Genomic DNA, 57671 nt, shown 5'->3' on the forward strand with positions numbered 1-57671 from the left:
AGGGTTTGACCATCCGGGCTAAAACTCACACTCAATACCGGGCCAGAATGCCCTTTGAAGGTGGCCCGTTCGTTCCCTTGTAAATCCCACAGTCGGGCTGTGCGGTCCTCAGAGGCGGTGGCTAGGGTTTGACCATCGGGGCTAAAACTCACACTCAGTACCGGGCCAGAATGCCCGTCTAAGCGGTTCCGTTCTCGAATGCGGGCGAGAATTTGCTGCAAGGTGAGCAGGGGACTGGTGGCGGGATAGTCGCTCAGGGGGCGGTTGTCCCCCACCAATGTTTGCAATTGTTGGCCGATCTGTATCGCATCGATTAACAACTCAATTTGTCGCATTCCCGCATCAAACTCTCGCAACACCGACATCGCTGCCCGTTCCAGTTTGATACCTTTTTTGGCTTCGGTTTTGGCTTCGGTGAGCAGGCGGTCTGCTTCGGCTTTGGCTTTGCCTAAAATTGCGTTAGCTTGCCGTTCGGCGTCTAAATTCCACAGTAAACTTGCAGAGATAAACTCTTCATCCTCTCCGCTGAGATTTTTCCCAGCTTTCCAGTCTAAAGCATCGTCCAAGGCTTTTCCCTGGAGCAGTCGAGAGTGATCCTGCCGGTTGGATTTTAACCAGGCGGCGATCGCCTCGGAGTAGGGGCGCAAGTTAGCCAGTTCCCGTTCCACCCACTCCCGATTGAAGACGGTGGCGTAAATCCGGTTATACACCTGTAAGAGTCCCTGGCGGTTCACCACCAAGCCGGAAAGGCGTAATTCCATCTGTTCATCACTGTTATTCCCCTTCACCCCCTCGGCACTGTCCAAAATTTGCTGATAGAGTCCCAACAACCGCCCCGCGCGGTCCTGATGGCGCAAAAGGCGATCGCGAATCGTTTTTAAATGCTCCGGATCGTCCTGAGCTTCCCAATTTTCCAGCACCTTGGTCCGCACCAATTCAGTAATCCATTCGCTTTCCCTCCCGTTACGAGTTATCTCCGCACGCCGCACCCATTCACAGAGCTTTTGAGTCAGAAACGGTTGCCCTTTAGTCCAGCGTAAAATCTCCCGTAAAACCGCTTGGGGATTTTCTATCGTTTCAGGAAATCCCTTCAGTAACGCTTGAGCCTCCTCAAGTTCAAATCCACACAAGTCAATTCCCCGACCAATATTAAACGGCGTTCGGCTTTTGTCCCGAATCAAATCCGAAGGGGTAGCCACTCCAAAGAGGGCAAAAGTCAGGCGATTAAAGGCCGGATTTTGGGAGCGCTGATTCCGAAAAGCTCGAATCAGGGCGAAAAAATCGTCTAGTTCAAAGTTTAAGGAAATAGTGCTATCAATTTCATCGACCAATACGATAAAGAGACGGTCATCATCGGGTTGGTTTAAAACCACCTCTTCAAAAAACTCAGCTACTCGTTGAGCAACGGGTATTCCATCTAACTCTTGCCACCAGTCTCGTCGATTAATTTGACTGGAGAAATTGAGTTTTTTAACTAACTCATAGAAAATCCCCTTATACCACTCAGCAGCCGTAACGTTTTTATTGCCAATTTTTGTCAGGTCTATAGAAGCACAAATAAACCCTTCCCTTTCTAGCCGTTCCATCGTTCTGACGAGCAAACTGGATTTACCCATTTGCCGCGAGTTGAGGACATAACAAAATTCCCCAGCTTTTAAGCCTTCATAGAGTTCTGTATCTGCCTGTCTGACCACATAGGTGGGAGCATTTGCAGGCAGACTGCCGCCAACTTGATAAATGGAGGATTCAAGGGGTTCCATATTCTTCGATATAAGCTGTTGGATTCATGTAACATCAACAAGCGCCTAGGCAGTCTGGACTAAATTTTAAAGGCGATCGCGAAAATACTGCCGATATAAATCGCAAGTAATTCGACAATCGTTCCCCTCTAAACGAACTAAACCCAAACTTTCTAACTGATAAGCCAACTTTGACTCTAGTCGGATGGGTTGAGGGGTGGAAACTGCCTCTTTCATTGCTTCAGATAACCGGAGATTTTGTTGTAAATATCCTAAATGCGTCCGCAAGCGATCGGTATAAATACCGGATTCCGTAGCCGCCGTTTCTAACAGTTTATCAAAGGTGATTTCCTGCCGCTTCAAGCGAGAAACCGCAATTTGTAATAGAGAGGGATGTCCCCCGATTAGATTGATTAACTTTTTAATCTCCTCACTCTCCAAATTTACTCCTTGCTGTCGCGCAAATTCTTGCACTTGTGGAGGGGTAAACTCTGGCAATGAAATCGGCTCTCCCACATTGAAGGGCGAATGATGAATATCCAAAGGAATATAAACCTCGGTAGAATAAGAAATGATTAACCGTACTTTTTTCCAAACTTCTGTCTTTTTTGCTTCTTCATGCCAGCATCGCAACAAACTAAAAAAATCTTCAGCAATATGGGGATAAGGAAAAAGGCAATCTACTTCATCTAAAGCCAGTACGACTGGGCAATGTAAATTTTCTAACAAATATTCTTCAAAATAGAGATTGCAGTTATAGCTGCTCCCTAAACCGTCTTCCCAATATTCAGCCAAATTTGCCGAAGGTAACTGTAGCTTACGACTGACGTCTCTGCAAAACAAGTTTAAAAAATAATCGAGGTCTTGCAACACCTTTCGATTTGCGAATGATCGTAGATTCAAGGTTATAATTTTATACCCATTTGTTTGGACACGAGAAAGAATTTGTGTGATTAAAGTGGTTTTACCCATCTGCTTTGGGGCTTTAATCCGAATTAGAGATCCGGGCTGTAACACCGTTTGATAACATCGTTCTTCAATGGGAGGGCGTTCCACATAGTTAGAAACGTTTGATTCAGTTTCATCCGCAGTAGAATCCCCTATATCCGCTACAGAATCATCATTATTACTGTCGTTCTCGAAATCGGCGATTTCCTGGTCATCTAAACCCAATTTGCGGCAGATTTCTTGAAAATTTTCATTATCAACCGGCTTGCCATTTAGAAACTTACTGATAGTATCACGACACAAGCCCATATCCTCGGCTAAATGCCTTTGACTTGCAAAGCGATTGCGCTGGAGAGATTTTTTGGCCTTTTCAATATAGTCTGGGTGAACTCTGAGTGAACGTCCTGCCATAACTCCTGATTCAGTAAACCTCCTCTGATTATAGTCCCTTTTCCTCTGCCTGAGATCAACTCGGACAGAACTCCGACATCTGGCAAAAGTCAGTCACTAAATCAGACAATCCTCCCGGTTCGACCGACATAAACGCAGACAGGGAGAGGTTTTCATAGGATTATGAACATTCGGAGGCAATCCTATGAAAGACGAAAACCGCTCTCAAACTGCTAAAGTCCAAACCTTAATCCGCGTGATGGAAGACTTGGATACCACGATCTCCCTCAATCCGCAGATGCCCGTATTGTATCCCATGCAGGAAGTGAATACCGTTCCCCAGCAACCCCCGTCCCCGGCACCTATTGCCTATGGCACTCGATTAGAAGTGTGGATTGTATTGGTTTTGCATTTCCTAATTTTATGGCGCTTAAGAAATCGCTAATGGGTCAGGCTATAGGATGAAGCTATAAACACCGCCAGAAGATGCTTTAAACCTCTGACGGTGTGATAGCTTACTGTAGATTTGGCCTTTTTTTGTCTTACACCACGCTCATTTCTACCAATTCATTTGCCATATCAAAATTGGCGGTGACATTTTGGACATCATCCAAATCATCTAAAGCATCCATCATTTTCAGGAGTGATCGCGCTTGGTCTGGGTCCGTTACTTCCACATTATTGTTAGCAATCCAGCGCAATTCTGCATTTACTATCTCATACCCGCGCTCTTTTAAAGCTTGATTGAGGGTTTCTAAATTAGTCGCCTCCGTAAACACCTCATATCCCGATGTATCTTCATCGATTTCCGTGGGTTCATAAAAATCTGCACCCCCTTCTACCGATGCCTCTAAGAGTTCATCTTCCTCTATCTCACCTTGCAGCGTTACCACCCCTTTGAGTTCAAACATCCAACTCACGCATCCTGTCTCACCTAAATTGCCGCCATTCTTGCTAAAAGCGGCCCTCAAATCCGCCGCCGTGCGATTGCGGTTATCCGTCAGCGCTTCCACAATCACCGCGATACCACCGGGACCATATCCCTCATAGCGGATTGCTTCATAGTTGCTGCTGGCATCATCCCAGGTTCCAGCACCTTTGGCGATCGCCCGTTGGATGTTCTCATTGGGAATCCCTGCCGCCTTTGCCTTATCCACCGCCGTCCGTAACTGAAAGTTGCCATCCGGATCTGGAACGCCACTGCGCGCCGCGACGATAATCTCTCGCGAGATTTTCGTGAAGGTTTTCCCTTTCACTGCATCCACTCTAGCTTTCTGCCGTTTAATATTAGCCCATTTACTATGTCCAGCCATACCGTTAATTTCTGCTCGATGTACTCTACAGCTTTAGCATAAAATTATAGAGACAGCGAGGGCAGAATGGGTGCATGGGGAGGGTCGGGAGGGCGATCGCCTGGGTGTAATTTGGGCTGAGGTGGGGCTTGGTTGGGTCGGGAAAAGGCGATCGCTTCTTTGTGTGTTGCTGCGATCGCCTCTTTCAAACCTCTATATCAGTGATAACTGCTGCACTCATAATCCCCATTCTTCTCGCAATTCTTCATGAGAATAGGCAAAAACGGGTACTTGATATTTCCCTAAAATTTCCATAAAACTTCGTTTGGAATATCCCGCTAATTGTGCTGCTTGTCCTAGGGATATTTTGCTAACTTCATAAAGTTTGATGGCTAAAAACAGTTTAGCTTCATCTTCTGACAAGCCCGGAGGTAAATTCACTTTAAGTTCGGTTACATTCATCATGAATTTGACTCTATCCCTATCTGTTGTGGAATATTTAGGTTGATTATGAATCTAGGCGATCGCAATTTCCAGACTCCAGAAATTGCGATCTCTTCAACTGGATTTATCCTTCCCCAAGAGTATCGGGATCGATTCCTAACTCTCGCATCCGCTGTTGCATCTGCTGCAATCGCGCTTCTGCTGCATCAGCGCGTTGGCGTTCGGTTTCGGCGCGTTGGCGTTCGGTTTGTGCCTGCTGTTGGGCGATTTGTGCCTGCTGTTGGGCGATCGCTTCTTTTTCTTGCGGTATCGGAATCCAGTTACCCCCCGCGTCATACCAGCGCAACCACAGGCGATCGATGCCTTGATAGCTACCTTGCCACAATCCGATTCCTAATTCCAGGGTGGGAATCCAAATTTTGGGTTCTATGAATTCTACGGGTTGATAGCGAGTGCCGTTTAATATAAAAACTCGCAGTTGATTCGTATAGCGATCAAACACTACATAATAAGGAACTTTTAAAATCCGTTCGTAAACTTCCCATTTTGTCGGGGGTTGGTTGGGTTGGCGCGTTGTTTGTCCGAGGTCCTCGTTTTCTGTTCCCGGAGAAATTAACTCCACCACCACCAATGGACTGATTCCTTCTTGCCATATTACATAACTCAATCGCAAATCCGTACCGTCATACAACCGGGGGACTCCCACCACGGCAAACCAATCCGGGCGTTTGTACCAGTTGGGATGACGCACATCATAATAGAGGTTCATGTCAGTCCCGACAAAGATTTCCCCCGGTGGAGAGTTGGGAGGTTGAAACGTTAGACGCAGTAATTCAGGTTGTAAGGCGTGAAATTCATCAGGCAAACCGGGTTCCTCCGGATTTTCACTGGGTAAATCGTACATGGTGGGCAGTGTTTCTCTCGGCGATCGCGGCGGATCGGTTTGCTCGATCGGGTATTTCATCGGTGTCATTTATCCGCTCTCCTGCTTACAATGGGGTGAGGATTCAGGCTGAACCTAAGTCCCTACAGTTTATCAAATTTTAAAGGTTAAAAACCATAGTCCGCAAAGGGGCTGAGAAACCGCAAGCGTGGGTTATACTGTCATCTTGCAGCATTCTCAACAACCGGCGGGGGATCAAACGATTGGCGGCCTAACAGAATCAAGTCGGTTGAAACCGACTGAAAGTCTAACTAAAACGGTGGTGTTTTTAGTCGGTTTTAACCGACTTTAGCTATGAGGCGGGGGATTTATCCCCCGCCGGTTATCACAACTCCCAGCAGTTTTTTTTACTCTTCCACCCCATTTCGCTCCATGACTTCGCGATACCACCAGGCACTTTGTTTGGGAATGCGTTTACCGCTGTCAAATTCGACGCGGACTAATCCAAAGCGGGGGTAAAATCCATGTGCCCATTCAAAGTTATCCATCAAAGTCCAAACATAATATCCCTGTAAATTGACGCCATCGGCAATGGCATCATGGGCGGCGATAAAATGCGATCGCAAGTAATTAATCCGTCCCCAATCTTCTACAAATCCCTCATAATTGGGAGTATCGGGCAAGGCACAACCGCCCTCGGTAATATAGAGTTTCGGATTGCCATAATTGGTTTTAAAATCTAACAATACGGAGGTTAATCCGGGCGGATTGACTCCCCATTCCATGTCAGTTTGACCCCAACCTGGTGCAGAAAGTTGGGTGGATTCTAATTTGAATAATCCTCCCCATTGAGCAAAGGCAACCTTTAAGGTAAAATAATAGTTAATCCCTACAAAGTCGATGGGGGTAGAGATGAGTTCCAAATCTCCTGTTTCTATTTGGGGTGCATGGCAACCAATCCAGTTGAATAAGGGTTCGGGATAGTTTCCTTTGAAGAGAGGGTCAGCAAATAAGGCGGTACTGGTTTGATACATTCGCTCACAGGCGGCGATATCTGATGGGCGATCGCTCTTGGGTTGATAGTGATTCACACTCAGAACAATGCCAATTTCACCATTATAGTTGCCTTCTCGAAACAGTTGGACCGCTTTTCCATGAGCAACTAGGAGATGATGTGAGGTTTGAAAGGCTTGGGAATAGTCGGCAATGCCAGGAGCAAAGTTCCCGAAGGCATATCCCATAAAGGCGAGTACCGCTGGTTCATTGTGAGTCGTCCACAATGGAACGCGATCGCCTAATTTCTCAAATACCACTCCCGCATACTCGGCAAACCAATCGATACTCTCCCGATTCACCCATCCCCCCATTTCTTGGAGTGTTTGGGGTAAATCCCAATGATTCAAGGTAATATTGGGGATAATGCTGGCTTCGAGGAGGTTGTCTACCAGGCGATCGTAAAACTCCAATCCTTTGGCATTGACTTGACCCCTTCCTTCCGGTAGAATTCTCGGCCAAGAGAGAGAAAATCGATAAGTTTGTAACCCCAATGCCTGCATCAATGCCACATCTTCCGGCATTTTCTGATAGTGGTTACAAGTAACATCCCCCGTATCCCCATTCAGAATCGTATGCTGGCGATGGGTGAAGCGGTCCCAAATACTTTCCCCTTTGCCATCTTCATTCCAAGCGCCTTCAATTTGATAGGCAGCGGTTGCCGCACCCCAGAGAAATCCCTCGGGAAATTGTCTTAAACTCATTTAACTTTCTCTCTCTATTTCTATCAATTTAATCTACAATGTAAAATCCGGCTTTCAAAAGTCGTTTTTATGGAACAGCCTGCGGAGGCAGGCTTTGTCCCTGTAGCCCCACCCTTGAGGGTGTGGGGTTTAATAAACATTACCGGCTAAACAAATTTGGAAATAAATATCTAAACCCTAAAAGGAATAAAAAAGCCCCATAGAGTTTTTTCATAAATTCACTACTGATAAAAGGTTGATTGGCAAATAATGCTCCAAAATAATTGCCAATGATTAAACCCAAGGCTATGACTGCTGCATATTTAAAGTTTAAATTGCCATTTTTATAATAGACCATTGCGCCTAATAATCCAATGGGTAAAATTTGAGCGGCGATAGATGTGCCGGTTGCTATTTTTTGGTCTAATGCCAGGATAAGAACCATCGCAGGGACCATAATTGCACCCCCACCAATGCCAAACATTCCACCGGCGACACCGGCAACTAATCCAATTATAAGCAGTTGAATTAACAGGGTAGACATGGCAATTTATCTGATTAGGTCGTGATTATATTATCTCGGTTGGGGGGCGATCGTCAATGGGAAAAATGAGTCTCGGATTTATACGAGTCCCCTGACAAACCCCTGGCGCATCATGTACAAAGATAGAACAAATAGGATGAGGCGAAAGAGGGTATTAATTAAGGTGGCGCTGAGGTGAGGGAGGAGGCGGGTTCCCAGTTGCACTCCTAGGATGCCACCGCAACCGATACATAAACCGGGAATCCACAAGACATTGCCATTCCAGGCATATTGCGCTAAACCGGAAGCGGCGATCGCCATGACTGCGGCAAGGGTTGTGGGGACTGCCGAGGCGATGGACTCTCCCAGGAGCAAGACTTGTAAGGGAACCATGACAATGCCACCGCCAATGCCAAATAATCCGGCGATCGCACCCCCGAGACAACCAATTTTGGCAAACTCCCACGGGGAATTGGTCGGTTTTTCGCTAAAGATTTCCGGGGAATTTGAGTCTAGTAAACTGGCAAAACTTTCCGTATTAATTAGGGTTTTTCGTAATCCCATTAAATAAATAGCCGCTAATAATAAAAGGGAAAAACAGATAGCCAACCAGCTATCGGGAAGATGACGAGCAAGCCATGCTCCTATTTGAACGGTAAGAACCCCAAATAAAGAAATTTGTAACGCATTTCGACAGTTTAATTGTTTCGTCCAACTATATCGAATTGTGCCAGAAAGTGCGGTTAAAAACACGCCGACTAAACTGGTGGCAGCGGCAGTCACTACGGGAAATCCCCAGAGGTTTAAGACAGGGACTATTAAAATTCCACCCCCTAATCCAAACAGTCCCGCCAGCAATCCGGTACAAATTCCCAAACCGAACAGTATCAATAAATTCATTTAGGGAAATCCTTTAAACGGTGGGGTTTTACTCTGCCATTGTAAAAGTCTACAACGATGGATTCACTCTGGGAATAAGCGGAGATAGGTTTAAATAAAAATGCCTGTCATCCCTGCATTGGCATCGAATCCAGGCATTTTTTACCCAACTTTGCAACTGAACCGGGTCCAGCGCCTTACTCGGGGTCGCGGTTGGTCAATTGCTCAACTCGTTCTCGGGTTAACCCCGTGATATTCATGATTTGTTCCACGGACATTCCACTGAGGAATAACTTCCTGGCAATTTCGGAGATCGCGTCCTGGCGTCCTTCCTGGAAACCAACTTCTCGACCTTCGGCTAAAATGTCCTGATAAATGGGTGACTCGCGCATAATGTCCCTCCGGAGAATCCTGTTAATTAACTCTCGATCTAATACTAACCCAGCTAGAACCGAAGAAGCAGCAGCTAAATTGGCCTGTTGTTGTCGGTCCTCCATGCGTTCAATCAATTGAGCGACTTCATTTAACACCTCCTCGGGATTTTCTGTGCGAGTTAAGGCAGCAAAAGGAAGTAAACCCGGTGCATTTAAAAACAGTTCGGTGGGTTGCTCCCATAGACGGATAACCTCAAACCGATGGGTCATTTGTGGGAGAATAAATTCAGTTTGATGGACCAATGGCGAATTGGTTTTTCTGAGGTAAATCACCACCTGGCGCATATCTTTTTCCCGAAAGCGTCGATACCCGCGCAGGCGATAGTCGGCCATGCGAAAGGGAATTTCTGGATCCGGGTCGGTTTGGAATTCTGTATGCAATACCGAGTCTTCGGACTGGAAGAGAATCAGAGAATCCGCGCGAATCGGTTCGACGGAGAGCTCTTTGGGACTCAGAATGGTTAAGTCAATGGGTTTTCCCATGAACAAGGTGGCAAAGTCCCGGCTAAATTCATCAATCAGAAATCGACATAAGATATCGTAGGACATGAGTTTAACGAATCGAGGTTGATAGAATTGGGTGCATCAGAAACCCAAAATTTAGGCGCTGATGCACCAAACGCTTTACATTCGGTCAATCAGTTTAATTCCCAATAATGATAACCCCACTTTTAAGGTTTTTGCTGCTAAATCGCAGAGCAATAAGCGGGAGGTGCGCTGAGGTTCTTCTGCTTGCAATACTGGACAGTTTTCGTAGAACTGATTGAATTTTTTACTCAGTTGATAGAGGTACTCACAGAGTCGATTCGGCAACAGTTCTTTTTCGACTTCTTTGAGGACTTCACTCAAACCGAGAATATGTTTGGCTAAAGCTAACTCGGTTTCTTCTCTCAGTTGAATCTGAATATCAGAACTGAGATTGTCCAAATCGATATTTCCTTGGCGACTGATTCCCTGAATGCGCACAAAGGCATAGAGCATATAGGGAGCGGTATTGCCTTGCAGGGAGAGCATTTTATCGTAGCTAAAGATATAACTACTGCTCCGATTTTGACTGAGGTCGGCATATTTTACTGCACCAATTCCGACAACTTGGGACACATTTTTGATGAATTCTTCGCTTTCGGACCGGCCTTCTTCTTGGATAATACTTTCAAGTTGAGTGCGTGCACGGAGGACGGCTTCATCTAATAAATCCCGCAGGCGAACGGTATCGCCTTCGCGGGTTTTGAGTTTCTTTCCACCTTCTCCTAAAACTAACCCAAAGGGGACATGAACGACTTCAATAGTGTCTGGAATCCACCCGGCGCGTCTAGCAACTTGGAAGAATTGAGCAAAGTGGGTGGATTGACCGCTATCGGTGACATAGATGATGCGATCGCACCGATCCTCTTCAATCCGATACCGCAATGCCGCTAGGTCAGTGGTGGCATAATTATATCCCCCATTGGTCTTCTGGACAATTAATGGTTGCGGTTCCCCTTCTTTGTTGGTAAACCCTTCTAAAAAGACGCATTTTGCTCCCTGGTCTTCTACTAATAATCCTGATGTTTCTAAATCTTCTACGACTTTAGAAAGCAAAGGATTATAAAAGGATTCCCCTCGTTCAGTTAGCTGAATATCCATCAAATTATAAATTTGTTGGAATTCCTGCCGGGATTGTTCGCACAGCAGTTCCCAGGCGCGTTTTGCCTCGCGATCGCCTGCCTGCAATTTGACCACTTGCTGCCGAGAAACTTCCCGGAATTCCTCATCCTCATCAAAGCGCTTTTTCGCCTTCTTATAAAAGGCCACTAAATCCCCTAAATCTAAAGCATTCGCCGTGGTTAAGGCATCCGGCGATACTTCTCGCAAATAGGTAATTAACATTCCAAATTGCGTCCCCCAATCTCCCACGTGATTGAGGCGCAAGACATCATGTCCCCAAAACTCTAAAACTCGGGCGATGCTATCTCCAATAATCGTCGATCGCAAATGTCCCACGTGCATTTCTTTGGCAATGTTGGGACTAGAAAAATCTACTACCACTCGTTGCGGATGACTCACGGGTTCAATGCCTAATCGTTCATCCCCTTCAATGGCGGCAAGTTGCTGTTGTAAATAGCTCGGTTTTAGGGTAAAATTAATAAATCCCGGTCCGGCAATTTCTGGCGGTTCACAAAATTCTGATACGTCGATATTGTCGATAATTTTTTGGGCAATATCTCGGGGTTTTTGCTTTAAAGGCTTTGCCAAAGACATGGCTAAATTGGCTTGATAATCGCCAAATTTAGGATTCGTCGTAGGTACTAAAACCGGGTCAGTCCCGGCCATTTCTTCCCCAAAGGCTGCGATTAGGGCTTTTTCTACTTGGTTTCTTAGCAGTTCGTTGGTTGATTTCATAATAAGCGATAAGATGGCAACTCCAGAAGATTGACGCAGTTTTTTGAGGAACTGACTTCTGTCTCATCCTATCATTTCTGTACCTCACTCGTTAATAATTCTGGGGGAAAATGAGATAGAGTAAAATGAATCAGATACAGTCTCCATATCAGATGCCAGAGTTCATCCGTCATCACCTCGAATCCTCCAACAGCTACCCGAATCCCAAATGAAACACCTTGTTTTAATCGGTGGGGGTCATAGTCATGCGATCGCCTTGCGAGAATTTGCCAAGACTCCCCTCCCCGAAATTCGCATCACCTTAATTAGCGATGTGCTTCAAACTCCCTATTCGGGAATGTTACCCGGTTATTTGGCGGGGTTTTATACCTTTGAGGAAGCACATATCGATTTGAGACCCTTGGCACATTTAGCGCAGGCAGAATTCTATTGCGATCGCGCGATCGGTCTGGATTTACACCAAAACCAAGTCCTCTGTGCCAACCGTCCCCCCATCCCCTTCGATGTTCTCTCTATTGATATTGGGAGCACTCCTGCCACTCTCAATGTCCCCGGTGCCGCCACTTATGCCATTCCCGCCAAACCCGTCCCTAAATTATTAGAATCCTGGAATCAATTCCGAGAACAAGTCTTGCAGTCCCCTCAACAAATCCGCAATTTAGCCATTGTAGGTGGGGGTGCTGGAGGGGTTGAATTAACTTTATCGATTCAAGCGCATCTTAACAAAATATTAGAGCAAAAATACCACAAAAATATAGAATATCATCTCTTTCATCGCAGCAGTCATATTCTCTCCAGTCATAGTCGCTATGCTGCTAGCACCTTAACCCAAATCATGCAGCATCGAGGAATTCACCTGCATCTCAATCAAACCGTTACCCGATTAGAAAAGCAGGCTTCAGAACGCCTAAAACTAGACTGTGAGTCCGGATTAACCCTAGACTGTGACCAAGTATTTTGGGTGACTCAAGCTACGGCACCGGATTGGATATCGGGTTCGGGATTATCCACAGATAATCGCGGATTTATCCAAGTCAATGACCACTTACAATCCATTTCTCATTCTAGCATCTTTGCTTCCGGAGATATTGCCACCCTACTCAACAATCCTCGACCTAAAGCGGGAGTCTTTGCCGTGCGTCAGGGAAAACCTTTATTTGAAAATCTCTGTAGAAGTTTAGAGAATAAACCTTTAATTTCTTACCATCCCCAACAGCAATTTTTAACCTTAATTGGCACCGGGACTGGAAAGGCAGTTGCCTCGCGAGGGAAATTTGGGTTAGGTCCGTTGCGGTTAATTTGGACTTGGAAAGATTGGATTGATCGCAGGTTTATGGAGCAGTTTAATCCGTGACTTGAAACCCCGGCGATCGCACTCAAAAGTTAACCCTATCTCCACAGGACAACCCCGGACCGACTTTAATCTATCTCTCGGTAGAGGTAAGAGCCTGCAACGGTATCCTAGGATGCTGAATATAACCCAATTTTCGTTTTACAAGTTCCTTAATCAAGAGGTCATTAGAGATGCAACGCATTTTATCTGCTTTAAAACAAGTCCGCTTGGGACTGATGGCGATCGCCTGCGCCTTTACCTTCATCAGCGTTTCCGGTGCTTTTGCCTTTGCTCATCCCAGCGTAGCCGCAACCGGCTTAGATTCGAGATTAGTCAAAGAAGAATATAAAATCGATAACAACAAACGGGACAATCAATTAGAAAGCCGAGAAGAAGCCTACGAAGAAATGCTAAAAGAAGCTAAAAATATCCACACCGAAGAGGAAGCTTACGAAGAAAATTTGGCTGAATATCGCGAAGAAAATCCGACACCGGGTTTAGCGGAAAAAGCCCAAGGTTTAATCGAAAAGTTAACCGACACTGAATAATTTTTTAATAAAAAGGAAAAACTATCGGGATAACGGTGGGTTGAACTGATCCTTTTTCTTTCCCTTCCTACTAAGACTCCACCCTAACCGGCTCATAAATTTAGGGTTGAAAAGAGCTGAAACCTTATTGCTGCAAAGGTTTCAGCTCTTTTATTTTATACCAAATCTGGGTATCAAAAGTCGTGTTAATTTCCTCTTTGGTCCCCTCCCCTGTGTCTTGGTCCGGGTTAGGGTGGGGTCCCCTTTGAGGTAGCTTCAACCCCAGAATGAGGAATGGTTGCTTGGAGTGTCTGAGTGACGCTATATCGCCTATTAACCGGGAAAGAGGTTGAGCCCGTCTCCACAAAGGCGCGGTAAGCGGAGCTATCCCGTAGGGAATCGCCTCCTGTGACTGCGTGACGTGGCGGTAAGCGGAGCTATCCTGTATGGAATCGCCACCTCAGAAGAACCCCACCCTAACCCGGACCAAGAATCAGGGGAGGGGACCGGAAATGTAGTTGTGAGCTCCACCCCACCCAAAAAAAGGGGCGCATTCTCGCACCCCCTCTGAGAAATAGCCGAAATTGAGTTACAACCGGCTAATCTTCTGCAAACACATAACGATATAACTCCGAGGGGTCCGGTTCGGGACTATTCTCCGCGAACTGCACCGAGTCATCCACAATCGCTTGAATTTTATTCTCGATTTCCTTGAGTTCCTCGGCCGTTGCCAAATTCTTCTCAGTAAGATAGGCACTCAGACGCTTAATCGGGTCCCGAGACAGCCAAAATTCCTTTTCTTCCTTGCTGCGAAGTTCATCCGGGTCCGCCAGGGAGTGACCCCGGAACCGATAGGTCATCGCTTCAATCAAGGTAGGACCCTCTCCAGCGCGGGCGCGTTCCACCGCTTCTAGGGCCGCAGTCCGCACCGCCAAAACATCCATCCCATCGACTTCAACGCCGACCATGCCAAACGCTGCTGCCTTCTTATAAATTTCCGGTTCAGAAGTCGCCCGTTCGTGGGCCATGCCGATCGCCCATTTATTATTTTCTACCACATAAATAATTGGCAACTTCCAGAGTGCCGCCATATTCAAACACTCAAAAAACTGCCCATTATTGCAGGCCCCATCGCCAAAGAAACAAGCCGACACACTGTCCGAACTCTCATCTCCCATCGCTTCGCGACGATACTTGCTTTGAAACGCGGCCCCAGTTGCCACCGGAATGCCTTCCGCCACAAACGCAAAACCGCCCAACAAATTATGCTCTCCCGAGAACAAGTGCATAGAACCCCCACGGCCCTTGCTACACCCTGTTGCCTTGCCGAATAACTCCGCCATCACCTCTCTAGCAGGCACCCCCGCACTCAAGGCATGAACGTGATCCCGATAGGTACTGCAAACGTAGTCCCAATCCCGTCTCATCGCCCGGATCACCCCGGTTGAGACCGCCTCCTGTCCATTGTAGAGGTGGACAAAACCAAACATTCGGCCTCGGTAGTACATCTCGGCGCATTTGTCCTCAAAGAAGCGCCCTAAAACCATATCTTCGTACAACATCAAACCGTCTTCTTTCGACAGTTGTACGGTGCTTACGTCAAATGTTGGTAAAGTCCGTTCCTGAATCATCACAGTCTCCTGGTAGCTTGGAACCCGAGGGTCGAGACCTCGGAAGAAAAGCGAATTGCCTGGGTTTAACCCCTGAAACATAAGAAACCCAGTTTTTTTGTTAGGAAACCTGGAAAACCAATCCTTTGGCTGGGGAATCCCGGCGGTTGTCGCCACTTAAAATTGATTTTAATCCCTATTGTTTTATCCCAATCAGGGATTAATCCACCAGCATCGCCACTAGGCCAAACATCATACCATAAAGGTTTGATCGCTTTGTGAACTCAGGGCAACTGCCCCCAGAAAACCCAACGGAATTGGCCCCCAGTTGACGAAGCTTCCTGGACCTTGTTAAATAAAAGCCAATACCGGGCAAGCCACCCAAACCCTCCCAGGCATCGCAGAACCCTTGCTCAACCTTGGAGTACCCCGCAATTCTCCAGATAAGATAACTCTGAAACCTTTTATCATAGAAACTAAAGGCTATAATTATCGGACTCTTTTAGTCGTTTATATTTGCTGCTATTGGTTTGTCTGGTTGCTCATCAAGCAGGGGAAGTAGATTGTGCTAGTGCCACTCGATTATTACCGGATTCTCGGCCTGCCAATTCAGGTACCTGGGGTCGAAACCCCTGGCTATGCTGAACAGCTTAAGCAGGCCCATCGCGATCGCAAAGAGCAACTCCCAAGGCGGGAATATTCTGAAGTCGCCACAAGTGCTCGCAGACAACTCATTGACGAAGCCTATACCGTTCTGAGCGATCCCGAGGAGCGTCAAAAATATGACGCCAGCTTTCTTGCCAAAGCATCTGAATTAGAATCGGTTTCCACCGATTCTCATTCAGGACGAGGGAGCCTAGACTCCAGCGACTCCTATCTCGATCCCCATACCCCCAATATTGATATCCCCTCCGAAGGGTTCATCGGGTCCTTACTGATTCTCCAAGAACTTGGCGAATATGAACTGGTCTTGAAACTCGGACTGCCGATCCTCAGCGGTAGCAACAGTAGTTTAAAAAATGGCCGGTTTGGAGACCCCAAATTAGTTGAGGCGGATATTATCCTCACCTTAGCTCTGGCCTGTTTAGAACTGGGTCGGGAACAATGGCAGGGGGGTAAATATGAAAATGCCGCCCTCTCCCTAGAAAACGGCCAAGAAATGCTCTTGCGCGAAGGACTCTTTCCCGCAGTGCGCGGGGAAATGCAGGCGGACCTCTACAAACTCCGACCCTACCGGATTTTAGAACTCTTGGCCCTCCCGGAAACCCGAGGCCAAGAAAGGCAACGCGGGTTGCAACTCTTGCAAGATATGTTGCAGGAACGGGGTGGAATTGATGGCACCGGGGACGATCGCTCGGGGTTATCCGTGGATGATTTTTTACGGTTCATTCAGCAACTCAGAAGCCACCTCACGGCTGCTGAACAGCAAGAGTTATTTGAAGCCGAAGCCCGTCGTCCCTCTGCTGTTGCCACCTATCTCGCCGTTTATGCCCTCGTTGCCCGAGGATTTGCCGCCCGCCAACCGGCCCTGATTCGCCGGGGTCAAATGCTGTTGACCCATTTAGGGCGACGTCAGGATGTCCACCTAGAACAATCGGTCTGTTCCCTGCTGTTGGGACAAACGGAGGATGCGGCCCAATCCCTGGAACTGACTCAGGAACAGGAAACCCTGACTTTTATTCGGGAAAATTCTCGGAATTCACCGGATTTGCTGCCCGGATTGTGCTTGTACGCTGAACGGTGGCTACAATCCGAGGTCTTTCCCCATTTCCGGGATTTGGCAACCGCCCAGGCATCGTTAAAAGATTATTTTGCCGATGAACAGGTGCAGGCTTATTTAGAGGCCCTACCGGAGACAACTGCCGATGAAGTAAATGAATGGATGGTTGTGCCACCGCCACCGAATCCGGTGACCATTGGATTACCGCAACCATCCCCCAGACGGGACTCGGCATTCATGACCACCTTACGATTGGATAGTAATGGGTCGAGCAATGGGACACCGGGGAAAAATCCGAGTTTGTCTTCCTCTGCCGTATCCCTCGCGACCCTTCCCACGGCGATTCGCACGAGTTCTAATCCGGATACCGCTGGATCTGGAAGAATTCGCGATCGCAGCCGTCCCAGTGAGGACCGCAGTGCATCCGGAAATGGGAAACGAGACGATCGCAGTAAATTACCCGTCGCCGCCCGAGTTCGAGGATTAGAGCCCATTGAAACCCCTCCATCCCGTCGCAGTGGCGTCGGACGCACCGGCGCTAAAGGCAAAAACCCCAAACTAGAACGGTGGATTTTGTTAGGCGTCGGGGGGTTACTGGGACTATTGCTGCTGTGGTTACTGATTAACTCCCTGCGCTGGGTGGCTGGATTATTTCAAGGAGGGCCATCCTTACGGGGAGAACAACTGAGCATTCAGCTAGACCAATCCGCCATTCCGATCGCCACCCAACCCACCCCGGAAGAACTTGGCGCAACGGGACCTATTAATGAGGCGATCGCCCAAGGCGTCCTGCAAAAATGGTTCACCATCAAATCCGCAGCCCTCGGCAGCACCCATCAGGTGGAACAATTACCGGAAATCTTGATGGATCCGGCCCTCTCCTTGTGGCAACGCCGCGCCGAAGCCGCCCGTCAAGAAAATTGGTATTGGGAATATGACCACAATATCCAAGAAACCGGAGTTGAAATGAGTCCCACAGACCCCAACCGAGCCACCGTAGAAGCTCAGGTGAGCGAAACTGCCCGGTTATTTGAGAATGGTCAACTCAGCAACACTCGCGAGGACAATTTACGAGTGCAGTATCAGTTCGTTCGCGAAGCCGGTCAGTGGCGCATTCGCGACTGGATCATCCTACCCTAAATCCTAATTCAGTCTGGATTTAAACCGATGGGGACCCACCCCATCGGTTATTTTTTCTTTCTCTTCTCGTGAAAGGGCTATGCCATGACCCGAGCAATGGCTGGACTGGAGGACGTCCAAGATTTCCTGTTCGTAGTAACGACTTCAGTCGTTATATCTGGTGACATGGCGGACGCCATGTCACCAGGGACCGAGGGAGGGACTGGAGGCAGAACGTCCAAGAGGGCATTATACGGAATTCGGTTGTGATAGGTCTTTAAAAACGAGTAGGGTGGGCATTGCCCACCTGCACAGAAAGGTGGGCAGTGCCCACCCTACTTTTAACTTTTAACTGGAGGCAGCACGTCCAAGAGGGCATTACATGGCAGAGTCATATAACGAGGGAACACCAAGGACCAACGACCAAATCTCCCACTCTATAAGGCTTAAGCCCGATCACTCCTGCAATTATCATCAAATCCTGACATTACTCCCCGGGACTCGATCCCCGATCCCAGGGTTATATCAAGAATTCATGACATTGCGATCCCCGAACTACTTGTAAATCCGTAATAACCCGTAGATTGACCTAGAATCACCTGCTGTACCCCCTTGACCCTATGGAATATTTTCTGCAACATAGACATAACCAAGCGATCCCCCACGATCCCAAAAAAAAGCTGTACTCAACAGCCCAGGGACCCCATTGAGAGTTAACCCCATTTTGGATGAAGACCCTCAACCTCGGGAAACATGGGTCGGGCCCATGAGGGTAACTGCAAATCCCCGCATTGAGCGAGGAACAGTCAAGGGAAAAGGACTCATCTGGGTTGATTTCTGAAGCCACTTCCAATCAGAACCTCTGATTGAGATGGGCGGAAGAAAACACAAAGGAAAACCCCATCTCAAGACTGTGTAGCAGGACCGGATCTGTAGGGGCAAATAAAAACGCGATCGGCGATCGCGCCGCAGCTAATTTTTATGAATTTGGCAAATCGTAAGGCAACCGTTTTATGATCCAGCCTGCAAATTCCATTCACTTAATTAACTAGGGATTCGTCCCGCCATAAAAACTTAATGATAGGGAAGGAGGATCGCGATCGCTCATTTACAGGCAAGGCTAACTAACATTCCGAACTAAATTTCTCGAACCAATTTAACCACAACGAGAAATTTTGACATTGGAACCAACCCACCTGCCGTATAGCCGAAATTAGGAGGCCAAGAGAACAATGGCAAAAGAAAGACCCCCATTAGAAGAGATGACCTTAAGGCAACTCCGCCGAGTTGCAAGTGAATGTGGAATCTCTCGTTATAGCCGGATGAGAAAATCTCAACTTCTGGCATCAATTCAAGAAAAACAACGCACCAAGATTTCCGTAGAACAAACTCGTACATTGGAGGCACAGGAAGAAGTGGAAGCAGCAAAATTTGAACTGGGTCAAGAAGATCGCACAGGTGGAACTCTCGCCTCAGTCGATGAAGGACTCGGCGATTTACCGGGTGGTTACGGTGAAAGCCGAATCATGCTGTTACCGCGTGATCCCCAATGGGCCTATAGCTACTGGGATATTCCCAACACCAACAAAGAAGAAATGCGCCGTCAAGGGGGCCAACAATTAGCCCTGCGCCTGTACGATGTGACAGACATCAACATCGAAACCCAAAGCCCCCACAGCATTCAAGAATATCCTTGTGATGAACTAGCGCGGGAATGGTACTTACCCATCCCTGTCAGCGATCGCGATTACGTCGTGGATATCGGCTACCGTTGTGCCGATGGTCGCTGGTTAGTCCTCTCCCGTTCCGCCCTCGTCCACATTCCCCCGGTTTATCCCTCCGACTGGATTGAAGACCACTTCCTCACCATCGAATGGGAAGAAGACCTGCGCGGCAAAACCTTCATGCAACTGGTTCCCCCCAGCAAGAAAGCCCCAGTTGCAACAAGCCCCAACGCCATTTACGACGAAATCTTCGGTATGGCTGAAAGTGCCGAATCTCAGCGCGTTGCCGGTTCCCTGTTCGGGTCCATGCAGCACGTTCCCGGTTCGATGGCCCCCGAACAGTCCCTCAGTTCCTACGTCTTCCCCTCCGGTGTGGGAATGTGGGCCGTGCCAACGGCTTCCGGTATCGGTATGAATATGTCCGGAGTCGGCATGAATATGTCCGGTGCAGGATTCGCCTCCGCACCCCCGAACCGTCCCCGTAAATTCTGGTTGGTTGCCGATGCTGAATTAATCGTCTACGGTGCCACCGAACCCGATGCCACCGTCACCATCGGTGGACGTCCCATCAAACTGAATGCAGATGGAACCTTCCGCTTCCAGATGTCCTTCCAAGATGGCATCATCGACTACCCGATCGTGGCAGTGGCTTCCGACGGAGAACAAACCCGCGAGATCCACATGAACTTCAATCGGGTCACCCCTGCTCGTCGGACCAACACCAAAGAAGAAGCCGTCGAAGAATGGTTCGCCTAAAGGTTAGAAATTGAAGGGGTAAAAATTCTTTTTCAACCCTTCAATTGAATCACCTGTTAACTCACCCCTGGCAATTGCTGGGGGTTTATTATTGTTCTTAAAAGTTGCTGCAATTATCTTGGCTTTATGGACATTATTGAAATTCTCAAACAAGACTATCAACAGTTTCCCGAAAATCAGACCTATAGCCTTTATGCCGAAGAGGTTTATTTTAAGGACCCGATGACCGAATTTCGGGGATGCGATCGCTACCGACAGATGATTGGCCTCATGTCCACCTGGTTTAAACAAATCAAAATGGACTTACACGACATTAGCCGCATCGAGGATACCATCGAAACCCGCTGGACCCTGAACTGGACCACCCCCCTCCCCTGGCAACCCCGGATTGCCATCTCGGGACGGAGTGAATTGCAACTCAACCCTGATGGAAAAATCATCTCCCATATCGATTACTGGGATATCTCCCGCCTCGATGTCCTCAAACAGCACTTCAAACCACAGGTTTCCGAAAAAAACCGTTAAAGTAAAGAGATGTTAACAATTCTCAGGCAGGGGTAAAAGATCCATGCGATTAATTTTAATGACCGGCAAAGGCGGCGTGGGTAAAACATCCGTTGCCGCTGCCACCGGATTACAATGTGCCGAATTAGGCTATAAAACCTTAGTATTGAGTACCGACCCAGCGCATTCCTTGGCCGATAGCTTCGACATGGAATTAGGGCATGAACCTCGCCTAGTTCGCGAGAACCTCTGGGGTGCAGAACTGGATGCACTCATCGAATTAGAAGCTAACTGGGGCTCGGTCAAACGTTATATTACCCAAGTTTTGCAAGCCAGAGGACTCGAAGGAATTCAAGCTGAAGAACTCGCCATTTTACCCGGAATGGATGAAATCTTTGGTCTAGTGCGGATGAAACGGCATTATGACGAAGGCTTCTATGATGTCCTAATTATTGACTCCGCACCCACCGGAACTGCCCTGCGCTTACTCAGCTTACCCGAAGTCGGTGGCTGGTACATGAGACGATTTTATAAACCCTTCCAAGGCATATCCGTGGCGTTGCGACCCTTCGTCGAACCCATCTTCCGCCCGATCGCCGGATTTTCCCTCCCCGATAAAGAGGTGATGGATGCGCCGTATGAGTTTTATGAACAAATTGAGGCATTAGAAAAGGTCTTAACCGACAATACTAAAACCTCCGTCCGCTTAGTCACCAACCCCGAGAAAATGGTGATTAAAGAATCCTTACGCGCTCATGCCTATTTGAGCTTATATAATGTAGCCACAGATTTGATTGTGGCTAACCGAATTATTCCCGAAAGTGTCACCGATCCATTCTTCCAACGCTGGAAAGAAAACCAAACCCAGTACCGAGAAGAAATTCACGAAAATTTCCATCCGTTACCCGTGAAAGAGGTTCCCCTTTATTCTGAGGAAATGTGCGGCTTAGAAGCGCTCGATCGCCTCAAAGAAACTTTGTACGGCAAAGATGAAGACCCCAGCCAGGTTTACTATAAAGAAACCACCGTCCGAGTGGTTCAGAACCAGAATGAATACAGTTTAGAACTGTATTTACCGGGTATTCCCAAAGACCAAATTCAACTCAGTAAAAGTGCCGATGAGTTGAATATTACCATCGGCAATCATCGCCGGAATTTGGTACTACCCCAAGCCTTGGCTGCTTTACAACCTTCGGGAGCCAAAATGGAAGATGATTATTTGAAAATTCGTTTTTCAGAAGTTGCTAAGGTGTAGGAAAATATAGCCCGCCCGCACCCTGAAGGGTGGGGCTATACAAACAAAGCCCGCCTACGCGGGCTAATCTTTTTCCAGTTTGTAGTAACGACTTCAGTCGTTATCTTTGTAACAGCCCGTCCGCACCCTGAAGGGTGGGGCTATACGAACAAAGCCCGCCTGCGCGGGCTCATCTTCTTCAGTTTGTAGTAACGACTTCAGTCGTTATCTTTATCAGATTAACCAAACCTCCCTAAGCAAGATTTGAACACCAACTAGGGGGATTTCTCCGGAATATTCCTCGCCAAGGGATTTCTCTAAAAATAAACTATAATCCTGCTGCTGTGTTCGTTTAAATATTTACTGGAGTTAGCTGAGAAACTGTGACGACTATAACCCTCTATCATGGAACAGATGTTTATAGTGCCTTGGATATTCTCAATAACGGCTTAAATCCCGATCGCCTGGTGAAGTTACCAGTTAACCCGGTTCAATTAGGGCCAGGACTTTATACAGCGTTGGATTTAGATGTCGCCTGGTTTTTTGCCAGTTTAGCCCCCAATGCTGAAACGTTAGAATATACGGTCATAGAAATATCGTTATCTGTGGTAGAATTAAAATATCTCTTGGATAGAAAAGATGCTCGAATAGAACCCATTGTTAATGTGAAATTTAAAGCGCAACAAGTCTGGTTTTCTCTTACTGCGTTTGATTTTTTAAATCAAGTTGCTGAGTTCAGACCTATAGGATAGGTGAAAAGAGCTATGAAACCTAAATATACCTTAAACGATTTAAACCGGCGTCGGAGTCAAGGGTCGCGCGAGGGTTCGGTTCAAACCCACACCCATACGGTAGAGTTTTCTCGAAGTTTGACGGGAGTGGAACAACAAAATTTTATAACCCTGCTCCTAGATTTTCCATCTAGGGTTAAGCAAGAATTGCCCAATTTAAAGACTCATTTTTTAGATAAAACTGAAGTATGGTTTGACAATCCAGACTGTGCAAAATATACGTTTCATCAACTTGAAAGAGGGGGAGAATGGAAAGATTTCTTGTTTAGCCTATTAGCAAAATTTAGTCAAGAAGTGGCTATGATTAGTAAGCACGATGGCAATCCGGTGTTTGCAAAAGCGCAAACAAGCTCTGTAGAACTAACAGAAATCATTGAGGAGCATAAGGAAGACGGAGGCGATCGCACCGAATCCAGTCCAGAAAGCACTGATGCAACTGAACAAGGGCGATCGGCAGACCAACCCTTATTTACATCAGCCTCCAAAGAAGAAGTCTTAGAGGCTTATTTAGCCATCGAACAAGAATGGGAGGAGGTTTTCCGTCGCCTTGCAGACTCCTAGATTGATTGAAATGTCAGAAGTTCTGGATATCCACAACCGTCAAATCAAAAAATTTGGCGGCACTTCTGGGATTAGAGACGAAGGGTTACTCGATTCCGCACTCGCTCAACCTCAAGCTACCTTTAGCGGACAGTTGCTGCATCCCACTTTACCAGAACAAGCCGCAGCGTATCTTTACCATCTGGCAAAGAATCATCCCTTTGTCGATGGCAACAAGCGCACTGCCTTAGCGGTAATGTTGACGTTCCTCAGAATCAACGGATACCGCCTCAACTTGTCACCGGATGCGACATACCAGATGGTCCTGGATGTGGTGGAAGACAAAATGAGTAAAGAAGCATTAGGCGAATTCTTAGGAAAACATATCAATGGGTAGGAATGGCCCAAGTCCAGATAAAATAGGGTTACTGTACTCTGGTGCGATCGGCCTAATCCATCTCTGCAATCTCAAACGCCCCCTTTTCTCCGAAAGAAATCGCTGCCGAAAGTCTGAAACCGTCAACCGGCTGAACTTTGGCAGATCAGTAATCCGTTGCAGGTAGGCTTGCGCCTCTTCTCGTTTCAAAATAAACGCATCGTCAGATTTATTCGGATTCAAGTAATTCATTTAACTATCTTACTTCCTGAGCTATAATATGCTATAACTTCAGCTACCTTTCCATTGTTACCTCTGGCAGATCATAATTATCATGCTTCAACATATTCACAAATAGAGACAGGTTCGGGAATAGTAAAACCATCCTCTTGTAACCCTTCGAGATGAAATGCGATCGCCTCTTTAATTAAACTCCTGACCTCTGCTAAACTTTCAGCTACAGCTACGCATCCAGGTAAATCGGGAACATAAGCGCCGTAGCTAGTTTCACCTTTTTCAATTACAACCGCATAACGCATTACTCTTCCTCCTCTTCTAGTTGAGCTTGCCGCAAAACATTTTTTAGCGTACCAATTGGCATATCAACCCCTAAATTACCTGATACTGTAACAGTTCCAGCTTTTTCTGGGTGTTTAAATTGACGATGACTCCCCTTTGTTCTGGCTAAATACCAACCATCATCTTCTAACATTTTAATAACTTCTCTAACTTTCATTTTTCATCGATAAAACTCATCAACTCCCGTACTTCCATCTCCATTCTGGTTTAATTTGCGGGGTAAATTCTTTTTTACGCAGCTTTGCTTGTTTCTCCCGCTGGTTCTCTGCATCATCCAGGCATTTGAAAAAGAGAAAAGAATTGTTCGCTCGGGTCCATCGAGTTAGACAGTCCCGACGACCCTAATCTATCCCAAATGGTATCAAATTTCGATTTCAGTTCCGGATCCGTTAGCATTTTTTAACTGACTTGCTTTTGTGACTGTTTCTGCTGTAAAAATTCGGCAAAGTCGCAAACTTCATCAACTAAATCATCCGATAAATTATCTAAAACTGTTCTTAAATGTTCGCGAACTCCCATCGCTTCACGAGCAGGGATTGTTAAAACGAATTGATGAGGATAAACAGTTTCTACCCCGATTGTCTCCATAAACGAATCCGCTTCATCCTGAGTCGCTGACACAAAATTACCAGTTTCATCGTACTTAACCCAATCCCCAAACAATTCGACAAGATAAGCCTTTCCCTCTCCCAGAACTTCCACAATTGTGCCAACGGTATCCACCTGCGCCACTCCCCCATCAGTCAAGGGAATGGCTTCAGTGAGTTTAACCCCATCAAATAGCTGAAATCGAGCCATTATAACCCTCCTAATCTATCCGGTACTGCTGTTACAAGCCTAGCAACATCTTCATCAAATAGGACAATCGAAACCGTTCTAATGCGTTGAGAGATCCCAGAAGTGTATTATCAACTTTCGATTTGATTTCCGGGTCAGTTAGCACGATTGAAGAAATCCAGTGTCTATAGTTATTTTGTCAGTTTATAAAAATTGGCCTTTAAATATTAAGCGTTATCACTTTGGACTTTAATGGTACTAAATTCCTGGAAAATGTATTTGTCCGCTCCCGTGCCGTCTCGTTGAACATATATACCTCCTACAATAAAGCCTAACTTATCAGCAAACTCAAGATCTTGTATGATTTTTTTAACTGCAACTAACCACATTGAACTATCATTTTCAATCTGATCAGTTGCTATAACTATATATCCAAAATCTAAACTTTCCCTCGAAATTGTAAGTTGCATTTTTATGATAGATTCGCGGAGCGTCGTGAGATTAATTACTTTACCTTTTCTGTATTTTACTGTATATCCAACTTTAGAACCATTGGAATCACGCAATATATCGATATATGAATCCCTTATTCTTTCATTATGGGTGATTAATTCATCAGGATACTCACCTATTAACCACTCAAAAACCGCTCGCTCAACTTTTAGACCAATTAAAGCTGCAGGTAAATATTTATTTAAGTCGGCAATCTCTTCTATTTCCTGTTTTGAATAGTCTGAAATTTTAGTACCTAAATGTTCTTCTGCAAACCGAATAAAGCCTTTTGAGTTATACATATAGAATAGAGAAACCCCTGCTTCATCCATTTCTTGAATTAACTCTAGGCGTGGGCCAATAGTTTTACCTGAGTTTATATTCCACCAATCTTCTTTTTCATCATCAGTAATAAAAATTATGTGCTTCCAATTACGAGATTCGACTTCTTTTAAAAGCTCTTTCCAAAGAATTAGATCCCCATACTCTCTTTTGAACTCCATTTCTTTATATAGATAAGGAGGGTATTTTGATTTTTCTTTTTTATAATGATCGCAAAATCCTGGAGGATATTTTATTTTATATCTTTCTTGCCCATCTTTATATATATCCATTAATGTTCCCTTGGCCGGAATTTCTCCAATTTTACCATGAAAGAGCTCATCTACTATGTCTCTTATTGCATCATGTTTAGTTAATTCTAATTTCTCGTATATCAAAGAATTCTTAGTGTTCAAGTATTCCAATAATTCCTTGTCAAGTCTTCCAATTAAACTCTTTGGGTTTACACTGTAGAATTTACGAATATCCCCCAAAAATGCAGTTTTATGCTTCTCCCATTTACTTTTAATTGTGTCAATTTGTGTTTGTTGAGATTCAATTAGCGTAAGACGCTTCTCTTGAAACTCAAGGGCAACTTGATGAGGAATCCATAACCGTTCTTCAATTTTACGAAGGATATTATTGGTAAAATCATTGCGAGTATTTTTACTATATCGATAAAGGTTCAATAGTATATTTGTATCAAATACAAATATGCAGTTTTCCCAAAGTTCTTTAAACTGCTCTTGATTTAATGAATAATATCCGGGAAATAATTTTTTCATGTCCATGACAAATTTTGTGAACAAACCCCAATACAATCCTAGTTAGATAATTCTAATCTGCCAAATTTTCTGTAAACTCAATCAAATCCTCCAATTCCTCTTCACTAAACCACCTCTCCACAGCATCCTCACTAAACCGATCAAGCGGTTCCTCATACAAAATTTCTCAATATAAACCTGTTCTCCCCCTTCTCCTAAAGTAATATACCCGCTAACGGCAATGTGATCGGCTAAATCAATCTCCATCCACAAACGAAATCAATCTCAATCCACAAACGAAATCAATCTCAATCCACAAACGAAATCAATCTCCACAAACGAACTCGGACGCGATCGCCGATTCTTCATCTGACTCGCCAAATCTGCGATAATGCGGTTTAACTGTTCCGGTGTCGCCGTTCTTAGCTTAGAGGAAAAACAGCTCTGGCGCTTCTCAATCTCCGTAACGTAACGCCTTACTTGCTGTTCTGCTACCCTGGGATCGCGGCTTTGTCGCTTCGCCTCCACAACTGCGATCGCCTCGCCGTTCGGCTGATAGAGACAATAATCCGTAACTCCGTTCCAAGGTTCTGCATCGTAGCCATCCACCGGAATCTCTATCCCCACCTGGTTGGGATCTTCGAGATTCCATCCCGCTGTCTGTAGGGCTTTATCGATTAATTCTTTTCGGGTGTTCGCTTCGTTACGAGACATTACGATATGATTTGCTGGCCCAATTTAGAGATATTGCGCGATCGCTCCACTCCTCTACTTTACCCGACAACAGGTCGTAAACTTGATCCAACGGATGTCCTGGGCTCACCCACCCCAAAGTTGGGTCATCTTTGAGCAATTCTCGATCGCAAGCAATCCGTGCCCATTCTGCCATAGCTGAGGCGATCGCTAGAGCCACTCCGCATCAGGGGAATTCTTACGAAAACATATCAAAACGGAGGAATGGCCCAAATCCAGATAAAATAGGGGTACTGTACTCTGGTGCAACGCCCTAATCCATGTCTGCAATCTCAAACGCCCCCTTTTCTCCGGAAGAAATCGCTGCCGAAAGTCTGAAACCGGCAGAATATGAAGAAATCGTCAAACGCCTAGGACGTCATCCCAATAAAGCAGAATTGGGAATGTTTGGCGTGATGTGGTCCGAACACTGTTGTTATAAGAACTCCCGTCCCCTGCTGAAACAGTTTCCCACCACCGGCGATCGCATCCTAGTCGGTCCTGGAGAAAATGCCGGGGTGATAGACTGCGGAGACGGTTTGCGCCTCGCCTTCAAAATCGAATCCCATAACCACCCCTCGGCGATCGAACCCTTCCAAGGTGCAGCCACCGGCGTTGGCGGTATCCTCCGAGATATCTTTACAATGGGTGCACGCCCGATCGCCCTTCTCAACTCCCTCCGCTTCGGAAATATCGAAGACCCCCGCACTCGCCGCATCTTCACCGGCGTTGTAGAAGGGATCAGCCATTACGGAAACTGCTTGATCAAGAGCGAAACCCTAATCTGGCGGGATAAAAATGGCGTTCATTTCGATACCATCGGCAACTTTGTCGAATCCCATTTACCCCCAAATCAAACCACCGCAGAACTTGATCCCAGCGCTGGCATTGAAACCCTCTCTCTGGAACCTAATACCCAGCAGAGTTGCTGGCAACCCGTTCGCCGCGTCTTCAAACGATGCGCCACCAACTTAATTACCATCCGCACAGCATTGGGTCGGACCCTAACCATGACCCCGGATCATCCGATGTGCATTTTAGAAGAGGGAATCTGGCAGACTCGCAATGCCGACAGCTTAAAGCAGGGGGATCTTCTTCCCATCCTGATCAATATGCCCTCCCCCCAGACAGAATCCACTGGGGAAGTTCCCGCCTTGGATCTGCTGGATGCCTTAGACGATCGCTACCTCGGAAATCAAGACGTTTACGTTGCTCTCCCTCCAAAGTGGCAGATTTCCACCGAAATCCGTGATGCCTTGTGTTCCATCGAACCTTCCCCCGTTAATCGGCATCGATACCTCAGCAAAGGCATATTACCCCTGCCCTATTTTCTCAAATTAGAACCCCTCCTCGACGTATCGCGCAGTAGCATCCGCCTCTATCGGCGCAGCGGCAAAGCTAACTACATGAATGCCATCATTCAGCCGGATGAAACATTTGCACGCTTACTCGGCTACTACCTCTCGGAAGGCTGCGTTTCTGAAAATGGCAAGACCTATAAAATAATTTTCACCTTTGGTCTCCATGAAAGCGAATATGTTCATGATGTCATGGATGGACTCAAAACCCTCGGACTGCGCCCCTGCGTCGAAACCCGGGAGTCTACGATCGCCGTTTATGCCACATCCTGGCTATTAGGTTATCTCTTAAAAGAAGTATGGCAATGTGGCAGTGACGCCAGTCATAAAGCCTTACCCGATTTTATCTTCCAATGGCCTCGTTCTTTACAGCGTGAGGCACTCAAAGGCTTGTTACGCGGCGATGGTTCTTTAACCACCAAAACTCATGGCAATCATGCCAAAATTAGCTTTGCCACGACCAGCCATAAACTGTTTGAGCAAGTAACTTTGCTGATGCAGAGCTTCGGCGCTATTCCGCTAATCTATCAGCAACCCGCCAAAGAAACCAATATTCAAGGCCGCATCTATCAGCGTAAAGCCTTATGGCAAATGGAAGTTTGCAATGTCTACGGACTCACCGCATTAGCTGATGTTTTTGGAGAAGAACGCAACGCCGAATTAGCTACAGCGTTGGAACGTTATAACGGGACAAAATATTCATTCCCCCGTTATTCCATCTCCAATGAACTCGCATTTGTCCAAATTAAGAGCATTGAAACGAATGCGGTTGAAGAATGCGATGTCTACGATATTGAAGTGGACAACACTCATCTGTTTGTGACCACCTCCGGCATTGTCACCCATAACTGTGTTGGGGTGCCCACAGTTGGGGGCGAAGTGTACTTCGATCGCGCCTATACCGGCAATCCCCTCGTCAATGTCATGGCATTAGGGATTATGGAAACCCCGGAAATTGTCAAATCCGGTGCTTCCGGTGTCGGTAATCCCGTCCTCTATGTCGGTTCTACCACCGGCAGAGATGGCATGGGAGGGGCAAGTTTCGCCAGTGCAGAACTCACCGATAAATCCGCAGACGATCGCCCTGCCGTCCAAGTCGGTGACCCCTTCCTAGAAAAATCCCTCATCGAAGCCTGTTTAGAAGCCTTCAACACGGGCGCAGTGGTTGCCGCGCAGGATATGGGTGCTGCGGGAATTACTTGTTCCACCTCAGAAATGGCAGCGAAAGGTAATCTCGGCATTGAACTGGATTTAGACTTAATTCCCGTCCGAGAAACCGGCATGGTTCCCTACGAGTTCCTCCTCTCCGAATCCCAGGAACGGATGCTGTTTGTGGCACACAAGGGACGGGAACAAGAACTGATTGAGATTTTCCATCGTTGGGGACTGCAAGCAGTAATTGCCGGGACGGTGATTGCTGAACCGATTGTGCGGATTCTCCATCAAGGAGGAGTTGCCGCAGAAATCCCCTGTCGCGCTTTAGCGGAAGATACCCCCATTTACGATCGCCAGTTAATGGCAGAACCTCCAGAATATGCCCAAAAAGCATGGCAATGGACTCCCGCTACCCTTCCCCCTTGCACCGCAGAAGGCATCGAAATCCAAGGCAAGTCCCAGACTTGGACTGAGATTTTACTGCAATTGTTAGATACTCCCACCATTGCCTCAAAGCGGTGGGTATATCGGCAATACGATCATCAGGTGCAGAATAATACCGTCTTGTTGCCTGGAGGGGGAGATGCAGCAGTCGTTCGGTTACGTCCCCAAGAACCCCTCTCCTCCACTCCTGCAACTCATCGCGGGGTTGCCGCTACCGTCGATTGCAATTCCCGGTATGTGTATCTGGACCCCTACGAAGGGGCAAAGGCAGTGGTGGCAGAAGCTGCCCGCAATTTAAGCTGTGTCGGTGCCGAACCCATTGCGGTGACGGATAATCTCAATTTCGGCAGTCCCGAAAAACCTGTCGGCTATTGGCAGTTAGCATCCGCTTGTAAAGGCATTTCTGAAGCTTGTACCGAGTTTTCTACTCCCGTAACTGGGGGGAATGTCTCTCTGTACAATGAAACCCTCGATGCCAAGGGAGAACCGACGCCGATTTATCCCACCCCAGTGATTGGCATGGTGGGGTTGATTCCCGATATTAGCCAAGTTTGTGGACAAGGGTGGCGCAATCCCGGGGATGTGATTTATCTATTAGGATTACCTATTGCTGCGATTACCCCGAATGTTTCTTTAGGCGGTTCGGAATATTTAGCCGCTATTCACGAGATAGTTGCTGGTAAACCGCCCGTGGTGGATTATCAGGTGGAACGACAAGTCCAAGCCACCTGTCGGGAAGGGATTCGCCAAGGGTGGATACAATCAGCCCACGATTCAGCGGAAGGGGGCTTAGTGGTGGCTTTGGCTGAATCCTGTATTGGCGGGAATTTAGGGGCGAAAATTACCCTGAATGTTGATGCAGCAGGCGTCTCGCGCTGGGATGAAATTTTATTTGCCGAAGGCGGTGCTCGAATTGTAGTCTCCGTGTCTCTAGAACAGGTGGAAAACTGGGAATCTTATTTACAACAGCACTTGGCAGGAAATTGGCAGAAAATTGGGGAAGTATCGGAAATCCAGACAGGTTTAATCGTTAATTCCGATGTTAACCTTCCCTTAATTGACGTTAGTATGGCAGATATGCGCGATCGCTGGTCCAATGCCATCGAACGTCGCCTATCTGCATCCCCAAACCTTCCCGGTTGATCTACTACCCCAAACAGGAGCGAAGCCGTAAGCATGATCCCCAATCATCCCTTGTCCTCTGACGAGCATTATCCTGCATCCGCAGAGTCTTTGAGCGAACCCACTGAGGTTAACCCTGCTGTGTCCAACCGCCCGGATAAACCGGAAGAAGCCTGTGGCGTGTTTGGAGTTTATGCTCCCGGTGAAGATGTGGCAAAAATGACCTATTTTGGCCTTTATGCCCTTCAGCATCGGGGTCAAGAATCCGCTGGAATTGCGACGTTTGATAGTAATGCCCAAGTTCATTTGCATAAAGGCATGGGGCTAGTCTCTCAAGTCTTTAATGAGACGATTCTGGGGGAATTACCCGGACATTTGGCGGTGGGACATACCCGGTATTCGACGACGGGAACCAGTCGGGTGGTAAATGCTCAACCGGCGATCGTCCAGACTCGGTTAGGTCCTTTGGCCTTAGCACATAATGGTAATCTTGTCAATACGGCAAGTCTGGGTCAAGAGTTGATCGACCAAAAGTGCAACCTGATCACGACAACGGATTCTGAAATGATTGCTTGGGCGATCGGGTTGGAAGTGGACAAGGGTAAAGATTGGTTAGATGCTGCTATCAGTGCCTTTCATCGCTGTAAGGGAGCCTATAGCTTGGCGATCGCCACCCCCACAGGCATCATGGGAGCCCGGGACCCCAACGGCATTCGTCCCCTGGTGATTGGTACCTTAGAGGGTACTCCTACCCGCTATGTTCTGGCATCGGAAACCTGTGGATTAGACATCATTGGTGCAGAATACCTGCGCGATGTAGAACCCGGAGAGTTAGTCTGGATTGGGGAAGAAGGATTAGCCTCTTTCCATTGGAGTCAAGAATCCCAGCGCAAACTTTGTATCTTTGAGATGATATACTTTGCGCGACCCGATAGCATCATGTGCAATGAATCCTTGTATAGCTATCGCCTGCAACTGGGACGACAACTGGCGAAAGAATCTCCCGCTGATGTGGATATCGTCATCGGCGTTCCCGACTCCGGCATTCCGGCGGCGATCGGTTTTTCCCAGACATCGGGCATTCCCTACGCTGAGGGACTGATTAAAAACCGTTATGTTGGGCGCACCTTCATCCAACCCACTCAACACATGAGGGAGTCCGGGATTAAGATGAAGCTCAACCCCCTCAAAGATGTCCTCGTCGGCAAAAAAGTCTTAATGGTGGATGATTCCATCGTGCGGGGTACTACCAGCCGCAAAATCGTCAAAGCCTTGCGGGATGCCGGTGCAACGGAAGTGCACATGAGGATTTCCTCCCCACCTGTGACGCATCCCTGCTTCTATGGCATTGATACCGACAGTCAGGATCAACTGATTGCCGCGACAAAATCCGTAGCAGAGATTGAAGCACAAATCGAAGTAGACTCCCTCGCTTATTTGAGTTGGGAAGGAATGCTGATTGCTACGGGAGAAGACCCCAGTCGTTTCTGTTCCGCCTGTTTCACGGGAGATTATCCGATTCAAATCCCTGATCCGGTGAAACGTTCTAAGCTGATTATGGAGAAGGCTCTTTCTTCTACCCCCGCAGGCTAAAGCCTGGGGCTATACGGACGAAGCCCGTGGTTCGACCCTTCGACGGACTCAGGGCTCACCAGAGCCCTGCGCGGGCTAAGAATTGTTCCCCCGTTTGTAGTAACGACTTCAGTCGTTTCCCCGTCCCCCGTTTGTAGTAACGACTTCAGTCGTTTCCGGCGTGACTTGGCCCCAGCCAAGTCACGCCCTGTTGCAAGTAGACTTAAGCAACATCAGGCCGCCAATCGTTTAAACGTTGGGGGCCTGTAGTGGCGCTTCGCGAAGCGCCACTACGGCGGGGGTTCAAACCCCCGCCTAATAGCTAAAGTCGGTTGAAACCGACTAGAAGTCTTATCCGGTGGTTTTTTTAGCCGTCTTAAGACAAATGCCAGCTATTATCAGCGGGTTCTAACCCCTATAGGTGTTGCAACGGGTGTAAGATGTCGGGTGAACCCGACTGAAAGTCTTAGGGGATGGTGTTTTTAGTCGGTTTTAACCGACTTTAGCTATTAGGCCGCCAATCGATTTATCCCCCGCCGGTTGTTGCTGTTGCAACCTTTACCTCCTTTTCTCAGGCAGTCATTTACAATTGGACCGACTGTAAATGACTGCGGGGGTTGTAGTGACGGGCATTGCGAATCTTTTCGTAGAGGTCCTTTTCTGTGGAATTAAGGTCCTTGGGAGGGGCGATCGCAATTCTGACCAACTGATCCGTGCGATCGCCCTTAGCCGTTTTCCATCCTTTACCTTTGAGTCGCAAAGTTTGTCCCGACCGAATTCCTGCCGGAACATTCATTTTCACCGTCCCATCCGGAGTAGGAATCTCAATAGTTGCTCCCAACACCGCCTCATCCGGGGCCACGGGGACCTCGCAAACGAGATTATCGCCCTCAAACTGGAAAAATGAGTGAGGTTGGATTTCCACCTTCAGGTACAAATCCCCCCGTTGTTGGTTGTGGGAATTGACCAGACCCTTGCCACGGACTCGAATCCGGGTCCCCGGTTTGGCCCCTGCGGGAATCCGGACCTCGATCGCCTCCGTCCCCAAATTTAAGCGCTTTTGGGTCCCCTGAAACGCCTCAGAAAAGGTCAAAGTAATACTACTTTCCCGGTCCGCAGAGGTCCCACCAGCAGGGGTGCGATCGCCTCCAAACCCCGACGCAAAATCCTCAAACCCGCCAAACCCACTGGTAGAAGTCGAACGAGCATTGCGATAATTATAATTGCCTCCTCCCGGACGAGCGCGACCCGCCCCAGGTCCCCCGGCGCGACCGAGCAACGCATTTATAAAATCATCAAAGCTGGAGAATTGGCTAAAATCGAACCCGCCAAAATCCACATTCCCACCACCGGGGGGCCATCCCGCCCCTGCGGCACCATCCGCTTGTCGCCAATATTGTCCGAACTGGTCGTATTTTTTGCGCTTGTCTGTATCACCGAGCACTTCATACGCTTCCGAAACTTCCTTAAACTTAGCCTCAGCCTGAGCATTTCCCGGATTCATATCCGGATGATATTTGCGAGCAAGTTTACGAAAAGCCTTCTTAATTTCATCAACACTTGCGGTTTTACTGACTCCTAGAATTGCATAGTAGTCCTTGAAGTCGGTCGCAGCCATTAAAATTCCTCCTATACCGATTAAAGATTTAGTCTATAGTTTTTTTTCGGGAAACAGCCGAGGCGATCGGTGCTCCTAATCTAGGGTATCTAAATTTAAGCACCCCTTCAGTTCGGTTCTTACTCTGGGGTCCTAACGCAATTTCCGTACTGTCTTCCCTATCACGCCTTCAGACGTTATCCCTCTTAGTTCGTAGTAACGCCTTCAGGCGTTCCCCCTCATAAGTTCAACGTCACGACTTTAGTCGTTCTTAATGTTTAATATCTCAACTGGGGTCTTTTTTCCCCTAGACACAGGATTTGCTTTAGACCCCTAGCGCATCGGTACATTACCGGCGTCCTAGTGGTGCCGGTTGTTGTTATGATTAGCCCGGAAACGCCTGAAGGCGTTACTACGAACGAAGAAAGATAACGCCTGAAGGCGTTACTACGAACGAAGAGAGATAACGCCTGAAGTCGTGACGTTGAACTTAAGAGAAGATAACGACTGAAGGCGTGACGTTGAACTTTTTAAAAGATAACTTGTTTGACTTGAGCAGGAATCGTGGGTTATTAGGCCCTTCCTGCTCAAATCAAACAAGGGAGAATTCAACCCCTTTAAATCACGGTTCCATCCGTAATGATGGCATTTTTCAAAACCACCACAATTCCATTGCGGATATAGAACCCATCACTTTCGCGATTGGCCTCTTCCACATGGTCTTTATTGATAATTTGTACGTTGCGACCGATGCGAGCATTTTTATCAACGATCGCGCGACGAATTGTCGTATCCGAGCCAATTCCCAAGGGAACCCCACCTTTTTGTAAACCGGATTGGCGTTCGGCAAAGGGTTCGTAGAAGTCAGAACCCATAATCAGGCTATCTTGAATTAAACAGCCCGCTTCAATGCGTGATCGCACCCCTAAAACCGAATGTTCAATCCGACATTCCTTCAGAATACAGCCTTCCCCAATAATAGATTCTGTGACATGAGAATCTAATAACTTAGTCGGCGGTAAATACCGGGGACGAGTGTAAATTGGCGCTTTTTCATCATAGAAGCTAAACGGTGGGTGAGGTTGCTTCGTTAAGGCCAAATTAGCATCATAGAACGATTCCATCGTTCCGATATCTTCCCAGTACCCTTTAAACAAGTACGCCTGAACGTTATACTCGCTTGAGCAAGCGGGAATAATTTCCTTCCCAAAATCCGTGCGATCGGGAGCTTCCCGCAGGAGCGTCGCCATTACATCTTTATTAAAGACATAAATCCCCATTGAGGCAATGTAAGGCGTTTTTTGAGCTTCTTCTGGGGTTAAACCCAACGTTGTTGTATCTACCGCCATTTGGCGCAAAGCATCTCCTTTTGGCTTTTCGCTAAAGGAAACCACCCGGCCATTGTCGTCTATTTTCATCAGACCAAAATCTGAAGCCCGTTTCTCATCAATCGGTAATACCGAGAGAGTAATATCGGCATTAGTTTCGCGATGGCGTTGCAAAAACTCGCGATAGTCCATCCGATAAAGATGGTCCCCGGACAAAATCAAATATTGATCAATATCCCATTCTTCAAACAGCCATAGATATTTGCGAACCGCATCAGCAGTACCCTGGAACCAACTGGTCGGATTTTCCGCTGTTTGCTGGGCCGCGAGGACCTCTACAAATCCCTCGCTAAAGCCAGAGAAATTGTAGGCACGAGCAAGGTGGCGGTTTAAAGAAGCCGAGTTGAATTGAGTTAGAACGTAGATTTTGAGAATGTCAGAGTTAATACAATTACTCACGGGAATATCGATCAGGCGATATTTCCCGGCCAGTGGCACGGCTGGTTTGGCCCGCATCTTGGTTAATGGGTAGAGACGGGTGCCAGCGCCTCCTCCAAGAATAATGGCTAAGACTTTTTTCACGAAAAACCTCTCAACAGCGTCACGCGGTCAGCCGTGAGCACTCAGCCGGTCGCCTCCGAGTCGTTCGCCTTGAATAGCTCGGCCAGTCTTAACAGAAAGCGGAGCTCTCAAAAGCAAAACCCGGGGACTCGGTACTTGCACGCAGGTGCAAGCATAGCCGATCGCTGATGGCTGACGGCTGCTCTTTTACAAGTTAAGTGTCTGATTGTGTGGAACCATTGACAAGGGGGGGAGGGGGTGAGTTTGCCAGGAAATCCCGAGTGCCACGGCAAAACCAGAGAGAGCAATCGGTCTCCAAACCCTTGCCGACGCTGGTTTTAACCTTCGAGAATCAGGCTTTCCCTCGGCGAAAAACCGTCTGGGAGAGAAAACATCAGCCGATGGAGAGATTTGCAATCCACCTTCAAGCCATCATAAGTACAAATCAGGCACAGGGATGGGAGCATGGGAATTTGGGTCAAACAGAACCCCCCTCCCCTGACCTAAACCGGAGTCGGTATGGGATTAAAAAGGGGATAACCCTTAACGGGCAAGTTTTTCAGGTTTCGGAGTTTAAGAACTCTCCCCCACAAACCGGAAAGGGACCAAAGATAGCTTCTTCGGTCCCCTTTCCCGCACCTGTTCTCTCATAATGGAAGAAAGGGCAGCTCAATTCAAATTCCGCTCTCATCATGGGAGAGGGATTCTGAATGAGGATTACACCCTTTCTGTATTCACCCCATTTCACGCATAACTATTGAGCGGAGGATAAATCATGCTGCTATCGAAAGGCTTTGAGGTGGAAATTTATACCGGCACGCCCCAGGGAGATATTGTCGGACTCTCGGATAAAATTGTGGAGGCTCTCCCGCGCTTTATGCGGGAGCCCGATAACCGGAATGTGGAATATACGACTCCGCCCCTGTTTCGGTATGAGCAGTTGTTATGTGAATTGGTGCGCCCTCGGCAGGTCCTGCGGCAGTATCTCCAGACGGTGGGGAATTACACGTTAATTCCGGGTAGTAGCCTCTCTTTGGGTAGGACCGACCAGTTTTATCGTTCTGACCCTCATAACCCCTATCACGGGTTTATCGAGAACACTTATGGCACGAAAGTGGTAACGGCGAGTGTTCACATTAATGTAGGAATCGACAATCCGGATTTGCTGATGCGCGCTTGTCGGTTGATTCACCTGGAGGCCCCGTTGTATTTGGCTTTGAGTGCGGCCTCGCCGTTCCTGGATGGGGAAGTAACGGGCTATCACTCCACCCGGTGGCATCTGTTCCCGCAAGTCCCGGCAACGGCCCCGTTGTTTGAAAATCACGCTCATTTTATTCGGTGGACGGAGCAACAGTTAGAGACTGGGGTGTTTCAAAATGTCCGGCATTTCTGGAGTTCGGTCCGTCCCAATGGCGATCGCCGTCCTTACACCCTCAATCGCCTGGAATTGCGAATCTGTGAATTAGTCTCTGACCCGATCGCCTTACTTGCTATTTCCGCGTTCCTAGAGGCCCGTCTGTGGCAGTTGATTGAAAATCCCCACCTCGACCCCCTAGAACTGAGCTTGTTACCGGCACAAACTCGCGCTGATGACCTAATTGCCCTGACCGATGCCAATGAATCTGCTGTGGCTCACCGCAGTTTAGACGCGCAATTGCGCCACTGGCAAGATGGGAGAACGATTTTGGCCCGAGATTGGATTGAGGAACTCTATGAAGAAGTCTTGCCGACGGCGAAGAGACATGGATTTAGCTGTTTTCTCTCTCCCCTGAAAAAAATTCTGCGGTTCGGGAATGAAGCGCAACGGTGGTTAAAGTCGGTGGATCAGGGGCTGGACCCTCGCCAAGTGATTCAAGGGGCGATCGCCTCCATGAGCGACCAAGAGGCGGAATTGGAAGATAAAATCTGTCAGCCTTGGGTTGCCTGATCAACTCCTTGGAGTCAATCAGAATATCTAATCAATGGGGTTCAAGGTCGGATGATTAAAAATTTCTATCATTGAACCCGGTTTCTGGTTAAATAATAGCCGGATAGCCTCGGATCGGGAACCCCGATCGCCTTGGATACCGAGTTGGATAGAGAAACGGTACGCGCTCCATGCCTCAAGTTGTTTTAGTTCATCCCCAAATTCCTCCCAATACGGGCAATATTGCCCGCACCTGTGCGGCGACGGGGACGCCGCTGCATTTAGTCGGTCCCTTGGGGTTTGAGACGAGCGATCGCTATCTCAAACGGGCGGGACTGGATTATTGGCCCTATGTCGATGTTCACTTCCATGAGGATTTAGCGGCGTTTCGGGCGTTTCACCGCCAGGGTGGAGGTCGTCAACTGGGGTTTAGCGCCCGAGGGGCGGATAATTACATTGAGTTTGAGTTTCAACCCAATGACTGGTTATTGTTTGGGTCAGAAACTACGGGGTTATCGCCAGAACTCCTGGAAGAGTGCGATCGCACCCTTTATATTCCCATGACTCATCCCAAGGTCCGCAGTCTGAATCTATCCGTCAGTGCCGCGTTAGGGCTATTTGAAGCGCTGCGCCAATTGGGTCAACTCCACTAACAAAAGACTGCCTAGACTAGGACTGCGATCGAGTATTCACTCGAACAAAGGGACAAGACACCGGGTTTCATCGCCGGGATTTGCTGCTAATTGTGACAAAATTTCTCCAGGAACCCGGTTTGTCTCCCCAGTCCTGTACCTCAAGACTGATTTTCTGTTGGAGAAGGACTGAAGAAACCGCAACGGAAACCGGGGAGAATGCCTGATCCCATCCGAGATTTAATTTCCGCAACGCATAAGAAATTCATATCGAACTCTCCACCGGGCGATCGCCGTGCCTCCATAGAATTTCATCATTCAATTTTAGGGGGCAATTCCCTCCAAACCCTTGGCAGGTGGGCTTACATCCCCAAACTCTTGGCAAGACAGAGGGGGCAGGGGGGAGAGAATTAAGACAGGGATCATTCCAGGGATACGGTTGTGTTTTAGAGTTAAATCTGCTTAAAGTCTCATCTGAAGGATTGAGGTAAAACACCTCAAATCCAAACTTGGTACATCTACTGAAATTGGGAGTCGGGTCAATTCCAGTCTGGGTCAAGTTCTGTTAAATCAGGAAACAACCCGGACGGTGGCAAGAGTTTCGGTATCTGTAAAGCGACCCGAGAGCGAGTTTTTCTCCTGATCCCCGGTTAGAATTAAGGGGCCTAAAAGGGCGCTAAACGGAGCTACAGGGTCATTCAACCAGATTCGTAGCGATTGAAACAGGGATTGCCGTCTGAATGCCTTATAATCACCAAACAGCAGCTTATTTCTGAATCAGGGGGCTTGTCTCCTCCCATTCAGGGCAGAACGGAACGCGAAAGCGAAGAAGTGAATTTAGCCTGAAAGAAGCGCTGGATAAAGGAATATAAATTGCCCGTTAACATTTTGTGAACAATACCAACTTGTCGAAAACAGAAAATCAGGGTAATCTTGCCTAAGTAACATTCTGTTGTCAGTGACTTCGGTCTCTGCTGTGATGTGATCTGCATCATAGACTAGTGGTAAATTCATTGACTCAAAAGACAGTTAAGCACTGGTCGTTAGGAGGTCGTTTTTTTGAAACGAGCATTTCCGCAGAAGGTAAAACCTGTTCCATCCTGTGCCGCCGATAGCAATCGGACGGTGGGAGAGATTAGACAGGTACTCGCTGGCCCCCGTAAGGTTCGCACCTCGGCAGCCATGATTGGACTTGCAATTTCGATGGGGGCGTCTAGCATATTGCTGCCTCAACAAGGCGAAGGTGCTGGAGCATCAGAGCCACCGATCGCCGCAGATACAACTGCGACGGATCCCGGTTCTTGGTCCACACTGGAGGCAGAAACAGCCTCAACAGAGGAGGCCGGAACCCAGATAGCAGAACAAACCCTAGAGGACTCTGCTGTAGAACCCCAAGTTCAGGAAGAAGCAACTCCCTGGACCCTCACTGAACAGGGTCCGGTACCCTCACAGGTCGCCTCTAATCCAGGCGATCGCGGCGAAGCCGAAGGAACCGGGGAAGTCAACTCAACCCTTCCATACCCACAGGAATTGGCTCGCGAAGGGAACCCTGCTGGCGCAAGTTTTAGCTGGCAAATAGCAGACGAAATCCGGCCTGAGTCCGGGATGTCCCTGGAAGAAGGGGTTCAGTCCGGTGAAAACGGTCTGTATCCAAGTCAGGCGGAGTTGTGGGGTGAGGAGTCGGTTAATTCAGTTGTGGAATCATCCTTGGGAATGTCTCAGGAGTCCGACGGCCCCGGGCCGGAAATGGCTCCTTATGGATTAGTTCCCCAGGTCGAAGGTCAAGAGTCCCAGGAAGGGACCGTTGTTGACTCCCTCTCCTTAGAGGAGAGAGCAAACGAACCCTTACTCGGGGACATAAGGCCCGAGGGGGAAGCTAGACCGTCCGAGGTCAATTCCGAACGAACTTCCCCCGGTTGGCAATCCTATTTGGAAGAAAATGCCACCGGGAACGCCTGGGAAAATTCCCAACCGGCTACAACGGAAGTGAACTCCGGTGAAACGTCTGGATTGGTCCCCTTAGTGACCCCCGAATTGGAGAACTCTCAGGAATCAGTACAGCCTGAGTTATCCAGCCTCCAGGAAGCCGAGAAGGACGATCGCACGGCGTTAGACCTGGCTGAACCCGATATGAATGGGGCGATCGCGATTCCTGCCGTAGAAAGTGCAACAGCATCGCGCATCTACCAAGTCAGTTTCGGAGATACCCTGGATGCGATCGCACTGCGTAATGGCGTCTCCGCAGAAAAAATCGTTGAAGCTAATAACCTCAACGATCCAGACTTACTCGAAGTCAATCAGACGATTAAAATTCCGTTGAGTCCAACGGAACCGGGACTTAACCCCATCGCGGGGGACCTTAGTTCCCTCACCCGCGCTCAAGCAAGGGGTCTGTCTGCATCAGAAAAAAGTGATGTCGTTGCTTTACCTAAACCAATCACAACGGACACCACCTTTTCACTGGCTGCCCCAAGTAAACCATCAGAAGCGATCGCCTCGATTCCGGAAACCGCCGTTTCAGTGATGGCTCGATCTCCAGAAAGCTCATCAGACTCGATGACTCGCGATCGCTCAGTCAGCGAAGAGATGCTCCCGGGGACCACAACCCCAGCCCTAGTTGCTCAAGCGGCTCCCTCCGTGGAAACAGAAGCCGATGAAAGTGACCATATTGATGGGTTAAGGGCTGACATTCTCAAACTGCGGCAAAAGTATCGGGAACAAGAAGCCCTCGGTCAACACTCCCAAATTGAGGCAGTAGAGACCACTTCTCAACCGGAAAACGAGACTTCTATCGCCGAAAACTCTTTGAGAGTCCAACCGCAACTTTCCGCTCAAGCGGATGACAGCAGCGCGTTCTCTGAGTCCCTACAGGCTCATGCGATCGAACCCGAGCTGCTCGAAAACCGTTACGTGGATAGTTTACGAGTGGAAATCGAAAAACTTCGCGAAAAATACAAAACTGAAAACCTCAGTTTAGAAGCGACAGGGGAATCCGTCCCAGCGACCCTCCCCAATACCCAGGCCGTTCGGACCACTTCCACTGCCCCTTCTGGGCCATCAGAACGAATCAATCCCCAGTTCAACCCTAAGCCGAACGAAACCTTAGAAAACGCCCCCAGAGCACAGGAACGCCAAAGAGAACAGCTCGTCGCCGTAGCGCCGGTGGGATCTGAAACATACGCACCCCTGATGCAGCCTGCTGTGGGACAGATAGTCTCTCCAGAGTTACCCCCGTTAAAAACTCCGGATACCTACCTACCCGACAGTCCGCCTACCTTTAATGGCTATATTTGGCCTGCTCATGGCGTGTTTACTTCTGGTTATGGCTGGCGCTGGGGTCGGATGCACCGAGGTATCGATATCGCCGGACCCACCGGCACCCCGATTTATGCCGCCGCCACTGGTGTAGTTATCACTGCGGGGTGGAACTCCGGTGGTTATGGAAATCTGGTTGAGATCGAGCATCCTGATGGCAGTGTTACCCTCTACGCCCACAATCACCGGATTATGGTGCAAGAAGGACAGCAAGTCGAACAAGGTCAACAAGTTGCTGAAATGGGAAGCACCGGCTTCAGCACTGGACCCCACCTGCACTTTGAAATCCATACCGCTGGACAAGGTGCAGTCAATCCAATGGCACTGCTGCCACCCGAATAAATCACCCATTTATTCTTCTCGGGGGGTTTTCGGAATCAGATCCGACTTCCCCCTCTTGATTTAGCCCGTATGATTGCGGGCTTTTTTATTGGAAGATGGGGGAGATGGGGAGGATGGGGAGGATGTTCGTAGTAACGACTTCAGTCGTTGCTCTCGTGTTATGGCTAATGCCATAACACGAGCAATTTCAGCGTCTACCGCCTTGCCTGCTTGGAAACTAGGAGACAGAGCCTGACATTGGGGCGTTACTTGGCTGAAGCCAAGTAACGCGGAAACGACTAAAGTCGTTACTACAAACTAAGAAAGATAACGACTAAAGTCGTTACTACGAACATGGACCCCATCCTCCCCATCTCCCCGATCTTCACCCCTCCTCACCCGATCGCCCAAGTGCTTGCCGGAATCCCAACACGATTAAAATGTTAGAGAGGGTCAAAAACACCTCCGCCCCTCCATGTAACAAATCCACATTGGCTAAGGACTGGTGATAGACTTTGAGGGCATAAATCCCCGTGGGAATGGTTACCGCAACAAAGACTAAAGTGCCGTAAAACCCAATCAATGCTAACCGGGGCATTTTCCCCGAACGAGTCATAAACCATAAAAATCCCAGATAGGGAAATAGGGAAACCGCAAACAAAGTATCTTTAGAAATCATCGGTTTATCTTAAAAAGTTGTTGATTTTATCTACAAAATTCCGAGGAGTTAGTTAACGGATTCCCCCGGGTTGATTGTATTATTTCTGAGGACCGATCGCCGGTTCCTGACTCTCCTCTATTAACGTAGAATCCTGAGATTTGTCCTGAAGTTTTGCCGATCGCCAAATCCACCAAGCAGCTAGACAGAGGGTACAGTTTCCCACTACCGTCATCGTCGCTTGTAGGGTTACCAACCAATCTAAGGAGGTGGGATTATCAAAATAGTGCCAGGTACAAGCACACATCGCCCCCACCAATGCTGGAAGCATGGCAAAGGATAATCCTCGCCAATAGCGATCGCCCGTGAATTCGCCATAGCGCCAAATCAGCCAAATGGCGGCGATCCACTCAATGACGCTGGAAATGTGAATCATCCAGGTGGGAATAGAGAGGGCGTGCATGAATTTAATCGGTAAAAAATAGACAACACAATAGGCATTAGCCCTTGTTGTGTTTTATTTTAACCCGATTGGGCAGGACTCCAACCTCTTGACAAGAGTGATGGGTTAATCCTGTTATTGAGGTAAGCGCAGAAAATTTAATCCATTGCCGAGTTTGACAGGAGGAAGATTGTGGGGCCAATTCGGGCAGTCTGTTGTGGATATTATGGAAAAGGGAATGCCGGGGATGAGGCACTATTAGCCTCGTTATTGCAGATGCTGCCGGAAGGGGTCACCCCAGTGGTGCTATCGGGTAATCCCCCCCAGACTCGCGATCGCTACCAAGTCGCTGCCTACAATCGGATGTCTGCCTTTTCTGTCTGGCAAGTGCTGCGGCAGTCGGATGTGTTTATTTGGGGGGGAGGTAGCTTGATCCAAGATGTCACCAGCGCAGTGAGCCCCTTATATTATGCCGGGTTGATGGGATTGGCGCAGGGACTGGGATTGAAAACCATCGCCTGGGGACAAGGGGTCGGTCCTTTAAAACGCCCCTTCACCCGCCAGATTGCGAAACAGACTTTTTCTCGATGCACTCGGGTGAGTGTGCGCGATCGCGGTTCTGCTGCTTTACTCGCCGAATGGCAGATTCCCTTTACAATGGCACCGGATCCGGTTTGGGCGTTAGAAGGGAAACCCGTTCCCGGGTTGTGGGATTTACCCGCCCCTCGGGTTGCGGTAAACTTGCGATCGCATCCCCTGTTAACTCCCGCCCGATTAGACACTCTCACTCGTGCCTTAATTTCCTTTCAAAAAGCCACAAATACCTGTCTGTTATTGGTCCCGTTTCAAGCGTCTCAAGATTTGGCGATCGCTCAATCCATTCAAGCTCAACTTCCCGGTCCCAATCATCTATTTATGCTCGAAGACCCCCGGGAACTCAAAGGACTGTTTCGCGGGGTAGAAATGACCATCGGAATGCGATTACATAGTTTAATTATGGCTGCTGCGGAAGGATGTCGCTGTTTTGCCATTAGTTATGATCCGAAAGTGACTCAACTCATGGCTGAATTAGAACTCCCCGGTTGGGAATTAGCTGATATCCCCGAAGACCCCAATATTATTAGTAAACTTTGGATAGAACACTATGCCAATGGTGAACCCCTTTCTGATATCTCCATTCAAGCCATTGTCGATCGCGCCTTGATTCATGAAGAACTCTTGCATACTTTCTTTGCCAATTTTTTCAGCAGTTTCTAGGGGATTTGTATCCGCTGAAATTCCCAAAAAAAGTAGAAATTGTAGGGTGGGCACTGCCCACCGTAAGGAGTAAGGTGGGCAGTGCCCACCCTACAATTTGATGGCAGATTACTCCAGATTTTTTCTATAAACTTGGGTTTTTATCCCGATTTCCCCGGTCCTGAAAAGATTGCACCACTTGGCAAACTGAACCCAAATGCGATAAAATTATACTCCCCATTGCCTAATTTTCTAGGAGGTCTTTAGATTGGTTCGAGTACGAGTCCGACAGCACGTTAATCCCCTCAGTTATGCCTATCAAACCCCGATTGTACCCCCAACGTGGTCACAAATTTATACCAATCCCGCCCAACCTTTGCATTTAGATATTGGCTGTGCTTGGGGACGGTTTTTATTACAGATGGCGGCGAAAGAACCGGATTGTAATTTTCTGGGAGTTGAAATCCGCGAGCCTTTAGTAGAAACGGCACTGGCGGAACGGGATGAACAGAAATTAAGCAATTTACACTTTATTTTTTGCAATATCAATCATGCCTTTGCTCCCTTGATTGAGAGCTTACCTCCGGGGATTTTGCACCGGGTTTCGATTCAATTTCCCGACCCTTGGTTTAAAAAGCGCCATCAAAAACGGCGAGTGGTTCAACCGGAATTAGTGGAAAATGTGGCCAAGTATCTTGTCCCGGGGGGGATGGTTTTTCTGCAATCGGATGTTCATGAGGTGGCGGTAGAAATGCGCGATCGCTTTGCAGAACATCCCGGCTTTGAACGGCAAGGGGACGCGGATTGGTTGCCGGAAAATCCGCTGCCAGTAGCAACAGAACGAGAACAGTCAACCCTAGATAAAAATGAGCCGGTTTACCGGGTTGTCTTTCTTAAAAAAGGGGAAATTCCGGGATAAAAATGGGGAAAGTATGGGGAGTTGCAGTATCGGATGGGGCGGTCCTTTAGACTGGAGGCTGATTTTCTTTTTTTGAGGGAGACTAAAGAAGATGAATCCAGACGATCGCCCCAATGCGATTCCCCCTAACCCAAATCAGAATTTCCAACTGGCGATTGCCCGATTTTTCAAATTTCGAGAAAATCACACGAACTTTCGCACGGAAATCATTGCTGGAGTGACTACGTTTATGACGATGGCTTATATTTTAGCCGTGAATCCAGCAATTTTATCCAATGGGATATTTTTAGAGAGTTCCGGGGATTTATTTGGGGAGTTAGTCATTGCCACCGCACTCTCGTCAGCGATCGCCACGTTAGTGATGGCAGTAACATCAAACTATCCCTTTGCCCTTGCGCCCGGGATGGGATTAAATGCTTTTTTTGCTTTTTCTGTTGTCATTGGTTTAGGCATTGAGTGGCGGGTTGCCCTATCTGCCATTTTTATCGAAGGGATTTTGTTTATTCTTCTCACTCTTTCCAAGGTGCGAAACCAAATTATTCAAGCGATTCCGGAATGCCTGAAACACGCAACTGCTGCGGGAATTGGATTCTTTTTAGCTTATACTGCCCTGTCTGGAGATCCGGCAACGGGAGGGGCGGGAATTATTGTAGCGAACCCGGTGACGATTACGGGGTTGGGTAATTTGCGGGAACCGGCAACGTTAGTGGCGATCGCCGGAATTGTGATTACCAGTGCAGCAGTGGCGCGTCGCATCACCGGGGCGCTGTTGTGGGGGATTCTGGCAACTGCCATCCTAGGCTGGATTTTGGGCGTTGCACCGCCTCCCCAGGGAATTGTGGCATTTCCTGCGTTTCCCGCACATTTGTTCGGACAGGCGATCGCCGGTTTGGCAGGGATTAGGGCGACCAATTTCTGGGATTTTATCGCCGTTACGTTTGTTTTTTTGTTTGTGGATTTGTTTGATACCATTGGTACTTTGGCGGGGGTGGGTATCCAGGCAGGATACATTCGGGAAAATGGAGAACTACCTCGGGCGACGGAAGCTTTGATGGCGGATGCGATCGGCACAACTGCCGGGGCGATTCTGGGAACTTCTACGGTGACGACTTATATCGAGTCGGCAGCAGGAGTGGCGGAAGGGGGTCGCACCGGGTTTACCGGGGTGACTACTGCCTTGTTATTTGTGTTATCTATCTTTTTTATTCCGTTGTTCCAATCTGTCCCGGGGTTTGCTACGGCACCGGCTTTAGTAATTGTGGGGGTGTTGATGGCGGGGAATGTGAGGCGAATTCGCTGGGATGATCCGGCAGAGTCCATTCCCTCATTTTTAACGATTTTGGTGATGCCGTTGAGCTTTTCGATCGCGGAAGGGTTAGCGGTGGGGGCGATCGCTTATCCCTTGATCAAGTCGTTTCAAGGCAAAGCCCGAGAAACCACTCTCACCCAATGGATTTTAGCCGCTATTTTTGTCTTGCGGTTTGTTTACATGGCAGTGACTCCTTCTCTGTAAAAATGCCCTTCCCCAGGAGGGGTATGGTATGTTCGTGGATTCAGAACCCGATATAAGGGTGAGCGAGAAACTCACCCTGAGTAACTCCCCTTACTTTGTGTTGATGTCCTAAGAGAGAGAAAATATTTGATAAATGTCTCTAAAAATACCTCATCGGATAGATGCAATAGAACCCGGAATTACCCTTTGTTGTACCGCTGAATCCGGGCTAATCAATGATCGCCCGGGAAAGAGGTTAAATCTTGACTTTAGCTAAGTAAATTAACTCAACAGTGGTTTTTTTATTCTTGGTTAAAATTCACTCTTAAATCGTTCAGAAGTTGAAGGAATAGATCTCCCCGGAGGTAGAGGTATCTTTGGAACAATTTTACTTAGAATAAAAGCGTAAACACGAATGCAGGATACATTTTTATCATGGCTTTAGTGAAAATTCACGATTTTTATCCCAACTATCGAGACGAAATTTTTGGCGGTACAGATATTAAAGGAATGGATATCTATGCCGGTACAACCGATGAAAAAATCGGAACGGTTCACGACATTCTATTAGATGACACGGGACGTTTCCGCTATCTGGTTGTTGATACAGGGTTCTGGATCTTCGGTAAAAAAGTGCTGCTTCCCATCGGATCAGCTCGGATTGATTATGATGCCGGACGGATTTATGCGATCGGCTTAGTGGACAAAAATCAAGCCGAACAGTTGCCCGAATATGACGAACTGCAACCGGTCGATTACGAGTATGAAGAGCGTGTGCGCGATGTCTACCGCGATCGCACTGCGGTAACCGGCGCAGCAGCAACCCCCGCAGCATCCACGGCTGCTACCCGCACTCCCGATAGCTACCACTACGATCAAGAACCTCATCTTTACGATCGCAACGATACCGACCACCGCAACATCAAACTCTATGAAGAACGTTTGATTGCTAACAAGAACCGTTACAAAGCCGGAGAAGTTACGGTTGGTAAGCGGGTAGAAACTGAAGTCGCTCGCGCTGCTGTTCCCGTAGAGAAAGAGCGGGTTGTGATTGAACGCACCAGTGCTGGCATGAGCGATGCCCAATCTGTGGCTCCCGGAACTGCGACTTTCCAAGAAGGCGAAATCGCACGCGCCGAAGTGTACGAAGAAACCGCTGACATCCATAAAGAAGCCTTTGTCCGCGAAAATGTCGAAATCCATAAGGAAGTCGAACGCGACATGGTAGAAGGTCAAGAAACCCTTCGTCGGGAAGAATTACAAGTGGATACCGAAGGTAAACCCGTGGTGGAACGACGCCCCCGCAAGTAAGAGCCGGTTTTCCCTTCTCACTACAGACGGGCATGGGTAAACATCTCGGCCCGACCCCCTAAACCGGGGAATCGGGCCGGTTTCTTATCTGAACAGACCTTGGTGGTAGGAAACCGAACCCCATCACCAGGGTTCCTCATCTAACCTGAGTCAAAAGCCAAGTATAACAAGGCTTTTGGCTCAGGTAGATTGACTAAAAATGGTTTTAAAATTTCGTCAAAATTTTTCAAATAACACTAAAGGAACAGTCACGCTATGAATGATCAAGTAAGAGGGAGAGGGGATAACCTGGGGTATGCTCAAAGTGAGGGCGAACTGACCGATCGATTGGATAACCTAAAAAGTCAACTCCTCAATTTTACAGTTCGCGATTCCGAAGGGCAACCCCTGGGCCAAGTCATGGATTTAACCGTAGAATCGGAGAACCAACTCAACTTAATTGTATCTCTGGTAGACGATCGCCCCGGTCGGTTGGTGAAAGTGAGTAGCGATTTGATTGAAAAAATAGAATATGCTACGAATACCGTTTTTGTCTTACTCACGAGACAACACTTTGCCGCCCTCCCGGAATATCAAACCCCGGTCTACAATGGCGAAATTGACCCCTCAGAATTACCCGGAGAGTGGGTAGAGTCTGTTCCCTCTCCCGGGAGTCCAGGGACGATCGCCATTGAGGCGCGATCGCATCAAATCGACTCCCAGAGTTCCTTAGCGGACTTTAAGCAGACCCGCAAAGAAGTAATTGCCAGTAACATTCCCTTACACGAAGAACGATTAGTGGTGAATCGCCAGAAGCGGAAAGTCGGTGAGGTGGTTGTCCGGAAAGAAATTGAAACCCGGATGATTGAAATCCCTGTCCGTCGGGAAAAGTTAATTGTTGAGCAAGTCAGTCCCGAATATAAAAAACTCACCGAAATTATTTTAAGTGAGAGCGAAGGATATCGCATGGTATCCGATGAAGCGCCCGAAGTCACTTCTACCGCGTCGGTCCTCCCACAAGGGCAAGGAATGAACCGAGTCAGCGGAGAATTTCACTCCCCGGAAATTGCTGCCCGAATTTTAGAAGAAATTTCCAAGCGACAACCGAACGGTTGTGCAAAAGTGCGGATTGAACTGGTGGTGGAAGAGGAACGGTTTCGCAATACCTATCAGTCTTGGTTTGATCGCTATTCCACGCCGCAATCTTAAATTTTGGGGAGTGACTGATACAGCTAAAGAACTGGCGGGGGGTTAAACCTCCGCCGTTTTTTTCGGCTGCCATCAGGGGCGGTATCAACTCGCTTCGGTAGAATCCGCCATTTGTTCCCCTTCATGATGATAGGCGATGATGCGATCGCGACCGGCAGTTTTGGCTTGATAGAGCGCTTGATCCGCACAGCGATACAAGGTATCCACCGTTGTCCCATCTTCGGGATACTGAGCCACCCCCCCACTAAAGGTGAGGTATAGACGCTCCTCCCCAATCACCAAAGGTTCCGCATGGAGGACTTGGAGTAACTCACTTAGGCGTTTGGCCCCGGACTCCTTGTTCATGCCATACATTCCCACCACAAATTCTTCTCCGCCCCAACGAGCGACGATATCCTCACTGCGAAAGGTGCGAAGTAAGAGCTTGCCAACTTGCCGGAGCACCGCATCTCCCATTGCATGACCGTGGAGATCGTTGACTTGCTTAAAGCGATCGAGGTCTACCATCGCCAAACACATCGGTTGTCCATGCAGGTGGCACAGGTGCAGGAACTTGTCGAATTCGGTGATGGATTTGCGCCGGTTCGCCACCCCGGTCAGGGGGTCAGTTTCGGCCATGTTTCGCAGTAAGTGAATGCGTTCAAGACGGTTGAGGAGACGGGTGACCAGTTCCGGGCCGACAATGGGTTTACTAATATAATCATCAGCACCGGCAGCAAACACTTGATGCACGATATCCGGACCTGTGTGAGCGGTCAAAAATAAGACCGGCAGACTGTTCCATCGCGGGTCATTGCGAACGACTTGACAGAGTTCAATGCCGTTGAGATGGGGTAATTCAATGTCGAGAATCAGCAGATCCGGGGATGATACTTCTAGGGTTTCCCAGAAGAGATCGGAGTCTGAGAGGGTGACCGTTTTCATGCCCCAAGGTTCGAGGAAATGTTTAACCAGGGAGAGGATTTGGGGGTCATCATCCACGACCATGATTTTAGCTTCCGTGGTCTGGACTCCCTGCAAAACCTGGAACACCGCTTCCATGATTTGAGCGGGTCTCACAGGTTTTTGTAAAAAAGCACGGCCTCCTAGTCGAGCGACTTCTAAGCGGTCTTCTACCCGACTTTGGTCTGTGACGACGAGAACGGGGAGGGGAGGGAACCCATTGGCGAGTTCCGAGAGTAAGGTGAGTCCTTCTTCTTTATTGTTGGGGTTGATGGTGAGGGTGTCTTCGGCCGATAAATCTAATAAGACGGCATCGGGACGGCGATCGGCGATCGCCGTTCTAGCGGAGGCGATCGAGTCACTGTTGACCACCTTGATTCCCCACCCTTTGACCTCCACTCCAATCTGTTGGGACAGTTCTTGGTCACTCTCAATCATCAGGAGCACGGGCAAATCATTGAGGGGACTTGCCCCCCGGCGATCGCTCTCGATGGGCGCATGGTCAATCTGCGATCGCAGGGCCTGTACTAATGCCGTGAGATCCGTCGATTGGGTGGAATTCAGGGTGGGACTGTGCAACAACTCCTCCACTTGCCGCGCAATCACGGAACCTTGAGTCAACCCAAAGGTCCCTAAAGACCCCGCCAATTTGTGCGCCTCCTGTTTGGCCTTAGCGTGCAATTCTTGCGGCAGTTCGCCATCTTCCAGGGCCCGGGTTGCCTGCTCGATCGCCGTTACTCGGTCCGCAATCCGGTCTTTGAACCGTTCCCAGACTTTGCCAATGGCCGCGACAATGGTTGGATCCTGTTTCGCCGGGGTTTGGGGGTTTGATAAGTTCAGATTCAGGAGTTTAGCGACTTCCCGAGCGAGTCCCTCCCCATCCAAGGGGTGATAGAGAAAGGAAGTAACTCGTTCTAGGGTGTCCGACTGCTGTTGTGTGGTTGAGCTATTCCGGGGTTCTTTCGGTTTTTTCCCTTTGCCTGAGGGTGCTAAGAGGTAGCTTTCTACCCCTTTTACTCCACAGTAAATCACCGGAATGGGGGGGGCGGAAGGCACTTTGTTGCTGATCTGTTTGAGCAGTTCTGCCGGGGAGGGATGGCGCAACTGTTGATCTAAAATGACCAAGGACCATTGGCGATCGCTCAGTTCCGTTCGGGTATCTTCTCCCGTATGGGTCACCCGGACCACCGCATTTCCCAGGCGCTGTTGCAACCAAAACCCCAACTCGTCCGGGAACCCCGCCATCAGGATGCGAGGCGTTTGCACCAATTTCTCCTCACTCTGGGGTTTGAGTCGATACCCCAACCCATAGACCGTTTCGATCGCATCTGCCGGAGCACCGCTGGATTTAAGTTTTTGCCGCAACCCTTTGATATGGGCGCGAATGGTATCTTCCGAGGGGGGTTCATCAAAGGACCATAAATGATCCAGAATCGCACTGCGACTATAAACCCGGGTGCTGTTTCTCATAAACAGTTCCAATAGGCGATATTCCGTCGGGGTCAAAGTGACGGGTTGGTTGTGATAGGTAACGTCACAGTTACTCGGATTAAGTTGTAAAGGTCCCCACTCTAACACCGGGGGTAAAGGCGCGGTTCCCCGGCGTAATAAGGCCCGAATTCGGGCGGTGAGTTCGGGTAAATCAAAGGGTTTGACGAGATAATCATCCGCCCCGGCATCGAGGCCTTTAACTTTATCTTCTGTGCTGTCTTTCGCCGTCAGCAATAGGATGGGCATTTGATAGCCTAAGCTGCGTAACTTCCGGCATAAACTAATTCCATCTAGTTTCGGTAGCATGACATCCAGCAACAGCAGGTCATAGTCACAGGCTTCGGCTAATTCTAAGCCTAGTAAGCCATCCGTCGCTACATCTACAACATGGTTTTGGTGTTTTAATGTAGTTACAAGTGCTTGGGCGATGGGTTCGTCATCCTCCACCAGTAAAATTCTCATAGCAGTTTATTGTAAGGGTATGAATGGGACTCATGATGAGTCAGCTAACTAATAAAGCATCTATCTATTGTTAATCTAGGGGTTCCTTCCGGCAATTTTAAGTAAAAATTTGCGTTCAATCACCCCACTTCCCAAAGAGGTCTCAGAATAAAATATCTTGACTGTTCGAGCTTCGCTCAAACGGGATCGCACCGTTAAGTTGAGAGCTTACTATTCTCCCAGACGGTTCAAGCCTGGGGCTATTCTCAAGATTTACCTGAGAGTGTCTACTCCATTCCCGTCAGTCCTCCAGAAAGATAGCCTATGCTTCAATTGTAAACTAAATTCGCATAGTTTTAGTCAATTAACGGGATAAAATCTATCTAAAGTATCAGTAGAGTTTTGACCCGCCAAAAGATGAAAGCACCAATTTCAAGAGTAATTACGGAGAGATTTTAAGGAATTACTAAGGGCAAATTTGCCCTTAGTAATCCCTCCGCCTGGGGTTATTCCTGATGATCCGAGGGCACTTGCCCCCTTTCTTTGCCCGGTTGACTTCAACCCTTGAGATGAACTGACTCCGTATTAATGAGGACTCTTCATAATTATTAACACTGACTCTAGTCTTTCAAGGGTTGACTTTCAATTCAAAATAGAGAATGAGTCAAATGAGCCACATTTAGACTAAATCGGTAAATCCAGCAGCGGTGACCCAGGCAGACATTATTTCCTTAATTGAAAGGTGCTCTGTGGGATTTTATGGGGAAACAATCCAGGGGTTGCCGTTAAAATTTTTAACAACCTTCACCCCAGAACTGAGGGGGAAACCAGCCTCGATGGATAGTGCGATAAGAGTTTATATTCTATCCTATCAGATCACCAGGAAGCTACTCAGACGGGTCCGGGCATCTTTTCCAGCATTCCCGTCAACTTGATGAGGCAACATTTCGAGTCATCTCACCTTTAGCCCAGGCTGGATCCCCTCCATCCCCGGCAGCCGGGGTGGTCCGGGTCGGGGGGTCCTGAGTTGGAGGGGGGATAATTAAACCGAAGTTGAGACATCCAGGTTGAGTGGGATCCGGTGGAGTGTCTGGATCCGCCTCGATGGATCCCACGAGGCGATCGCCACTCTGTCCAGAGAGAGTAGACATTTTCGGGCCAGACTGAATTCCCCGGCCCACACAGAAAAACGTTATAATATCGCCGTTGACACCCGAGAACGTTGAAATCATCTGCTCATCAATATAATACCCCTCCAACTCCTATGATTTTGAACGTTTATGTCATCACTCCCTCAAAAACAGTCTGGAATGCTCCCAGTTCCGAGGTGATTTTGCCCACAAGTACGGGTCAAGTCGGCATTTTATGTGGTCATGTGGCAATGGTTACTTTTATTAAAGTCGGAGTCATGAAAATCCGCTACCAAAAGACTTGGATTCCGATTTTTGTGAAGGCAGGATTTGCCGAAATTGAAGGGGATATTGTGACCGTTTTAGTCAATGATGCCGAACGAGGCGATCGCATTGACCCCGAAATAGCTCATGCCGAGTTAAAAAAAGCCGAGGAACAGTTAACTCAGGCCACAAATTCCCTAGAAAAAATCCGCGCCCAACTCTTTCTTAAACAAGCTCGCGCCCGGGATACTGCCGCCCGAGAGTTCCCTCATTCATTACAACTAGAACTCCCGGATCCGATTGCTTCAAAAAAGGCAGCAGTTTCCGCTTTGACGATGGTTGAAAAGTTATAAAGGCTTTCCAAAATACAGGTCTTCCAGACCTGTAGAAGCCCACAGCCTGACAAGTATTGTCCTCCTGGACTATCAGGATAGATTCAGTAAGTGGAGTTGATAATTATAGCAATATTCTATCACAACTCACTTCAAATGGTAAATGTCAATTTCAAAGGGCATTTAACCCCACTCAATTGAGTTGGGGAGTCTATGTATCCCGACGCTAAGTCAAAGATTATAGCGCGGGACTTATGACTCCCCAAACCCCACATCAGTTAAAAAAATTACGGAAAGCATACACCCCGTGAGGTGATTTGATGAAGCAAGATCCCGGGAGGCCCCCAGGGTAGTGGCGTTCAAAGTCCTGGGGATCAGCGTATTCCCCGGCATAGGAGTTTTCAAAAGAGTTCAGCGCTCCCTTAGAGTCTTCAAAAAGTGCAAGGTAGGCGCAGAAGGGTTCACCCCATTGGCGGATCGCTTCTTCTACTGGGAATTGAATAGGGCCCTTTTCGGTCTCCTGAGATCCAATCCCTGTCCCTAAATTCCTCTTCAAACGGGCGAGTGGCCCTCCAAAACTGAACCTCAGTCGCTTAAGAAACGCTATATTGTCCATTTTTTTTGTCCTAAATTTATTTGATTTTGTCCATAAGGGCGTTATTTCGATTTCGTCAGCCCTGCAGAAAAACTCTAGTCCCGAGTCAGTAACTCAGTCACAAACATTAATACCTCACTGGCAAGGCTGGAGGATGTTACCCAGGCAACAATGGTTATGGACGGGTCTAGGGGCCAACTAAGGGGATTGCAAAATGTAAATCATATAAACTTTCGTAGTGACTCCTTGATTGAGTCATCTCTAAAGAAACCCCTGAAGGGGGGACGTTGAACGTTTTGCGGGTTATTTGCGGTTGGAATACCACTGTGGCGGCTTCGGCAGTACAGGAAAGAACAGAACCAGGGCGAAAGTGCGGCTGTGGTACAGATTCTGCGCGAGTTTTTTGAGGGTTCCCAGAAAAATCCCGAACTCGAATCGCTCAAATCCGAACGGGTCCAGTTGCAGCAGGGGATGGCTGTGGTGGAGGCGGTGTTGAGTTCGGGAGGTGGCGGCACAGGGCGCAACTCCATGCCGGTGATGAGCCAATCTATCAAGCCGAAAGCGTTGACCACTTTGGAATTGACGGAACGATTGAAGGTGAAGCCCGGTGCGGGCTATGCTGAAAATTAGGGCTTTTAAAAACCTGATGGGGTATCATCCAGATTTTTGCGAGAATTGGCCCGGTTTTCTAGGGGAATGAGGGCGTTTTCCCAAGGCGATCGCCACTGACCCAGTGACCACTAACATGGCACCAATTACCGCTAAAACCGTTAACTGTTCCGGGGCGATCGGCAGGGGAATTCCCAGAGAAATTACCCAGACGGAAACCAAGGTCACAATGGGAGTGGTTGCCATGACGGCACTGAGTTTAGAGGCATCCCAATGGGCTAAAGATTCGGCAAAAGCGCCGTAAGCTACGACGGTATTTAACCCACAAAAAATCAACATTCCCCACTCTAACGGAGTCAGGCTTAATAGGTTGCTGGGGCTAGAAAAAGGCAGGAATAATAAGGCGCAGATTCCATATAACAACAGCATGATATTAGAAGAGGGCAACTGTTGTAAGAGTTGTTTTTGGGCTAGGGCATAAACCGCCCAAGCTGCTGCGGCAATCACCAGAATGATATTGCCGATTAAATAAGTGCGAGGGGAGGCTAGGACCGTTTGTAATTGTTCATGAAAGAAGACTACAAAACCGAGGGTTAAAATGCCCAATCCGGCCCATTGGCGCAGGGTATAGCGTTCTTTGAAAATGGTGATCGCCCCTAATCCCATTAACACCGGCGCTAACTGAATAAACACTTGAGCATTGGCGGGAGAAGTTTGGGCCAATCCTTGTAAGTAGAGGGCATAATTAGCCGATAAAAAGCCCGTGGCGACTGCCAGTAATTTCCAGGAAGTTCTTCGCAGTTTTTCTAGGGAAGGAAGTTGCTGGCGCAGCCCTAAAACGCAGAATAATATCCCAAATGACAAGGAAAACCGAAACCAAGTCACGGTGTAAATATCAAGGGCCTGAAGGGTTATTTTAAGGGTGATCGGTAGCACTCCCCATAAGATAACCGTCACCAGGGACAGACCCAACCCCAACCGCCAACGCCCAGAACTCTCATGGAGTTTCATCGGTTGTTTAGTCGGCACAGGAGTGGGTTGATTTTCTAAACTCATTACGTTGATTTAAACAGGGTAAAAAGATGTCACTCTTCTATTATGCCACATTTTCCCTAATACTAAATCCCATAGTGATAGGTTTGCAAAAACCTTCAGGATTCCTAAAGTAATGGTAGGGTGGGCAATGCCCACCTTAAAGTAGGTGGGCATTGCCCACCCTACTACTACTATTTTGGGGAGTCACCCAATAACTCTAGTAACTCCTCTTCAGAGAGTTGTTTGATACCTAAATCTTGGGCTTTCTTCAACTTAGATCCGGCATCTTCCCCGAGGAGTAAGTAATCAGTTTTCGCACTCACTGACCCGGTAACTTTTCCTCCAGCATTTTGAATTAAATTTTTGGCTTCATCGCGTTTGAGAGTGGGAAGCGTTCCCGTAATCACAAAAGTTTTTCCAGCAAAAATAGCAGCGGATTGACTCGCCATTTTTTCCGGAACAGCAGTGGCAGCAAATTGTAACCCAGCGGCTTTAAGACGGTCAATTAAGGTTTGATTAGCCGGAACTCGGAACCAATCAGCCACAGAATTTGCAATTTCTGCCCCAATCCCATAAACGCTTTCAATTTGGGCAGCGGATGCGGCAGCTAATTGGTCAACGGTGGGGAATTTTTCCGTTAATAATTGAGCATTCACACTGCCGACATGACGAATGCCTAATCCATAGAGGACGCGGGACCAAGGTTTCTGGGTGGATTGGGCGATC

At 48.0% G+C, this 57671-nt stretch carries 48 protein-coding genes (1 of these 48 cut by a window edge); 22 read left to right on the forward strand and 26 right to left on the reverse strand.

The window, feature by feature from the left end; all coding sequences use genetic code 11:
• Together NG795_RS03385 and NG795_RS03390 are read right to left on the reverse strand one after the other, a co-directional pair.
• Nucleotides 1–1760, reverse strand: a 1760-nt coding sequence (locus tag NG795_RS03385) for an AAA-like domain-containing protein (RefSeq protein ID WP_367287261.1), incomplete at its 3' end; no start/stop codon positions are given.
• A 66-nt stretch (nt 1761–1826) separates the two neighbouring features.
• Nucleotides 1827–3098 (reverse strand): AAA-like domain-containing protein, encoded by a 1272-nt coding sequence (locus tag NG795_RS03390; protein ID WP_367287262.1) that lies wholly within the window; start codon nt 3096–3098, stop codon nt 1827–1829.
• Nucleotides 3099–3282: 184 nt separating this feature from the next.
• On the opposite strand from NG795_RS03390, the gene NG795_RS03395 reads away from it, so the two are divergent.
• Complete coding sequence (locus NG795_RS03395; protein WP_367287263.1) at nt 3283–3522, forward strand: hypothetical protein; 240 nt, start codon at nt 3283–3285, stop codon at nt 3520–3522.
• 97 nt (nt 3523–3619) lie between these two features.
• Here NG795_RS03395 and NG795_RS03400 read toward each other — a convergent pair whose 3' ends face one another.
• The 9 genes from NG795_RS03400 to argS form a co-directional block, all read right to left on the reverse strand.
• Nucleotides 3620–4390: a YebC/PmpR family DNA-binding transcriptional regulator gene (locus NG795_RS03400; protein WP_367287264.1), complete on the reverse strand. Its 771-nt coding sequence runs from the start codon at nt 4388–4390 to the stop codon at nt 3620–3622.
• Between the two features lie 44 nt (nt 4391–4434).
• Nucleotides 4435–4578: a hypothetical protein gene (locus NG795_RS03405; protein ID WP_367287265.1), complete on the reverse strand. Its 144-nt coding sequence runs from the start codon at nt 4576–4578 to the stop codon at nt 4435–4437.
• Between the two features lie 28 nt (nt 4579–4606).
• Nucleotides 4607–4834, reverse strand: a complete 228-nt coding sequence (locus NG795_RS03410) for a UPF0175 family protein (RefSeq protein ID WP_367287266.1) — start codon at nt 4832–4834, stop codon at nt 4607–4609.
• A 103-nt stretch (nt 4835–4937) separates the two neighbouring features.
• The gene (locus NG795_RS03415) at nt 4938–5786 is read right to left on the reverse strand and encodes a Uma2 family endonuclease (RefSeq protein ID WP_367287267.1); all 849 of its coding nucleotides are present in this window, start codon (nt 5784–5786) and stop codon (nt 4938–4940) included.
• Between the two features lie 317 nt (nt 5787–6103).
• Entirely contained in the window at nt 6104–7453 is a 1350-nt protein-coding gene (locus tag NG795_RS03420; RefSeq protein ID WP_367287268.1) for a GH1 family beta-glucosidase, read from the reverse strand.
• 139 nt (nt 7454–7592) lie between these two features.
• Nucleotides 7593–7976 carry a TSUP family transporter gene (locus NG795_RS03425; protein WP_367287269.1) on the reverse strand — a complete coding sequence of 128 codons (384 nt, stop codon included), beginning with the start codon at nt 7974–7976 and terminating at the stop codon, nt 7593–7595.
• Between the two features lie 78 nt (nt 7977–8054).
• The gene (locus NG795_RS03430; protein WP_367287270.1) at nt 8055–8855 is read right to left on the reverse strand and encodes a sulfite exporter TauE/SafE family protein; all 801 of its coding nucleotides are present in this window, start codon (nt 8853–8855) and stop codon (nt 8055–8057) included.
• A 176-nt stretch (nt 8856–9031) separates the two neighbouring features.
• A complete protein-coding gene (locus tag NG795_RS03435; RefSeq protein ID WP_367287271.1) occupies nt 9032–9817 on the reverse strand; it encodes an Rpn family recombination-promoting nuclease/putative transposase in 786 nt (261 codons plus the stop codon).
• A gap of 75 nt (nt 9818–9892) precedes the next feature.
• Nucleotides 9893–11650 carry an arginine--tRNA ligase gene (argS, locus tag NG795_RS03440; RefSeq protein ID WP_367287272.1) on the reverse strand — a complete coding sequence of 586 codons (1758 nt, stop codon included), beginning with the start codon at nt 11648–11650 and terminating at the stop codon, nt 9893–9895.
• A 208-nt stretch (nt 11651–11858) separates the two neighbouring features.
• On the opposite strand from argS, the gene NG795_RS03445 reads away from it, so the two are divergent.
• Together NG795_RS03445 and NG795_RS03450 are read left to right on the forward strand one after the other, a co-directional pair.
• Nucleotides 11859–13004 (forward strand): FAD-dependent oxidoreductase, encoded by a 1146-nt coding sequence (locus NG795_RS03445; RefSeq protein WP_367287273.1) that lies wholly within the window; start codon nt 11859–11861, stop codon nt 13002–13004.
• Nucleotides 13005–13174: 170 nt separating this feature from the next.
• The gene (locus NG795_RS03450; RefSeq protein WP_367287274.1) at nt 13175–13531 is read left to right on the forward strand and encodes a hypothetical protein; all 357 of its coding nucleotides are present in this window, start codon (nt 13175–13177) and stop codon (nt 13529–13531) included.
• A 578-nt stretch (nt 13532–14109) separates the two neighbouring features.
• On the opposite strand, the gene pdhA is transcribed toward NG795_RS03450, so the two are convergent.
• On the reverse strand, nt 14110–15141 hold the full coding sequence (gene pdhA / locus NG795_RS03455) for a pyruvate dehydrogenase (acetyl-transferring) E1 component subunit alpha (RefSeq protein ID WP_367287275.1): 1032 nt from the start codon (nt 15139–15141) through the stop codon (nt 14110–14112).
• A gap of 544 nt (nt 15142–15685) precedes the next feature.
• On the opposite strand from pdhA, the gene NG795_RS03460 reads away from it, so the two are divergent.
• The 7 genes from NG795_RS03460 to NG795_RS03490 all read left to right on the forward strand — a co-directional run bounded on the left by NG795_RS03460 (nt 15686) and on the right by NG795_RS03490 (nt 23905).
• Nucleotides 15686–17980, forward strand: coding sequence for an IMS domain-containing protein (locus NG795_RS03460; RefSeq protein ID WP_367287276.1), 2295 nt, complete (start codon nt 15686–15688; stop codon nt 17978–17980).
• 1211 nt (nt 17981–19191) lie between these two features.
• On the forward strand, nt 19192–20439 hold the full coding sequence (locus NG795_RS03465; RefSeq protein ID WP_367287277.1) for a DUF4912 domain-containing protein: 1248 nt from the start codon (nt 19192–19194) through the stop codon (nt 20437–20439).
• Between the two features lie 126 nt (nt 20440–20565).
• On the forward strand, nt 20566–20964 hold the full coding sequence (locus NG795_RS03470) for a C6orf136 family protein (protein WP_367287278.1): 399 nt from the start codon (nt 20566–20568) through the stop codon (nt 20962–20964).
• Nucleotides 20965–21007: 43 nt separating this feature from the next.
• Complete coding sequence (locus NG795_RS03475; protein WP_367287279.1) at nt 21008–22198, forward strand: TRC40/GET3/ArsA family transport-energizing ATPase; 1191 nt, start codon at nt 21008–21010, stop codon at nt 22196–22198.
• 362 nt (nt 22199–22560) lie between these two features.
• On the forward strand, nt 22561–22929 hold the full coding sequence (locus NG795_RS03480; protein WP_367287280.1) for a hypothetical protein: 369 nt from the start codon (nt 22561–22563) through the stop codon (nt 22927–22929).
• A gap of 12 nt (nt 22930–22941) precedes the next feature.
• Nucleotides 22942–23529 (forward strand): hypothetical protein, encoded by a 588-nt coding sequence (locus NG795_RS03485; protein ID WP_367287281.1) that lies wholly within the window; start codon nt 22942–22944, stop codon nt 23527–23529.
• Between the two features lie 10 nt (nt 23530–23539).
• Nucleotides 23540–23905, forward strand: coding sequence for a type II toxin-antitoxin system death-on-curing family toxin (locus NG795_RS03490; RefSeq protein ID WP_367287282.1), 366 nt, complete (start codon nt 23540–23542; stop codon nt 23903–23905).
• Nucleotides 23906–24216: 311 nt separating this feature from the next.
• Here NG795_RS03490 and NG795_RS03495 read toward each other — a convergent pair whose 3' ends face one another.
• The 6 genes from NG795_RS03495 to NG795_RS03520 all read right to left on the reverse strand — a co-directional run bounded on the left by NG795_RS03495 (nt 24217) and on the right by NG795_RS03520 (nt 27706).
• Nucleotides 24217–24423 carry a type II toxin-antitoxin system HicB family antitoxin gene (locus tag NG795_RS03495; protein WP_254565562.1) on the reverse strand — a complete coding sequence of 69 codons (207 nt, stop codon included), beginning with the start codon at nt 24421–24423 and terminating at the stop codon, nt 24217–24219.
• Nucleotides 24423–24620, reverse strand: a complete 198-nt coding sequence (locus tag NG795_RS03500) for a type II toxin-antitoxin system HicA family toxin (RefSeq protein ID WP_367287283.1) — start codon at nt 24618–24620, stop codon at nt 24423–24425. Before NG795_RS03500 ends, NG795_RS03495 begins: the two co-directional genes overlap by 1 nt.
• 242 nt (nt 24621–24862) lie before the next feature.
• On the reverse strand, nt 24863–25261 hold the full coding sequence (locus tag NG795_RS03505) for a DUF2281 domain-containing protein (protein WP_367287284.1): 399 nt from the start codon (nt 25259–25261) through the stop codon (nt 24863–24865).
• Nucleotides 25262–25467: 206 nt separating this feature from the next.
• Complete coding sequence (locus tag NG795_RS03510; RefSeq protein ID WP_367287285.1) at nt 25468–26838, reverse strand: PIN-like domain-containing protein; 1371 nt, start codon at nt 26836–26838, stop codon at nt 25468–25470.
• Between the two features lie 264 nt (nt 26839–27102).
• A complete protein-coding gene (locus NG795_RS03515; RefSeq protein WP_367287286.1) occupies nt 27103–27531 on the reverse strand; it encodes a hypothetical protein in 429 nt (142 codons plus the stop codon).
• Complete coding sequence (locus NG795_RS03520) at nt 27521–27706, reverse strand: hypothetical protein (protein WP_367287287.1); 186 nt, start codon at nt 27704–27706, stop codon at nt 27521–27523. Before NG795_RS03520 ends, NG795_RS03515 begins: the two co-directional genes overlap by 11 nt.
• Before the next feature lie 124 nt (nt 27707–27830).
• On the opposite strand from NG795_RS03520, the gene purL reads away from it, so the two are divergent.
• Nucleotides 27831–31649: a phosphoribosylformylglycinamidine synthase subunit PurL gene (gene purL / locus NG795_RS03525; protein ID WP_367287288.1), complete on the forward strand. Its 3819-nt coding sequence runs from the start codon at nt 27831–27833 to the stop codon at nt 31647–31649.
• Nucleotides 31650–31682: 33 nt separating this feature from the next.
• Complete coding sequence (purF, locus tag NG795_RS03530) at nt 31683–33221, forward strand: amidophosphoribosyltransferase (protein ID WP_367287289.1); 1539 nt, start codon at nt 31683–31685, stop codon at nt 33219–33221.
• Nucleotides 33222–33783: 562 nt separating this feature from the next.
• Here the strand turns inward: purF and NG795_RS03535 are convergent.
• Together NG795_RS03535 and NG795_RS03540 are read right to left on the reverse strand one after the other, a co-directional pair.
• Nucleotides 33784–34818 carry a DnaJ C-terminal domain-containing protein gene (locus NG795_RS03535; RefSeq protein ID WP_367287290.1) on the reverse strand — a complete coding sequence of 345 codons (1035 nt, stop codon included), beginning with the start codon at nt 34816–34818 and terminating at the stop codon, nt 33784–33786.
• A 596-nt stretch (nt 34819–35414) separates the two neighbouring features.
• Nucleotides 35415–36707, reverse strand: a complete 1293-nt coding sequence (locus tag NG795_RS03540; RefSeq protein WP_367287291.1) for a glucose-1-phosphate adenylyltransferase — start codon at nt 36705–36707, stop codon at nt 35415–35417.
• A gap of 754 nt (nt 36708–37461) precedes the next feature.
• On the opposite strand from NG795_RS03540, the gene gshA reads away from it, so the two are divergent.
• From gshA to NG795_RS03555, 3 genes are all read left to right on the forward strand, one after another.
• On the forward strand, nt 37462–38613 hold the full coding sequence (gene gshA, locus NG795_RS03545) for a glutamate--cysteine ligase (protein ID WP_367287292.1): 1152 nt from the start codon (nt 37462–37464) through the stop codon (nt 38611–38613).
• A gap of 170 nt (nt 38614–38783) precedes the next feature.
• Complete coding sequence (locus NG795_RS03550) at nt 38784–39245, forward strand: tRNA (cytidine(34)-2'-O)-methyltransferase (protein ID WP_367287293.1); 462 nt, start codon at nt 38784–38786, stop codon at nt 39243–39245.
• A gap of 1038 nt (nt 39246–40283) precedes the next feature.
• On the forward strand, nt 40284–42881 hold the full coding sequence (locus NG795_RS03555; protein ID WP_367287294.1) for a peptidoglycan DD-metalloendopeptidase family protein: 2598 nt from the start codon (nt 40284–40286) through the stop codon (nt 42879–42881).
• Nucleotides 42882–43245: 364 nt separating this feature from the next.
• On the opposite strand, the gene NG795_RS03560 is transcribed toward NG795_RS03555, so the two are convergent.
• Both NG795_RS03560 and NG795_RS03565 read right to left on the reverse strand, forming a co-directional pair.
• Nucleotides 43246–43539 carry a DUF3593 domain-containing protein gene (locus NG795_RS03560; protein ID WP_367287295.1) on the reverse strand — a complete coding sequence of 98 codons (294 nt, stop codon included), beginning with the start codon at nt 43537–43539 and terminating at the stop codon, nt 43246–43248.
• Between the two features lie 79 nt (nt 43540–43618).
• Nucleotides 43619–43981 carry a DUF2499 domain-containing protein gene (locus NG795_RS03565; protein ID WP_367287296.1) on the reverse strand — a complete coding sequence of 121 codons (363 nt, stop codon included), beginning with the start codon at nt 43979–43981 and terminating at the stop codon, nt 43619–43621.
• A 171-nt stretch (nt 43982–44152) separates the two neighbouring features.
• On the opposite strand from NG795_RS03565, the gene csaB reads away from it, so the two are divergent.
• From csaB to NG795_RS03590, 5 genes are all read left to right on the forward strand, one after another.
• The gene (gene csaB / locus NG795_RS03570) at nt 44153–45217 is read left to right on the forward strand and encodes a polysaccharide pyruvyl transferase CsaB (RefSeq protein ID WP_367287297.1); all 1065 of its coding nucleotides are present in this window, start codon (nt 44153–44155) and stop codon (nt 45215–45217) included.
• A 247-nt stretch (nt 45218–45464) separates the two neighbouring features.
• Nucleotides 45465–46115, forward strand: a complete 651-nt coding sequence (trmB, locus tag NG795_RS03575) for a tRNA (guanosine(46)-N7)-methyltransferase TrmB (protein WP_367287298.1) — start codon at nt 45465–45467, stop codon at nt 46113–46115.
• Between the two features lie 91 nt (nt 46116–46206).
• Complete coding sequence (locus NG795_RS03580; RefSeq protein WP_367287299.1) at nt 46207–47628, forward strand: NCS2 family permease; 1422 nt, start codon at nt 46207–46209, stop codon at nt 47626–47628.
• A gap of 414 nt (nt 47629–48042) precedes the next feature.
• Nucleotides 48043–48918, forward strand: coding sequence for a DUF2382 domain-containing protein (locus tag NG795_RS03585; protein ID WP_367287300.1), 876 nt, complete (start codon nt 48043–48045; stop codon nt 48916–48918).
• Between the two features lie 255 nt (nt 48919–49173).
• The gene (locus NG795_RS03590) at nt 49174–50106 is read left to right on the forward strand and encodes a YsnF/AvaK domain-containing protein (RefSeq protein WP_367287301.1); all 933 of its coding nucleotides are present in this window, start codon (nt 49174–49176) and stop codon (nt 50104–50106) included.
• A gap of 84 nt (nt 50107–50190) precedes the next feature.
• Here NG795_RS03590 and NG795_RS03595 read toward each other — a convergent pair whose 3' ends face one another.
• Together NG795_RS03595 and NG795_RS03600 are read right to left on the reverse strand one after the other, a co-directional pair.
• Nucleotides 50191–53001: a response regulator gene (locus NG795_RS03595; RefSeq protein WP_367287302.1), complete on the reverse strand. Its 2811-nt coding sequence runs from the start codon at nt 52999–53001 to the stop codon at nt 50191–50193.
• A 905-nt stretch (nt 53002–53906) separates the two neighbouring features.
• Nucleotides 53907–54131 (reverse strand): hypothetical protein, encoded by a 225-nt coding sequence (locus tag NG795_RS03600; RefSeq protein ID WP_367287303.1) that lies wholly within the window; start codon nt 54129–54131, stop codon nt 53907–53909.
• Between the two features lie 113 nt (nt 54132–54244).
• Here NG795_RS03600 and atpC point away from each other — a divergent pair, with 113 nt between their 5' ends.
• Both atpC and NG795_RS03610 read left to right on the forward strand, forming a co-directional pair.
• Nucleotides 54245–54727, forward strand: coding sequence for an ATP synthase F1 subunit epsilon (atpC, locus tag NG795_RS03605; RefSeq protein ID WP_367287304.1), 483 nt, complete (start codon nt 54245–54247; stop codon nt 54725–54727).
• A gap of 952 nt (nt 54728–55679) precedes the next feature.
• Nucleotides 55680–55931: a hypothetical protein gene (locus tag NG795_RS03610; protein ID WP_367287305.1), complete on the forward strand. Its 252-nt coding sequence runs from the start codon at nt 55680–55682 to the stop codon at nt 55929–55931.
• Between the two features lie 24 nt (nt 55932–55955).
• Here NG795_RS03610 and NG795_RS03615 read toward each other — a convergent pair whose 3' ends face one another.
• Both NG795_RS03615 and ligA read right to left on the reverse strand, forming a co-directional pair.
• Nucleotides 55956–56966 carry a DMT family transporter gene (locus NG795_RS03615; RefSeq protein ID WP_367287306.1) on the reverse strand — a complete coding sequence of 337 codons (1011 nt, stop codon included), beginning with the start codon at nt 56964–56966 and terminating at the stop codon, nt 55956–55958.
• Between the two features lie 170 nt (nt 56967–57136).
• Nucleotides 57137–57671 carry the end of an NAD-dependent DNA ligase LigA gene (ligA, locus tag NG795_RS03620; RefSeq protein ID WP_367287307.1) on the reverse strand. It continues 1508 nt past the right edge of the window, so only the last 535 of its 2043 coding nucleotides appear in the window; the start codon falls outside the window, past its right edge — the gene reads right to left on this strand; the stop codon is at nt 57137–57139.

Origin of the sequence: Laspinema palackyanum D2c (assembly GCF_025370875.1) — a bacterium.
GTDB lineage: Bacteria > Cyanobacteriota > Cyanobacteriia > Cyanobacteriales > Laspinemataceae > Laspinema > Laspinema palackyanum.

Excerpts from the sequence above, each read along its gene's own strand:
- NG795_RS03520 (WP_367287287.1), bottom strand. The coding sequence starts at position 27,706 with ATGGCAGAATGGGCACGGATTGCTTGCGATCGAGAATTGCTCAAAGAT.
- NG795_RS03495 (WP_254565562.1), bottom strand. The coding sequence starts at position 24,423 with ATGCGTTATGCGGTTGTAATTGAAAAAGGTGAAACTAGCTACGGCGCT.
- NG795_RS03485 (WP_367287281.1), top strand. The coding sequence starts at position 22,942 with ATGAAACCTAAATATACCTTAAACGATTTAAACCGGCGTCGGAGTCAA.
- atpC (WP_367287304.1), top strand. The coding sequence starts at position 54,245 with ATGATTTTGAACGTTTATGTCATCACTCCCTCAAAAACAGTCTGGAAT.
- purF (WP_367287289.1), top strand. The coding sequence starts at position 31,683 with ATGATCCCCAATCATCCCTTGTCCTCTGACGAGCATTATCCTGCATCC.
- NG795_RS03415 (WP_367287267.1), bottom strand. The coding sequence starts at position 5,786 with ATGACACCGATGAAATACCCGATCGAGCAAACCGATCCGCCGCGATCG.
- NG795_RS03435 (WP_367287271.1), bottom strand. The coding sequence starts at position 9,817 with ATGTCCTACGATATCTTATGTCGATTTCTGATTGATGAATTTAGCCGG.
- NG795_RS03585 (WP_367287300.1), top strand. The coding sequence starts at position 48,043 with ATGGCTTTAGTGAAAATTCACGATTTTTATCCCAACTATCGAGACGAA.
- NG795_RS03535 (WP_367287290.1), bottom strand. The coding sequence starts at position 34,818 with ATGGCTGCGACCGACTTCAAGGACTACTATGCAATTCTAGGAGTCAGT.
- NG795_RS03420 (WP_367287268.1), bottom strand. The coding sequence starts at position 7,453 with ATGAGTTTAAGACAATTTCCCGAGGGATTTCTCTGGGGTGCGGCAACC.
- NG795_RS03470 (WP_367287278.1), top strand. The coding sequence starts at position 20,566 with ATGGACATTATTGAAATTCTCAAACAAGACTATCAACAGTTTCCCGAA.
- argS (WP_367287272.1), bottom strand. The coding sequence starts at position 11,650 with ATGAAATCAACCAACGAACTGCTAAGAAACCAAGTAGAAAAAGCCCTA.
- NG795_RS03505 (WP_367287284.1), bottom strand. The coding sequence starts at position 25,261 with ATGGCTCGATTTCAGCTATTTGATGGGGTTAAACTCACTGAAGCCATT.
- NG795_RS03580 (WP_367287299.1), top strand. The coding sequence starts at position 46,207 with ATGAATCCAGACGATCGCCCCAATGCGATTCCCCCTAACCCAAATCAG.
- NG795_RS03500 (WP_367287283.1), bottom strand. The coding sequence starts at position 24,620 with ATGAAAGTTAGAGAAGTTATTAAAATGTTAGAAGATGATGGTTGGTAT.
- NG795_RS03560 (WP_367287295.1), bottom strand. The coding sequence starts at position 43,539 with ATGATTTCTAAAGATACTTTGTTTGCGGTTTCCCTATTTCCCTATCTG.
- NG795_RS03390 (WP_367287262.1), bottom strand. The coding sequence starts at position 3,098 with ATGGCAGGACGTTCACTCAGAGTTCACCCAGACTATATTGAAAAGGCC.
- NG795_RS03445 (WP_367287273.1), top strand. The coding sequence starts at position 11,859 with ATGAAACACCTTGTTTTAATCGGTGGGGGTCATAGTCATGCGATCGCC.
- NG795_RS03615 (WP_367287306.1), bottom strand. The coding sequence starts at position 56,966 with ATGAGTTTAGAAAATCAACCCACTCCTGTGCCGACTAAACAACCGATG.
- NG795_RS03410 (WP_367287266.1), bottom strand. The coding sequence starts at position 4,834 with ATGATGAATGTAACCGAACTTAAAGTGAATTTACCTCCGGGCTTGTCA.
- NG795_RS03425 (WP_367287269.1), bottom strand. The coding sequence starts at position 7,976 with ATGTCTACCCTGTTAATTCAACTGCTTATAATTGGATTAGTTGCCGGT.
- NG795_RS03600 (WP_367287303.1), bottom strand. The coding sequence starts at position 54,131 with ATGTCTACTCTCTCTGGACAGAGTGGCGATCGCCTCGTGGGATCCATC.
- NG795_RS03515 (WP_367287286.1), bottom strand. The coding sequence starts at position 27,531 with ATGTCTCGTAACGAAGCGAACACCCGAAAAGAATTAATCGATAAAGCC.
- NG795_RS03475 (WP_367287279.1), top strand. The coding sequence starts at position 21,008 with ATGCGATTAATTTTAATGACCGGCAAAGGCGGCGTGGGTAAAACATCC.
- NG795_RS03565 (WP_367287296.1), bottom strand. The coding sequence starts at position 43,981 with ATGCACGCCCTCTCTATTCCCACCTGGATGATTCACATTTCCAGCGTC.
- gshA (WP_367287292.1), top strand. The coding sequence starts at position 37,462 with ATGCTGCTATCGAAAGGCTTTGAGGTGGAAATTTATACCGGCACGCCC.
- NG795_RS03430 (WP_367287270.1), bottom strand. The coding sequence starts at position 8,855 with ATGAATTTATTGATACTGTTCGGTTTGGGAATTTGTACCGGATTGCTG.
- NG795_RS03400 (WP_367287264.1), bottom strand. The coding sequence starts at position 4,390 with ATGGCTGGACATAGTAAATGGGCTAATATTAAACGGCAGAAAGCTAGA.
- NG795_RS03590 (WP_367287301.1), top strand. The coding sequence starts at position 49,174 with ATGAATGATCAAGTAAGAGGGAGAGGGGATAACCTGGGGTATGCTCAA.
- pdhA (WP_367287275.1), bottom strand. The coding sequence starts at position 15,141 with ATGATTCAGGAACGGACTTTACCAACATTTGACGTAAGCACCGTACAA.
- purL (WP_367287288.1), top strand. The coding sequence starts at position 27,831 with ATGTCTGCAATCTCAAACGCCCCCTTTTCTCCGGAAGAAATCGCTGCC.
- NG795_RS03395 (WP_367287263.1), top strand. The coding sequence starts at position 3,283 with ATGAAAGACGAAAACCGCTCTCAAACTGCTAAAGTCCAAACCTTAATC.
- NG795_RS03490 (WP_367287282.1), top strand. The coding sequence starts at position 23,540 with ATGTCAGAAGTTCTGGATATCCACAACCGTCAAATCAAAAAATTTGGC.
- NG795_RS03510 (WP_367287285.1), bottom strand. The coding sequence starts at position 26,838 with ATGAAAAAATTATTTCCCGGATATTATTCATTAAATCAAGAGCAGTTT.
- NG795_RS03450 (WP_367287274.1), top strand. The coding sequence starts at position 13,175 with ATGCAACGCATTTTATCTGCTTTAAAACAAGTCCGCTTGGGACTGATG.
- NG795_RS03465 (WP_367287277.1), top strand. The coding sequence starts at position 19,192 with ATGGCAAAAGAAAGACCCCCATTAGAAGAGATGACCTTAAGGCAACTC.
- NG795_RS03595 (WP_367287302.1), bottom strand. The coding sequence starts at position 53,001 with ATGAGAATTTTACTGGTGGAGGATGACGAACCCATCGCCCAAGCACTT.
- NG795_RS03550 (WP_367287293.1), top strand. The coding sequence starts at position 38,784 with ATGCCTCAAGTTGTTTTAGTTCATCCCCAAATTCCTCCCAATACGGGC.